This is a genomic window from Streptomyces sp. ISL-1 (genome assembly GCF_018614585.1).
GTDB classification, from domain to species: Bacteria; Actinomycetota; Actinomycetes; order Streptomycetales; family Streptomycetaceae; genus Streptomyces; species Streptomyces maoxianensis.
The window spans coordinates 115001-172671 of sequence record NZ_JAGGOI010000032.1; the positions used below are offsets into that span (position 1 = coordinate 115001).

Genomic DNA, 57671 nt, shown 5'->3' on the forward strand with positions numbered 1-57671 from the left:
GGTACGGAAGGACGATCCGGCCTCGGTCGGCGCGGCGGTCTCCTCGGACGCCTCGGACGCGGTGGGTGAGGGGGTGTCCGCGGCGGCGGTCCCGGGAAGTGCGAAGAGCGCGGCGGCGGCGAGCAGGGCGCCCGCGAAGGTGCGCACGGTACGCATCAGTTGGTCCTCCAGACGGCGATGCGCAAGCGCGTGATCCAGCCCCACAGCAGACCGGCCGCAAAGCCCGCGAGCGTCAGCAGGCCGAGCAGCCACCAGCCTCGGCCGAGGCCGAAGAAGGCGACGTCGGCGGCATTGTCGGGGCCGTCCACCACATCGAGGGTCAGCTCGACGGGCAGACCGGGAGAGGTCTTGACCGAGGCGGGGGCGGAGAAGGAGTTGCTCACCCGCAGACAGACCGTCTCGGCGGCGGGCTTGTCGGAGTCCGCGTCCTCGATCTCGGGTTTCGGATAGCGCAGCCCCGTCGAGATGACGTCGGTGCGTCCGTCCCCGGCGGCCTCGCCGCGTACCATCTCCCGGCCGTGGACGGTCGACGCGCGCAGCAGTACACCGTAGTCGCGGTTGACGGCGCGGTCGGCGGCGACGCTCACCGAGGCGCGCAGCTCCTGTCCGGGCAGCAGGTCCACCCGGTACCAGCGGTGCTGGCCGAAGGTCTCACGGTCGGTGTAGAGACCGGCCTTGAGCTGCGGGGCGTCGTCGCACCGGTCGGCGCCCTTCGTGGCGACCGGCGTGACGACCGGTTCGGCCGCGCGTTCGACCAATTGGCTGACGCGGTCGGACAGTTCCTCCTTGTGCTCGACGGAGGAGTACGTGCCGCCGGTGGCCTCGGCGATACACATCAGCTGCGCACGCATCTTGGCGTTAGGGACCAGGCCGAGCGTGTCGATGGTGATGTTGATGCCCTTGGCCGCGATCTCGCGCGCCACCTCGCACGGATCGAGCGGTGCGCAGGTGTCCTCGCCGTCCGTGATGAGCACGATCCGGCGAGTGGTGTTGCCGCCCTCCAGGTCGTCGGCCGCGCCCAGCAGCGCGGGCCCGATGGGCGTCCAGCCGGTGGGAGCGAGGGTCGCCACCGCCGTTTTCGCCTCGGCCCGGTCGAGTTCGCCGACGGGGTAGAGCTGGCGGGTGTCCTTGCAGCCCCTCTTCTGGTCCTTGCCGGGGTAGTCGGCGCCGAGCGTGCGTATGCCGAGCCGGACCTCTTCCGGCACCGCGTCCAGCACCTCGTTGAAGGCCTGCTTGGCCGCGGACATGCGGGACTGGCCGTCGATGTCGCGTGCGCGCATGGAACCGCTGACGTCGAGGACGAGTTCGACCTTGGGTGGTTCCTTGGCGGCGGGCTCGTCGCCCGAGTCTGCGAGGGCGGCGGCCGGGAGGAGGCCACCGGTCAACGTGACCAGCAGCGCGCCGCACACCGCGGCTGCCAGTCGCTTTCTTGTGATCATCGGCGGATCATAGTGAGCCTGGGTGAGCGCTGCCCAATTGGCCGCGGAGTTCCGGGGCTTCAGGAGACCGGCGAGAGTTGCTGGTTGGCACCGTCGGCGCGGCTTCGGGGCTGGGTCGGCGTGCCGTCGGCCGGGTCCTCGCCGCTGGGACGTAGCCACGCCCCGGTCGCCGCCGCGGCGACCGCCCCGCGCCGAACTCCCGCGAGCGGCCCCGTCAGCCGGCGGCAGCCGGATCGAAAAGCACACCCGGGTTGAGGATTCCGGCGGGGTCGAGCGCCTGTTTTACGGCCCGCAGGGCGTGGGCGAACGGTTCCGGGCGCTGGCGGTAGTACCCCGGCCGGTGGTCGCGGCCGACCGCGTGATGGTGCGTGACGGTCGCGCCGTGGTCGGTGAGGATCTGCATCGCCGCGGTCTTGATCTCGTCCCACATCGCGACTTCCTCGCCGTGCCGCCCCGGCGCGATGACGGTGAAGTACGGCGCGGGCCCGTCCGGATAGACGTGGGTGAAGCGGCAGTTGATGGTGCCCACGGTGCCCGTCACCTCCCGTACGACGTCCCCCAGGTCCCTGCGCACCGACTCGTACAGTCCCGGAGCACGGTCCCAGGTGCAGGCGGTCTCGAACGTCTCGGTGATCACGCTCATCCGGGCGAGCGCGTCACGAAGGTACGGCATCCGCAGGAATGCCGAGCGCCAGGTGCCGGCGGCGTCCTCGGCCGCGTCCTGCGCATCGGGGGCAGACGGAGCGGGTGAGCCGCCGTGGTCGCGGGCCAGGGTGACGAGTTGGGCGAGGCGCTCGCCGACGGGGGAGTGGGCCGACTCCACACCGAGGACGAGCACGCTCTCGCCGTCCCGCGCGACACCTGCCAGAGCGGCTTCCCCGGGGTCCAGCAGCCGGCAGTTGGCCGGGTGCAGGCCCGACTGCGCGATGGCGCGCAGGGCGTTCATCGCGGCGTGGACGTCGCTGAACAGCACCGTGGCCGACGCCTTGTGACGCGGGCGGTCCTGGAGTCGCATCCAAGCTTCGGTGATCACGCCGAGCGTGCCCTCGGATCCCAGGAACATCCGGTCGGGGGAGGGGCCCGCTCCCGAACCGGGAAGCCGCAGCGACTGGTTGACCCCGACGGGCGTCACCACGCGCAACGACTCCACCAGGTCGTCGATGTGGGTGTACAGCGTGGCGTAGTGCCCGCCGGCTCGGGTGGCCAGCCAGCCCCCCAGGGTGGAGAACTCGAAGCTCTGCGGGAAGTGGCGCAGGGTGAGTCCGTGCGGCCGCAGTTGCGCCTCGAGGTCGGGGCCCAGGGCGCCGGCCTGGATCCGGGCGGCCCGGCTGACAGGGTCGATCTCCAGTACGCGGTCCAGGGACGAGAGATCCAGCGACACCACACCGCGGTGCCGGTCCGCGCGGTACTCGACCCCGCCGACGACCGAACTGCCCGCTCCGTACGGCACGACGGCGACGTCCGCGTCCGCCGCCCAGTCGAGGACATCGATCACATCCTGCTCGGTGCGTGGGTGGGCGACCTGGTCGGGTGCCGCCGAGAGGTCTCCGTTCAGGGCCCGGACCACATCGCGGTACGCCTTGCCGTAGGTGTGCGATGCCCGGTCCCGTGGAGCGGCCGACATCAGGGGGGCGAGCGCGGAGGGCGGCTCGACGCGCACCTTGGGCAGTTCGAGGGCGGAGATGTCGGGCACCGGCAGCGGGGTGGCCGCCGAGCCCGGGACCAGCCCGCCGAGTGCGGTGCATTCGGCGTCGGGCAGTGCCTTGTCCGCGGTACCCCAGCCCCACCAGGAGCGGTTCCGGGAGGAGTTGGAGCGGGACACGGGCGGAGTCACGGGCGAAGTGCTGTCGGCCACGCGTTTGACCTCTCGGTAATTTACTACTTGGTAAGTTACCGCAACGTATAGTCTCCGCCATGACCACTGCAAGAGCCTCGGCCGCACCTGATCCGGCAGACCCCGCCGCGTCCGCCGGTGGCGGTGCGCAAGGAACCCAGGGCCGCAGCCGCGGCGCCGGGACCAAGGGCGTCCCGCGCGCCCGCCGCGAGGAACAGATCGTGGCCGCGGCCCTGGAGGAGTTCGGCAGGCACGGCCACGCCGCGGCGTCGATGGCCGCGATCGCCCGGCGCGTCGGCGTCACCAAGCCGATGCTGTACACGTACTTCGGCTCCAAGGACGGCCTCTACGCCGCCTGTCTCGAACACATCGGCCACCGCCTCCTCGCGGCGATCAACGCGGCCATGGCGTCGAGCCCGTCGGAGGACCGGCTGCCCCACGCTGTCCTCACCGCGGTCTTCGAAACGCTGGAGGAACAGCGGCACGCCTGGTTCGTGCTGTACGACCGGACCCTGCCACCCGGCTCCGAACCATGGCGCACCGCGCACCGCCACCGCGAGGCCATCGACGACCTGGCGGCCTCCGGCACCGCCGCGCTGCTGAGCGACCGGGGCAATGACGACGCCCTCGACGCGGACGCCCTCAAGCATGTGTGGACGGGCACGGTCAGCGCCCTCGTCGGCTGGTGGGTCTCCCACCCCGACCTGTCCGCGCACGACATGAGCGCACGGTGTGCCCGTCTGCTCTCCGCCGTCCGCGACGGAGCCTGAGACCGCAGGCAGGCGGTCGCCGCAAACGGGCCGACTGTTGACAAACTGATGGATCGTCAGGAATGTGGAGCGCATGCCGACGATGCGCAGGCGTCTCATGGGTGTCCTGTTCCTCATCACCGCGTCCCTGATCGGTTCGAGCATGCCGTCCGCCGCCGCTCCCATGCCCCTATCCCACTGGTTCGACGAGCAGGCCGCCGCCTCCTTCACGGTCGAGGACGGCCGCTTCGTCGACGGACTCGGCCGCGAAGTCGTCCTGCGCGGATACAACGTCTCCGGCGAGACCAAGCTGGAGGAGAACGGCGGACTCCCCTTCGCCTCCGTCGCCGACGCCGAGAAGTCCGCGGCAGCGCTGCGCGCGCTCGGCGGCGGCAACTCCGTGCGCTTCCTGCTGTCGTGGGCTCACGCCGAACCCGAACGCGGCCAGATCGACCACACCTATCTCGCCGCCGCCACCGCGCAGATGCGGGCCTTCCTCAGGGTCGGTATCCGCGTCTATCCGGACTTTCACCAGGACCTCTTCTCCCGGCATCTGTTCCACAAAGGCAGCTGGTACACCGGTGACGGAGCCCCCAAGTGGGTGGTCGACGCCGGTGGTTACCCACGTGAATCGTGCGGGATCTGCCTCTTCTGGGGACAGAACATCACCCAGAACCAGGCCGTGACGAAGGCGACGTACGACTTCTGGCACAACACGGGCGGCATCCAGGACGCATTCCTCGCGACGGCGCAGACCACCATGGCGTACGTCGCCGAGCACCTCACCGCCGCCGAGTTCGCGGGCGTCGTCGGCTTCGACCCGTACAACGAGCCGCACGCGGGCACATACGACTCCGGCCAGTCCAGCCGGGCCTGGGAGCGCGAGCTGCTCTGGCCCTTCTACGAGAAGTTCCGCGCCCGCATGGACGCGGCGGGGTGGCGTGACAAGCCCGCGTTCGTCGAGCCGAACCTTTTCTGGAACGCCAACCTGGACTTCCAGAAGCAGGAGGGCGGTCTCCTTGACGCCGGACGGCTCGGCCCGCGCTTCGTCTTCAACACCCACTTCTACGACCAGAAGGCAATCTCCGGCGTCTTCATGTGGGGCAAGGCGAAGGACGGCCAGTACGCAGGCAACTTCGGCGCCGTCCGCGATCGCGCCGCCGGCGCGGAAACGGCCGCCATCGTCAGCGAGTTCGGACACCCACTCAGCGGCACGGTCTCCGACAAGGCCCCGACCGTGGACAAGGCGATGTACCAGGCCCTCGACTCCCGGCTCCCCGGCTCCACTTGGTGGTCGCACCCCGAGGACTCAGGCCCTGCCCTGTCCGGCTCACAATGGCAGTGGGACATCTACAACGGCCGCCACCACGAGCTCATGAACGGCAACCCCGACAAAGTCCGCACGGAGGGCGACGCCTGGAACGACGAAGACCTGTCGGCGGTCCGCCTCGACGACTCGGGCACGGCGGTCCTGCGGCAGGACGCGAGGCTCCTCGACCGCCTCTACCCGAGCGCCACCGCGGGCCGCGTACTCGCCTTCACCTACGAGGACCGCTCCCGCGACGGCTCCACCACACTCACCTGGAACCCGGTCCCGGGGTCGCTGCCGCGGGTCCGCGAGTTGGTGGGAACGGGTCAGTACGGCGTCCTGCTGTGGCGCTCGGACGGCTCGGCGGCCCCGACGGAACTGCACCTGCCGGCCTCCTTCGAGACGTCGCGAACGACGGTCGTCTCCGACCTCGGCACGGTGCACGCACCTCCGCCGTACGACAGCACCACCCCCATCGCCGTGGCTCCAGAGCCGGGCGGAACGGGCAGCCGCCGCCTCCTGCTCACCGCGCAGAACGCGGGCGGCGTGCACTACGCACTGGTGACGAACGGCGCGACGGCGCCCTCGGCGGCCTTACTGAAGGGCGCGCAGAACGAACTGGCGGCGTGGGCGAAAGGTCGCGACTGAGGCCCCCCGCTTCGGATACCAGCCGCCCCGAAGCGGGCTCATTCGGCTCAGAACAAAGGCACTTCCAAGGCAGCGTCGTCATTCGTCAGATCGTCCTACGGTCCGGACACAGCGTTGAGCAGCTGCGCCAGGTCGGCGGCAAGGGTTGCGAGGCCATGACCCGCAGGGCCTCCCGGCTCCTCCATGTAGACGTCCCGCCGGATCTCGATCATCAGGGCGCTGACGCGCGGGTCCTTGGCGTAGTACTTCAGCGGCACATACGTCCCGGCGAAGGGGCTATCGACCCCCGTACCGCCGAAGTCGGCGAACGATTTCTCCGCGTGGGCGAGCAGCTCCGCGGGGGTGTGGAAGTCGTCCGTACCCAGGCAGATCGGCGGCCGCGGACCATCGCCGTGAAGCTCGTACGGCAGGCGCTCGGTCGGATACGAGTGGACGTCGATGATGACGGCACGGCCGACAGCCTCCAGCCGATCCGCCACGGCCGCTGTCATAGCCTCCGAGTACGGGTGGAAATAGCGGTCGATCAGCGGCTGCGGGTCGACATCCGTCGGGCGCAGAGGCTCGCGGTGCGTGGTCTGCGTGTAGACCGCGCCCATGCCGACGGCCAGCATCTCCTCGCGCTCGTCGGGAAACCGCTCAGGGTCGATCACCAGGCGCGAAAGCCCGTTGACGAACCGCCAGGGCGCGATCGGGGCGGCCTCCGCGGCGGCGGCGGCGATCTCCGCAGTGTGTGAGTCGGTGATGTGGTCGAGCTCCAACTCGAGCGCGCGGTCGTCCAGCTCGATGCCGTCGCGCACCCACTCGGGTATGACCCTCGAGCTGTGCGGGACATGAAGGATCACCGGCGAGTCGGCGGCGCCGGGAAGGAGCTGGAAGGACTGGGGTGCGTGGTTCATATCTCTCTGCCCTCGACGAATGAGTCCGATGTGTTCAGTGGTCGAATGCGACCAGTGACCGCGTGATCGGGGCACCGGTCTTGTGGTTGCGCCAGATCGCGGCGGCCAAGGCGAGGATGCGCTGGGCGACCCGGACAGCGACGCCCTCGAAGGTCCGCCCGCCGTGCTGTTCCAGGTCCAACTGGACCCTGAGTGTGTCGTTCACGGACTCGATCAGTTGCCGCAGCGACTTGAGGAGGGACTCTCCCTTGCGCTTCTTCTCCCGCTTGAAGGAAGGCCGCAGCAGGTCGATCCCTCGCATCGCGAGGTCCGCCTCGAACTCCTTGGATGCGAAGCCCTTGTCCGCGATGAGTAGCAGTCCGGGCCGGTCGGCCACCAGGTCTTCCTCGACGTCGAGCATGGCCTGGAGCACCTCGCGTTCATCGAGTTTCGGGTTCGCGAGCGCCCACAAGATCGGCATCCCGGTCGGGGTGCAGACCAGATACAGGCGCAGGCCCCAGAAGAACCTCGAATGGCTGGCGCAGTACCCGTATTCGGCCCAGCCGGCCATCCCCGACCGCTTCCCCGTCGGCCGCGAACGCCCGCACTCCACAGGTGTCGAGTCCGCGATCCAGTGGTTGTCGAACCAGAAGTCCGTGTCCACCGCGAGGGTCCGTATCGCCTTCTTGACCAGTGGCAGTGCGGCCTTGAGACGTTTGTTGTACCCGAACTGCTGCGGCAGGTACGGGAACATCGTGGCGAGGTTCTTGCGCGCGTACCGCAGCCACCTGGCTTCGGAGCGGAAGCCGAGCAGTGCCTGGGCCACGGCGAGCGTGACCAGCTCCGGATCGCTCAACTGCGGCGGGCAGCCCATCCATCGCTCCACCTCCAGCTCGTCATCGACCTTCACGTACAGTGCCGTCAGCAGGGTGTCCAGTTCATTCGTCACAGAACGATCTTGGGCACCCTCTTCTTCGCATTCCCCGACGCACTGTCAGGCGGCGCCGCTACTTGCGCCCTTCGCTCTTCCGGCCCCCCGTGCGGCCAAACCGAAGACGAGACCACCGACCAGGAACCAGGGATTCCACAGCAGCAGCGTCCACAGCCGCTGTTCCGGGCTTACGTCTATCTCCTGGCCCGCAGTGTCGGTCAGCAGCAGCACCTCGACGGCGATGCCGCGCACCAGCAGCACAGCGCAGGCCCCCCACCCCAGGGCCTTGACCACCCGTCCTGCCAGGCCACGAGGCTGCGGCCTGGCGAGAAGCCATCCCAGCACACCGCCGGCAAGGCATAGCAATCCCACGCCCCACAAGCCCACCGCCACGAACCACCCAGGGCGTTCCTCGGCCAGGGGCCCCGCCGAGACACTGAGGCCCCAGTCGCCGCCCAGCGCCCAGTAAAAATGAAGCACGGCGAAAGCAATCGCCCAGGCACACGCGATGCGCCCCCACAACCCCGGCGTTGTCTTGTCCTGCGGATCTTCATGCATGGCGAGGAGCATGCCACTGCCGTGGCACGCCGCCGCCAGCACCGCTGAGTAACCAGCACACCCACCATCCAGTTAGGTGGTGTCTCTCCGATCAGTGACTCGTTGTTCTGGTCTTGCTCAGCAGGGGGGATCTCACCGATGACGAGTGGGCGGCGCTGGAGCCGCTGTTGCCGACAAGCAACAACCGGTGTGGTCGGTGGCGTGATCACCGGCAGGTGATCAACGGGATCATTCACCGGCTCAGCACCGGGTGTCAGTGGCGCAAGCTGCCTGAACGCTTCGGCCCGTGGCAGACCGTCCACAATCGGCACATGCTGTGGTCGGCCGACGGCACCTGGGAGAGATTGCTGCAGCGTGTCCAGGCCATCGCCGACGCCGCGGGCGAAGTCGACTGGAACGTCAACATCGACTCCACCTCGATCCGCGCCCACCAGCATGCCGCAGGGGCTCCAAAGAACCCTCCGCCCCGACCGCCCAGTGCCTCAAAAGGGGCCACACAAAGATCACTTCACTTGCACGCGCATGTGCGCCTACTCCTGTTCCTGGTGGAGGCGGCGCGGCAGGCGAAGCCCTCGGCCGTTCCCGTGGCGGGCTGACCACCAAGGTCCACCTGAGTGCGGACGGCAGGTGCCGCCCACTCTCCCTGGTGGTCACCCCAGGGCAGCGGGCGGACTGCACCCAGTTCGAGTTGGTCATGGACAAGATTCGTGTCCCTCGGCTCGGTCCGGGCAGACCACGACCTCTGCCGGACAGTGTTGGAGCCGATAACGCGTAGAGCAACAGTGTGATCCGCGCCTATCTGCGCCGTCGCGGGATCCGGCACGTGATCCCGGAGAAGAGCGGACGCAAGGCCGCCCGCCAGCAGCGTGGTTCACGCGGCGGCCGGCCGGCGGGCTTCGACAAGGCCCGATACCGGGCCAGGAACTCGGTGGAACGAGCGATCAACAAGCTGAAGCAGTTCAGGGCTGTAGCCACCCGATATGACAAGCGCGGCTACGTTTACCTGGGCACTGTCACGGCCGCCGCACTTCTCATCTGGCTCCGGACGTGACCGACAGGCCACCCACGGCGGTGCAGGGCATGCGCTGAAACTCGCTGCCCGGCCGACACGGTGCCGTGCCAGAATCCAGCGCATGCCAGTTCGATACCCGCGCCCCTTGCGCCCCGGTGACCGCGTCGGAATCACCTCTCCATCCAGCGGAGTCAACGAGAAGCTCCGCGAGCGCCTCCACGTGGCCATCCGTGACGTGGAGGCACGCGGATTCGAGGTGGTCCTCGGAAAATGCATGGACGGCTCGGGACATGTCAGTGCTCCCGCCGCCGCGCGCGCAGACGAACTGACGTCGCTGCTGACCGATCCCGAAATCAGTGCTGTGGTGCCGCCCTGGGGCGGGGAGCTGGCGATTGACCTCTTGCCGCTGCTCGACTGGGACCAACTGCGCGTCGCTGAACCGACCTGGCTCGTGGGGTTCTCCGACCTGTCGACCATCATCACCCCGCTGACCCTCCTCACCGGGACCGCGACCATTCACGGCAACAACCTCATGGACACTCCTTACCGGACCCCTGACGGGCTGGTCTCCTGGCTCGACATCGTCAGCGCACCACGGGGACACCAGTTCACACAGATCCCGCCTGGCCACCACAGATCCACTGGCTGGGACGACTACGCCGCCCAGCCCGAGGTACGGGAGTACACGCTCGACGCCCCTGGCACATGGACGCGGCTGGACGGAAGCGGAGATCTTGAAGTCGAGGGCCGCCTGATCGGGGGCTGCATCGAGACACTGTGCAACCTCACCGGGACCGCCTTTCTCAACGTGTCCGACTTCGCACGGACTGAGGCTGCGGACGGGCTGCTGGTGTATGTGGAGGCCGCAGGCGACGATGCCTTCACCATCTGCCGGAACCTGCACGGTATGCGGCTGGCCGGCTTCTTCGACGCGGCGAACGCGGTGCTCGTCGGACGGACCTCGGCACCAGGCGCCCCTTCATTGTCCCAACACCAGGCCGTGCTGGACGCGCTTGGTCCATTGAATGTGCCGATCATTGCCGACGTGGAATGCGGCCACGTCCCGCCATACATGCCGATCGTCAATGGGGCGCACGGCCGCCTGGTCCACACATCAACACGGAGCGAACTCACCCAGACCTTGGTCTGACACGCCAATTTCCCCCTCCACTGCCCATGAAACGGCGGTAGAAGATGCACTTGGCACCTGCTACCGCCGTCCGCAACCGATTGCCCGACGACAGGGCTGAAGAGTCCAGGACGGGCAGTTAGCGTGATCGACGAGTCAGGCCCTAGCCACCACATGCGACCGAACACATCGGACTCCTTCGTGTAGTTGCGAAGACACCTGAGCGGCGCACAGTGCACCGTCCTGTTCATGCGCGTTGTTCATGAGCGTCGGCTACCCGCGCGCAGCAGCACTTGTCGGGAGACCTGAGCGATCGCCGGGGGCACGGTCTCTCCCTCGTATCCCAAGGGCACTTCACATCGGGCGCTTGCTCGGTTGACGATGACGATGCCGGGACGGTCGAGATCCAAGGTCCCTTTGTGAGCAGTCGAACTGATCTCGGGTGCAGGGCCGTCCACACGGATGAGTAGACCTCTCCGTTTGTGTGGTTTCTGTGCGTGGCCGTACAACCTTCTTCAGTTCTCGCGTGTCGGTAGTGGTTGAGAACTGAACAATTGGGCTCATCCGGCTCGAGGCTCGCCGTCTCCGCTTCCAAGGTTGGGGGTGGTGCGACACCGTGGTCGCCGCTCGCTGGAGGTTGCGACGCGGGCGGCGAGTGAGGCCTTGAGGTTCAATGCCACCCGACTTTCACGCGACGACCGTGTTCCGAATGTGAAGTGGGAGACCCCGCTCCGCAACGGTAGGTTACGCTTGGTCTGTTGACGATGTAAACGCTTAACTGTCCTAATTCTGGGGCCAGTTCTCGTGTACGCTCTGCGAGTCGGGTTGCCTCTGCTGTGATTACGGCAAAGGCGGCCGTCGAGGTGAGTCCTGATCAGGACCGTGCGGGGAGTGCGCAGGAGGGAATGCCAGTGGATCTCGAAACGGTCGCAGGGAGGTTCCGGCTTCGGGGGCCGATCGACTCCGGAAACATGGGGGAGATCCACCGGGCCGAGGATCTACAGGCGCCTGAGAGAACGGCCGACCGCCTGGTCGCCGTCAAGTTGATCCTGCGTCACCGGTCCGGCGCCATCGTGGACACCCGGGCCGATGCGAAGGCCGTGGAGCGGTTCGCCCGCGAGGTGCGGATCATGCGCCGCCTCCAGCACGCGAACCTCACCCGCATCGTCGACGGCGGCGTGGACACCGCCCAGAACGGCCTGCCCTACCTGGCCATGGAGCTCCTCGACGGTGACACCCTCGGCGAACTCGTCGACGAGGAGCGGCAGCTGCCCCTGTCCTGGGCCGCGGCTATCGGAGCCCAGATCGCAGACGGCCTCTCCCATGCCCACATCGCGGGCGTCATCCACCGCGACCTCAAGCCCCGCAACGTCATGCTCACCCGCGGTGGCGTCGTGAAGGTCCTCGACTTCGGTATGGGCCGGATAGCCGACGACCCGGACGAGGCCCGGCTGACCAGCACCGGCGTTGCTGTCGGCACAGCCCGCTATATGGCTCCCGAGCAGTTCAAGGCCGGGCTCGTCACGCAGGCCGCCGATCTCTACGCGCTCGGCTGCGTGCTGTACGAGATGCTGACCGGCGTGCCGCCCTTTGTCGGTGACGGAGCGTACGAACTCGGCGAAAAGCACGTCCACGACGCCCCTACCCCCGTCCGCCTGATCCGTCAGGAGATACCGCAGGAGCTTGCCCGGCTCGTCGACCGGCTGCTGGCCAAGGACCCCGCGGACCGCCCGGCCGACGCCGTAACCGTCCGCGACGCGCTGCTGCCGCTCGCCGAGCTCGACGGCGAGGCGTCGGAACTCCCAACGTGGGCCGCCCTCAATCCCGTACGGGGCCTCAGGAACCTCCGGGCAGAAGGGCCGATCGCCTCCGCGGTCGTCGAACCCGCACAGTCCGCCGAAACCTCCGGCTCGCGCCGCGCTGCCGTCCCCGGCATGGACGTCTTCAAGGTCCACCACACCCTTATCAAGGACTACCGCTCTTTCACCAAGGGCGGCACCGTCATCCGTGACGAGCTGATCAGGGCGTTCGTCGAGAAGGACCTGAACAACAAGTCCCAGTGGCCCGACCCCTGGTTGTCGCTCAACCCCTTCTTCGCGGGTGGCGGCACCGTCTTCGAACTGGCTGGCCAGAAGGTCCTGCACGACGAGTGCGCCAAGATCTTCCAGGCGAAGAAGACCGAAGGCGGCACCGTCTGCGACGGCCGCCCGCTCACCCTGCACCAGCATCAGCGCGAAGCCGTCGACGCTGCCAAGTCCGGAGCTTCGTACGTGCTGACGACCGGCACCGGATCCGGCAAGTCGCTCGCCTACATGGTCCCGATCGTCGACAAGGTGCTCAAAGAGCGCGACGAGGAGAGCCCGAAGGCCGAGAAGCGTGTGCGGGCGATCATCGTCTACCCGATGAACGCCCTGGCCAACAGCCAGCTCAAGGAGCTGGAGAAGTATCTGCGCGACGGATACGGCGAGGGCCGCGAGCCCGTCACCTTCGCCCGCTACACCGGCCAGGAGGACGACGCGCGCCGCAAGGAGATCCGCGACAACCCGCCGGACATCCTGCTCACCAACTACGTGATGCTCGAACTGATGCTGACGCGCCCCGCGGACCGCGCCAGCCTCATCAAGATGGCCCGGGGCCTCGAGTTCCTCGTCTTCGACGAGCTCCACACCTACCGCGGCCGCCAGGGCGCCGATGTCGCCCTGCTCATCCGCCGCGTCCGTGAAGCCTGCCAGGCACAGGATCTGCAGTGCATTGGCACTTCGGCGACCATGTCCACCGAAGGCACTCCGGACGACCAGAAGAAAGTCGTGGCGGAGGTCGCCACGACTCTCTTCGGTACACGGGTCCGTCCCGAACACGTCATAGGCGAGACCCTGGTCCGCGCCACCGACCCGGCGCCCGACACGGTCGCTGCCGAGCGCCTCACGGCCGCTGCCGCCCCGCGCGCGTACGCCGACCTTGTCCGCGACCCGCTGGCCCGCTGGATCGAGACCCGCTTCGGCCTCGCCACCGACGAGGCGACCGGCCGTCTGATCCGTCAACAGCCCGCGAAGATCGAGATCGCGGCGAAGGAGCTCGCCGACCAGTCCGGCGTCGACGAGGAAGGCTGCATCGCGGCGATCCGGGCCACCCTGGAGGCCGGCTCGCAGGCTCGCCACCCGGTCACCGAACGCCCCCTGTTCGCATTCCGCCTCCATCAGTTCCTCTCCAAGGGCGACACCGTCTACGTCACCCTCGAGGACAAGAGTTCCCGTCATCTCACCCGCGCCTACCAGCTGGAACAGCCCGGCAGCAGCGGCAAGTTGTTGATGCCGCTCGCCTTCTGCCGCGAGTGCGGGCAGGAGTACGTGACGGTCTGGCGTGACGAGAAGAACGGAGAGGTGCGGTACGAGGCGCGCCGCGACACCATCGCGACCGGTGGCCGCCAGGGCGACGGATACCTCTACATCGACCACGACCGCCCGTGGCCGCTCAATCCTCAGTACGCCGTCGACGACCGCCGGCTGCCCGAGTCGTGGCTGGAGCTGGACGACAAGGGCCAGGAAGTCGTCAAGAAGGCCTACCGCGACCGTGTGCCGCGAGCTGTCACCGTCGACCCGCTCGGTTACGAGGGGCGCGGCGAGCTGCAGGCGGCGTTCATCCCCTCGCCCTTCCTGTTCTGCCTGCACTGCGGCGTCGCCTACGAGCAGACCCGCGGCAAGGACTTCGCCAAGCTGGCCACGCTCGACCAGGAAGGCCGCTCCTCGGCGACCTCCCTGATCTCCGCCTCCGTCGTCCGCTCCCTGAAGTCCGTTCCCGAGGATGCCCTCGACAAGGAGGCACGCAAGCTCCTCACGTTCGTCGACAACCGCCAGGACGCCTCCCTCCAGGCAGGTCACTTCAACGACTTCGTCCAGATCACCCAGCTCCGCGGCGCCCTGTACCGGGCAGCCCTGGACGCCGGCGAGGACGGCCTGCACCACGAGGAGCTTGCCTCTTCCGTCGCGAACGCGATTGCACTCGACCCGGTCGACTACACGGGCGAGAGCGACCTGCCGCCCGCGCTCGCCCGCAACGCCGCACGGACCCTGCGCGACGTGATGGCCTTCCGGCTCTACCTGGACCTGGAGCGCGGCTGGCGCATCACCATGCCCAACCTGGAGCAGACCGGGCTCTTGGAGATCGACTACGAGGACCTGGCCTGGGTCGCCGACACGCAGGACCGCTGGGCTGGTACCCACCAGGCGCTGCGGGAGGCCGACCCCGCCCTGCGCGCCGAGGTGATGAAGGCGCTGCTCAACGAGATGCGACGCGGCCTCGCCATCGACGTCTCCTACTTCCGCGACGACTTCGACTCGCTCCAGCGGGCGAGCGAGGAGCGCCTCATCGACCCATGGGTTCTCTCCGCCTCGGACAAGCCCAAGGCCGGCACCGCCTACCCCCACCCGTCCCGACCCGGCATGGACCGGACGAGCCTGTTCCTCTCCGCCCGAGGCAAGTTCGGCAAGTACCTGAAGCGCACGGACAATGCGTTCAAGGATCTCGACAACGAAGACCTCCAGCTGGTCATCGAGGAACTGCTGAAGGTCTTGACCAAGGCCGGCCTGGTGAAGGAGGTCTCCGAGGCCCCACAGCGCGCCGGCCGCTTCCGCAGGCCGGCCGGCCCCCCCGCCATCGGGTACCGGGTTGCCGCCCAGTCCCTCATCTGGCGTGCGGGCAAGGGCGAGACGGGCGCGCACGACCCGCTGACCCGTACGTACCAGAGCGGCGACGGGCCACGCGTCAACAGCTTCTTCCGCGAGCTGTACAAGGACGCGGCGGGCGAGCTGGCCGGCCTGTTCGCCCGCGAACACACCGCTCAGGTGTCCCCGCAGGAGCGCGAGCAGCGTGAAGAGGCCTTCCGTAAGGCTGAGTTGAAGCTGCTGTACTGCTCCCCGACGATGGAGCTGGGCGTCGACATCTCCTCCCTCAACGCGGTGATGATGCGCAACGTCCCGCCCACGCCCGCCAACTACGCCCAGCGCAGCGGCCGGGCGGGCCGTAGCGGCCAGCCCGCTCTCGTCACCACGTACTGCGCGACGGGCAACAGCCACGACCAGTACTACTTCCGCCGCTCCGAGCGCATGGTCGCGGGCGCCGTCGCCCCGCCGCGCCTGGACCTCGCCAACGAGGACCTGGTCCTCTCCCACCTCCAGGGCATCTGGATCGCGGAGGCCGGACTCAAGCTGGGCCGCGCCGTCCCGGAGGTTCTCGATGTCTCGTACCCGGAGACCGGCGACCGGCCCAGGCCCGAGCTGAAGCTGCTGCCGGACATCCACGCCGCGTCGCTCGATTCCGACGCGCAGCGGCGCACCGTCGACGCCTCTCTGCGCGTGCTCGCGCCGCTGTTCCCGCTGTTCGCGGAGACCACCTGGTGGTACGACGACTGGATCCAGGACCGGGTCCGGACCGTGCCGACTCGGTTCGACGACGCCTTCGACCGCTGGCGCGACCTGTTCAAGGCCGCGCTCGACGACCAGTACATCCAGAACAAGCGCCGCCTCGACTACAGCCTGACCGAGGGCGACCGCATCCGCGCCAACGCGCGCCGCCGTGAGGCCGAGACCCAACTGAACCTGCTGATGAACGAGAGCGCCGACAGCAAGTCCGTGCTCTCCGACTTCAACCCCTACCGCTATCTCGCCTCCGAGGGCTTCCTGCCCGGGTACTCGTTCCCGCGCCTCCCCCTGGCCGCATACATTCCGACGGTCGGCCGGCGCCGCGGCGACGGCGACTACCTTCAGCGCCCCCGCTTCCTCGCCATCCGCGAGTTCGGTCCCGCCGCGCTGATCTACCACGAGGGCGCCCGCTACCAGGTGACCCGAATCCAGCTCCCGCCGGACGCCTCCGGCGACCTCGCCACGACGGAGTCCCGCCGCTGCTCCCACTGTGGGTACCACCACGACCCGAAGGAGCGCGCCGACCGCTGCGAGATGTGCTCCGAGCCGTTGGGTTCGGCGACGTACGGCCTCTTCCACCTGCACACCGTGTACACGACCCGCCGTGAGCGCATCTCCTCCGACGAGGAGGAGCGCCGCCGCGCCGGCTTCCGGCTGGAGACGTCGTACCGCTTCCAGGACCACGGTGCCCGCAAGGGCCGCCAGGACGCGAAGGTGTCCGACGCGTCCGGAGAGCAGATCGCGGAGGTGGCGTACGGCGACTCGGCGACCGTCCGTATCACCAACACCGGGCGTGTGCGGGCCAAGAAGGACGAACCGGCCGGCTACTGGCTCGACCTCGCCGACGGCCGCTGGATGAACGACCGCGACGCCGCCGAGGCGTCCGGCGACTCCAGCGAGATGCCGGTCATCGACGCCGACGGCAACGAGCGCCGCCGCAAGAAGCGCGTCATCCCGTTCGTCGAGGACCGCCGCAACATCCTCGTCGTCACGCTCGACGAGCCGTTGCCCGAGCCGATCGCGCTCTCGCTGATGTACGCAATGGAGCGGGGTATCGAGGCCGCCTTCGAGCTGGAGGACTCCGAGCTCAGCAGCGAACTCCTTCCGCCGGACGACGGCCCGCGCAACCGCATCCTGTTCACCGAGGCCGCGGAGGGTGGTGCGGGTGTGCTCCGCCGCCTGCAGTCGGAGAAGGACGCGCTCGCGAAGGCGGCAATCAAGGCGCTCGAGATCTGCCACTTCGACGCCGACGGCAACGATCTGGGCGGCCCGCACCCCGACCGGCCGTGCGCGCTGGGCTGCTACGAGTGCCTGCTGACGTACGGCAACCAGCTCAACCACGCCTCCATCAACCGCCACACCGTGCGCGCGCTACTGCTGCGCATCGCCTCGGCGACTGCGAAGCGGGACAAGCGTGGGGAGTCGCGGACGGAGCAGTTCAAGCGGCTGCTGAACCAGGCTCCCGACACACCGACCGCCGGCGAAACCGCAGTGGAGGCCGTGGTCGGGGAGGCGGTCGCCCAGGACAACCTCCTGAACTGGCTCAAGGTGAAGGGCCTGCGCCTGCCCGACGACGGCGAGACGCTGATCACCGAGGCGAACGCCCAGGCCGACTACGTCTACCGGCTGCCCAATGTCAACCTCGCCGTCTTCGTCGACCTTCCCGGCACCGAGACGACGGCCCTGCGCGACGAGGACGCCGAGGAGCGGCTGCTCGACGCCCGCTGGGACTTCATCCGATTCCCGCACGACGCCGACTGGGAAACCATCGCCGCCGAGCACCCCCGGTACTTCGGCTCCGTCGCCAACTGACGTCTGACCACGAGGACTTGACGACCAACATGGCACTCACATACTCCGCCGGTTCCCTGGTGACGGCCCGTGGCCGCGAATGGGTGGTGCTCCCGGAGAGCGCCTCCGACATGCTCGTCCTACGCCCCCTCGGCGGCTCCGACGACGACATCGCCGCCGTGTTCCCCGCCTTCGAGGACGTGAAGGGCGCCGAGTTCGCCCCACCGGAGCCCTCCGACCTTGGCGACCAGCGCGCCGCCGGCCTGCTGCGCACCGCCCTGCGCATCGGATTCCGCTCCGGCGCCGGCCCCTTCCGCTCCCTCGCAGGCATCGCGGTGGAGCCCCGCGCCTACCAGCTGGTGCCGCTGCTCATGGCACTGCGTCAGCAGACCGTACGCCTGCTCATCTCCGACGACGTCGGCATCGGAAAGACCATCGAGGCGGGCCTCATAGCAAGCGAGCTGCTGGCCCAGGGCGAGGCGACCGGCCTCGCCGTCCTGTGCTCGCCCGCGCTGGCCGAGCAGTGGCAGGCGGAGCTGCGCACCAAGTTCGGCATCGACGCCGAGCTTGTTCTCTCCTCCACGGTCTCCCGCCTGGAGCGGGGCCTGGACCTGGGCCAGTCCCTCTTCGACAAGTATCCGCACGTCATCGTCTCGACCGACTTCATCAAGTCCACCCGCCACCGCGACGACTTCGTGCGCCACTGCCCCGACCTCGTTATCGTCGACGAGGCGCACACCTGCGTCGCCGCCGACGACACCTCGACCGCCTCCCAGAACCAGCTCCGCTACGAGCTGCTGCGCCGCGTCGCAGAGGACACCAACCGGCACCTGCTCCTGGTGACGGCCACCCCGCACAGCGGCAAGGAGTCCGCGTTCCGCAACCTGCTCGGCCTGGTCAAGCCCGAACTGGCGCACGTGAATCTGGAGTCGGAGGCCGGCCGTAAGCTCCTCGCCCACCACTTCGTGGCGCGCAAGCGGGCAGACGTACGCCAGTACCTCACCAAGGAGGACGGGCTCGCCGACGACAGCCTCGCCGAGAAGACCGCGTTCCCCTCGGACCGCTACTTCAAGGACGAGACGTACAAGCTGTCCCCGGCCTACCGCGCCCTGCTCGACGACGCCATCGCGTACGCGAGCGACCACGTCGAGGCGGCCGGCTCCCAGGGCAAGCGCGAGGCCCGTATCGCCTGGTGGTCCGCGATCGCGCTGCTTCGCTCCCTCGTCTCCTCACCGCGCGCCGCCGCGCAGACCCTGCGTACGCGCTCCGCCGCCGCGGCCGCCGCCAGCGCCGAGGAGGCCGACAAACTCGGCGCGCCCCTCACCCGCGACTCCGCCGACAGTGACGCCCTCGAAGGCCTCGACGTGGCCCCCGGCGCCGAGACCGAGGGCGCGGGCGCGCGCCTGGCCGAACTGGCAGAGCGCGCGGCGACGTTGGAGGGTCCTGCGGAGGACCTCAAGCTGAAGGCCCTCGTCAAGCACCTCAAGGCTCTCCTCGCCGACGGCTACAACCCGATCGTCTTCTGCCGCTACATCCCGACGGCCGAGTACGTCGCCGAACATCTCGACAAGAAACTCGGTGCCAAGACCGTCGTACGCGCCGTCACCGGCACCCTCTCCCCGCAGCAGCGCATCGAACGCATCGAGAAACTGGCCGACGACGCCGGCGACGACCAGGCCGCCCGCCGCGTCCTCATCGCCACGGACTGTCTCTCCGAGGGCGTCAACCTCCAGCACCACTTCGACGCTGTCGTCCATTACGACCTAGCCTGGAACCCGACCCGCCATGACCAGCGCGAGGGTCGCGTCGACCGATACGGCCAGAAGCGCGACGAAGTCCGCGTCATTACCCTCTACGGCGCGGACAACGGCATCGACGGCAAGGTCCTCGAGGTCCTCATCAAGAAGTACCGCCAGATCCGCAAGGACCTCGGCATCGCCGTCTCCGTACCCGACGAGATGTCCTCGGGCGTGACGGACGCGATCGTTGAATGGCTGCTGATGCGCGGCCGCGAGAACGAGGACGCGCTCTTCAGCGCGGACGCGTTCAAGGTGAGCACTGCCCAGCTGGAGAGCGACTGGAACTCGGCGGCCGACCGCGAGAAGGCGTCCCGCTCACGGTTCGCCCAGCGGTCCATCCACCCGGAGGACGTCGCGCTCGAAGTCACGGCGGTCCGTGACGCACTCGGCAGTGCGGGCGAGATCGCCACCTTCGTACGCGAGTCGCTGACCGCGCTCGGAGGCGTCCTGCGCGACGCGGGTGAGGACTTCACGGCGCAGGTCCGCGGTACTCCCCTCGGTCTGCAGGACGCGCTCGCGCCGACGGTCGGCGCGGACGTGATCGAGGAGGACCGCCCGATCCCGTTCCGCGCTGATCCGGCGGTGGGGCGCGGCGAGGCTGCCCTCGTCCGGACGGACCCGGTGGTCGGCGCCCTGGCCGCGCACGTGCTGAACGCGGCCTTGGACAGGGAGGCTGACGGGGTGCGTCCCGCCCGGCGGTGCGGGGTGATCACTACGGACGCAGTCGCCACACGTACGACGCTGCTGCTTGTCCGCTACCGCTTCCACCTCACGCTGCCGTCGCGCAGCGGCGAAAAGCAACTGGTGGCGGAGGACGCCCGACTGCTCGCCTTCCGCGGTGCCCCGAAGAACGCGGAGTGGCTGACGCAGGAGGAGGCCTTGGCGCTGCTCGACGCCACCGCGTCCGAGAACACGGACTCGCACTTCGGCGAACGGACGATGGCTCGCATCCTCGGCCAACTTCCGGAGACATACGGCTATTTGGAGTCGTACGGTGACGAGCTGGCCGCCGAGCTCGATGCCTCGCACCGCCGGGTACGCGCCGCTTACGGCGAGATCGTCCGAGGGCTGAGCGTCATCGCCCAGAAGCCCGCAGACGTCCTCGGCGCCTATGTCTACATGCCCGCCACCCCGTCCGCTTCCGCCGGAGAGGCCACCGCCTGATGTCTGCCACCACTCGCAATCAGGTCTTCTCCGCCGTCCACACGGTGGGCGCGCTTCTGCCCGCCGACATGCTCGTCCGCATCAGCGAGGGCAAGGACGTTCCCGGCTCCAAGCCCGCCGACTACGGCCTGCCCACGTCCCGCTCGGTGCGCGACGAGGCCGAGCGCAGCTGGGAGTACCTCAAGCCGCTGTGGCGCGACCTGCGCACCCGCCTGCCCGAGGACCCGCAGACCGGAGCACCGGCCGGCGACCCGACCGGCCTGGCGACCCACGACTGGCTGGCGCCCCTCTGGCGCCAGCTGGGCTTCGGCCCGCTCACCCCGATGGGCCCGTCCGGCCTCTCGGCCGATTCCGACCCGGAGAAGACCTTCGCGGTCTCCCACCGCTGGCGGCATGCGCTCATTCACCAGACGGCCTGGAACGCGAACCTGGACAAGCGGCCGGGTGGGGCGGGTACGGTGCCGCCGCAGTCGATGCTCCAGGAGTGTCTGAACCGCACGGAAGCCCACCTGTGGGGCGTCCTGACGAACGGCCGCCAGGTGCGGCTGCTGCGGGACTCCAGCGCGCTGGCGACGGCCTCGTACGTCGAGTTCGATCTGGAGGCGATCTTCGACGGAGAGCTGTTCAGCGAGTTCGTGCTGCTCTACCGGCTGCTGCACGTCTCCCGCTTCGAGGTGGGAGAGGAGGCCGCGCCGTCCGCGTGCTGGCTGGAGAAGTGGCGCACGGAGGCCATCGCCTCGGGCACCCGCGCGTTGGACCAGCTCAGCAAGGGCGTACAGACGGCGATAACCACGCTCGGAACCGGCTTCCTCAAGCACCCCGACAACCGCGAGCTGCGCGAGACGCTGGACGTCCAGACCTTCCACTACGCCCTGCTGCGCATGGTCTACCGCATGCTCTTCCTCTTCGTTGCCGAGGACCGCGACGTGCTGCTGGCACCGTCGGCGGATGCCGGTGCCAAGGAGCGCTACGCCACCTACTTCTCCTCTGCCCGGCTGCGCCGTCACGCCCAGCGGCGCCGAGGCACTGCCCATGGCGACCTCTACCAGGCGCTGCGCTTCGTCCTGTCCGGTCTCGGAAACGACGACGGCCGCCCGGAGCTGGGCCTGCCCGCCCTCGGTGGCATCTTCGACGACAACGAGAGCGACAAGTTCCTGCACGGCCTCGCCCTGTCCAACGGGCCCTTGCTCGACGCCGTACGTGCCCTGTCGGTCGTCCGCGACACGAATTCCAGGCGAAACCGTGCCATCGACTACCGCCACCTGGATGCCGAGGAACTCGGCTCCATCTACGAGTCCCTCCTGGAGCTCGTTCCCAAGCACAACGCCACTGAACGCACCTTCGAACTTGTCGAGCTGGCCGGCAACGCGCGAAAGACGACGGGCTCGTACTACACGCCCTCCTCGCTGATCGACTGCCTGCTCGACTCCGCCCTCGACCCGGTCATCGACGACGCGGTCAAGCGCGGGGAGATCCGCGCCACCCGCGCCGGCCAGCCGGACGCCCGAGACGCCATCGTCGAGGAACTGCTCGGTCTGACGGTCTGCGATCCGGCTTGTGGCTCCGGCCACTTCCTTGTCGCCGCGGCACGTCGCATCGCCAAGCGGGTCGCGGCCGTTCGCGAGCAGAACCCCGAACCGACGCTGGATGCCGTGCGCCATGCCCTGCACGAGGTCGTCGCCCGCTGCATCTACGGTGTGGACCTCAACCCGATGGCTGTCGAACTCGCTAAGGTCTCCCTGTGGCTGGAGGCCCTTGAGCCCGGCAAGCCGCTCGGCTTCCTCGACGCCCACATCAAGCACGGCAACGCGCTCCTGGGGGCCACGCCGGCGCTGCTGGCAGGCGGCATACCTGATGACGCCTTCAAACCGATCGAGGGGGACGACAAGAAGATCGCTTCAGCGGTGAAGAAGCGGAACGCCGCAGAGCGCGGTGGCCAGCTCAGCTTCCACACCGAAGAGCGCATCTGGGTGTCCAACGCCTCCTTCGCGGCGAGCCTGCGCGGCATCACCGCCGCCCCGGCCGACACCCTGCGGGACGTCCGGCTGCAGTCCAGCCGTTTCCGCGACCTCGAGCAGTCCGCGGACTACCTTCGCGCCCTTCATATCTCCGACGCCTGGAGTGCAGCCTTCGTCTGGCCCAAGACCCAGGGCGCGCCTACCCCCGTAACCGAGGGCGTCTTCCGGGACCTCCAGAGCGCGGGTGGCGGAATCCCCGTCACCACCAACGAGGAGATCATCCGCCTCGCCCAGCAGTACAACTTCTTTCACTGGCACTTGGAGTTCCCCGAGGTTTTCCACGTTCCTGCGGCCGTGGATACCAACGTTGACACGTCTGTTGGATGGGCCGGCGGTTTCTCCTGCGTGTTGGGGAATCCGCCGTGGGAGCGTATCAAGCTCCAGGAGCAGGAGTTCTTCGCGCAGCGAGACATTGAGATCGCAGTGGCAAGGAATGCCGCTGAGCGCAAGAAGCGCATCACTGCACTGAAGGACGACCCAGACGGGCAGGGGCTCTTCAAGGAATTCGCACGTGCCAAGCGAAAGGCAGAGAGCGAGAGCCACTACCTGCGCAACAGCGGCCGGCATCCATTGACGGGTCGGGGCGACATCAACACGTATGCCGTTTTCGCAGAGACAGGCCGTATGCTCACGGGCCCGCACGGTCGAATGGGTGTGATTTTGCCAACAGGGATCGCGACTGACGCCACGACGCAGTTCTACTTCAAGGAATTGGTTGAGAATGGCGAACTGTCGGCCTTGTATGATTTCGAGAATGAGGAGAAAGTATTTCCCGGCATTCACAACCAGACCAGGTTTTGCCTGCTCAGCCTCAGGGGGTCCGGTGTTCCCGGGGCTGGTATCTCCCTAGTCTTTAAAGTTCGCCAAGTCGAGCAGATTGATGAACGGCGCTTCAGTCTCACTTCCGCCGATATTCGGCAGATGAACCCCAGTACTGGAACGTGCCCGATCTTCCGATCCCGCCGCGATGCTGAGATCACCCTTGGCATCTACCAGCGCCTCCCCATTCTTAGGAAGGAAAACACAGCGGACGGTAGGCCCTGGGGTGTTTCCTTCATGACCATGTTTCATATGTCCAACGATTCGCACCTATTCCACACGCAGGACGACCTGGAAGCTGATGGATGGCGGATCGATGGGAACATCTTCATCAAGAGTGGAAGGAGAAGGCTTCCGCTCTTTGAAGGTAAGATGCTTCATCACTACGACCATCGATTCGCTACATATGAGGGCGCTACTCAACAGCAGCTCAACAAGGGGACTCTTCCGCAATCAACGCCTGCTGTGCATGGTGATGCCAAGTACCGTAACCTCCCAAGATATTGGGTCGACGAGAAGGAGGTAACGCGTGTGATTTCGCGCAGGGATCACAATGTTCGATGGTTCCTCGGGTGGCGTGACGTCACCAACAACGTCAGTGAGCGGACGATGGTTTCATCGTTTGCTCCGCTTGCGGCGTACGGTCATAAATTCATGCTGACGGCAGGGGATGGGCGGGCTGTTCTGCTCGGTGCTGCGTGGTCCTCCATGGTGCTTGATTATGTAGCGCGGCAGAAGATCGGCGGATCTTCCATGAGTTACTTCATTGTGAACCAGCTTCCGATCCCTTACCCGGAAGCGCTTTCACGGCACCGCTCATTCATCAATCAGCGAGTGCTGGAACTCGTGTATACCGCCACCGATATGAAGCCTTTCGCTCAGGATCTCAACGACTCAGGCAACCCGTATCGCTGGGATGAGCTCCGCCGCCGAATCATCCGCGCCGAACTTGATGCCCTATTCTTCCGCCTCTACGGCATCGCCCGGGACGACGTGGACTACATCCTCGAGACTTTCCCCATCGTCAAGCGCAAGGACGAGGCCGAGTGTGGCACTTACCGCACCAAAGAGCTGATCCTCGCCGAGTACGACCGCATGGCCGCAGCCGGCCTGAGCCTGGAAAACCCCCTCGTAGAAGGCGAGAGCTACACCTCCACCCTCACCCCGCCCCCCGGCCAAGGCCCACGCCACCCAGCGCCCGTCACCGACGCGGCGTAATCGCCCCCAGTCCACTCTGTCCCCGCCCGCGACAACCGGGCGGGGACACCGCAAACCTGTGACCGGTCATGCACCAGAAGTCAGCGGCTCCGTCCGCCCCCACTCCACCTGATCGTGTGGCCCTTCGCGCCGAGCGACGGAGGCTGCGTGAGGGCATACGCGCCAAGCGCTCCCTCCTGAAGGGGCGCTCCGCCTTCGAGAAGGTTGACGCGCGCCGTAAGTTCAAGGACGCGGTGGCCCGCGATCGGGCCAACCGTGCGCACCAGGACGCCTTGGCGAGGGCAGACCGCGACAAGCAGCAGAAGCAGCAGTCCGTTGCCGCCCAGCTACGGGCATTCGACAGCGACCAACAGAACTCAGAAGCGCGGGAGCTCCAGCTTCTGCGTCGCCAGTTCGTTGACGCCGCCCTCCGCCGAGCCCACCTGTCAGTCAAGGACCTCAACGGCCTGGGCGCGGGCCTCATCAACGATCTCGCTGCTCGCGGCATCCGAACGGCTGCCGACTTCACCGGTATCAGCCGTGGCCCTGCCCCGAACGGCAAGGGCGGCGTCGTCATCTGGATCCACACCTCCGGTGGCCGCAAGGTACACGTCAACGGCATCGGTGAGCACCGTGCGAAGGCGCTCGTCGAGTGGCGCAAGTCCTACGTCGCCCGCGCCGAGGAACGCGGCCCGAAACGCATCGGGCTTGCCGATCGCAGACGGATCGAGGAACTGGCGAAGCAGAGGCGTGCGGAGTTGAAGGCCGAGGAGACCGCAGCGGAAGCCGCCGCCAACGAGACACGCAGCGAGGCCAGGGCCACCCTTGACGAGACCCTCGCCCGGCTGGCCAAAGCGGCGCGCGACGCCGATCGCGAGGCCGCCGCAAAACGCGCCCAGTACGACTTCCTGGCCAAAGAGCTTGCGCGCCTCGAAGCCGAACTCGAGCCGCTGGACGCCGCGTACGGCGGGTTCAGGTTCCGGAGAAGGACGCACAACCGGACCGCACGGACAGAGCCCTCGTCCGCGACAACCGTCCTGCGACAGCGCCCGAGCTTCACGCCGCCTGCGCCCGTGAGCCTGGAGAAGAAGTCGCCCGAGACCGGACCGCAGGCCACCGTCAAACGGCCCGGCCTACTGTGGCTCATCCCCATCGTGTTCTACTTCGGCTCCGCTCTGACCGGCACGCCCGTACTCGTCGAAGCGCCCATGTGGGCCGTGGCCTTCCTGCGGGTGGGCCATCTCGTGGCAGCCAGCTACCTGTTCGGTCACTGGATTCGACGGCGCCGACAGTGGAAGGAGCAGCGGGCGACGTCACTCATGCCTGCGATCTCGATCCACATCGTCTGGGTATGGCTGATCGTTGCCGTGGTTCTCGGTGCGCAGTACGACTGAGATGAACGGAAGGGGTGGTGCCGAATGTCCGGTGCCACCCCGGGTGAAGGCTGTGCGGCCTCAGCCGTCGGCAGCGAAGCGCACGAATCGAGTCCAGTGCGTCTGCCTGACGGTCAGCCGGGGCCCTTGAGCGTTCTTCGAGTCCCGGATCAACACGGCTTCGCCGTCGACAGCGACCTCTATGCACTCGCCGCCGTCGCCCGCGCTGTGTGTGCTCTTGTGCCAGTGGAGCTCAGGGGTGGCTTGCGAGCTGTGCTCGACAGTCATGACTCTCCCAGCATCTTCTCCATCAGGACCAGGGACTCGTAAGGACTGAGCGCCTGGCCGCGGATACTGCCGTACCGCGCTGCCAGGATACGTACCTCGTCCGGGACGCTGATGAGCTGATTGATGCTCTGGACTTCTACGTAGGCGACAGTCGGTCTGCCTTTGGGGGTGAGGAGAATGAACGGCCCCTCAAGGGCGGCATGGTCCTCGCAAGCCATAGGAAGCACCTGAATTGTCGTGCTGCGTAGCCGCCCCAATCGGAGCAGGTGCCGCAACTGGTCCCTGCGGACCTGCTCCCCGCCAACTGCCCTGCGCAGAGCGGACTCATCGACCACCGCGCTGACCATGGGTGCGGGCCATCGCGTAAGAATTTCCTGTCGCGTCAGCCGCGCAGCCACCCGCTGCTCGATCGTCGCTTCGTCGAGCAGTGGCTGACGCACCATGAACGTGGTGCGGGCATACGCCTCGGTCTGGAGGAGCCCCGGGACGGTCAGCGTGCTGAAGAAGCTGATCTCAACGGCCTCGCGCTCCAGACGCGCATAGTCCCTGAACCAAGCCGGATGCCTGACCCGCGCCCGGGCCTTCGCACGCGCCACATCCTCCGTAGCAGCCCGCAACAGCCCGCCCGCGTCCAGCAGTTCATCCGCCGCCGCCAAGAACTCCGGCTGTGGCGTCCGCCGACCCCGCTCCAGCGAGCGGATCAGGTCCTCGCTGTATCCGAGTCGTTCGCCGAGTTCCCGCTGCGTAAGCCCTACTCGTTCCCGCAGCAGCCGCACCTGACGGCCGATCGTGCGGAACAGGTCCGCCGAACCGTCCTCGTCCTCCGGCGGTTCGGGCCGCTTCTCTTCGCCCGCGTCCGACACCGACACTTGATCACCCCGCTCGCGCGACAACCGGTACGGCGCACCTTCCGTACCTGTACCGGTACTCTCCGTACCGGAAGATTCCCTGGTCAGGGTACGACGGCTCGGACACGCTGAGTGACGTGAACTCAGAAATCGCCCAACTCCCCACTCCGGTAACGGCCGCCCAAGCCGTCTCCAGCAACCGCCGCTTCACCGTGCTGCTCTCCGCTACCCGTCGCGGCGCCCGCCTCGCGCGGTGGTTGACGGTCCAGCAACTCGCCGACTGGGACAGGCCGTACGACACCGCCGAGCAGATCGTCGCCGAACTTGCCGCCAACGCGATCCAGCACGGACGCGTACCGGGACGCGACTTCCGGCTCACCGTGGTGCTCGACGCCGACGGCATGCTACGTATCGAGGTGACGGATGCGCGCGCCGACCGGATGCCCACGCGGCCTTCGACGGCAGAGCCGGATGCTCAGCAGGAGAGCGGACGCGGACTGCTCATCGTGGACACACTCGCGGACCTCTGGGGCGTCGACCTCAGCCCGGGCACCCCGACCCGCAAGACCGTGTGGGCGACACTTGCACCGGCTACACCACCGAGCCCGCCCATGGCCGGTCCGCTGACCACCTGACCTCACACGAGCCTTGCCGGCGCCTGCACTCTCGCGGCGAGCGGACCTTCACGGAAGGCTGCGGGCTGAGCATTCACGGTCTCCCGCCCTTCCGCGAGAGTGTCCCGCTGCGGGCCCCTGGACGGCTGTCCGTGTTCCCGGCCCGCGACCTGGATCGTCCGGGTGCGACGCGCCTCCCTCCCGCTTCCGCCCGCCGACGTCGACCTCCTGCGCGACGAACTCCGGGCACTGCTCGAGCCGTACGAGGAGACGGTGAACGGCTACCGGTGGCCTCGCTGTCCGCTCACCAGGAGCACTGCGGCAAGTAGAGCCGGTGGGGGCTCACAGCGGGGCAAGAGCCAGGTCTATGCTCCGGACCATGGGATTGGGCATCACCGTTCTGGGTCGACTGGGCGCACCTCACCGCCATCCCGGCCAGCGACCGCGTCGCCCGACTGGAAGACGCCGCGTATGACCTCGACGAGATCGAGTACGGCTGGACGTGGCCCTCGATTGACGGCAACCCCTGGTGCGGCGGGTACGAGTTCCGAGACACGCTCGGCTCCTACAAGCCCCACTTCTGGGCCGGTGAGGCGTGGGACGTCGTACGCGTGTTCGCAGATCCCGCGCTGAAGGCTGCCCTGGACCGGTTTCTCACACCACTGTTGTGGGACGACGCCACAAGCGACGACGATGACGCCGAGGCCCAGGACGAAGGCCGAGGCGGGATGGATCTGCTACGCCGGAGTCTGTTGGTCAGCTGCACGCCCGAGGCCGTCGAGGACCTGGTCGACGCCTGGAACGAGGCGGCACCTCTCCTCGCACAACTCCGGGAGCCGTACGCAGTACACGCCGCGCGCCCGGGGCGATGGATCGCGAACTTCGAGGAGTTCAGCGACCTGCTCCAGGGCTGGGCCGAGGTGGCGACGGAAGCCGAGCGGCGCGGATGGGGGCTGGTGGGACTCCGGGTCTGAGCTGCGCCCCGGAGAGATACCGGAACGTCAGACCTACGCCCAGCCCACGACCGCAGAATTCACCTGCACCGGCCGCACCTTTTCTTCTGCGACGCCTTGGGGACCGCCCGCGCTCAACCGTCGCGAACTTCTGTCCCGCCTACCCGGCGATACGTGCCCGCACCATCAGCGTTCCGAGCTTGCCGGCCTCCGGCGGTCCGAGCACCCGCGCATCGATGTCCGTGAACCCGTGGCGCTTGAGCAGGTCGGACCAGACCTCAGGCTTGTACTGCCAGCGCAGCACGGTCAGTTCACGCTCACGGCCTTCCAGCCATTTGCCGCGCATAGGCTGCGGCCCGTACGAGCCGACGACCGGCTCGGCCTGGCTGAACGCGAAGATGCCACCGGGCGCCAGCCGCTTGGCCACCAGAGGGAACATCTGCTCCGGGTCGGTGAACCACACCGCTCCCCATACCGAGTAGACGGCGTCGAACGGCTCGCTGTCGGAGGCGAGGTAGTCGCACACGTCCCCGCACACGAAGGAGACGCGCGGGTCCTCCCGCCACCACCCACGGGCACGGGCCACCTGGACGGGGGAGAGATCGACCCCGATCACCTCAACCCCCTGCCGGGCCAGGAACACCGCCTCCTTGCCCTCCGCCGGCCCCAGTTCCAGGGCCCGGCACGGATGTCCGAGCACTTCCGCCCCCGGCCCATGGCCCGGGTACTGGGTCCACTCGAACCGGTCGACTACAGGCGCGGGCTGGTCGCCCTCACCGCGGTGCGGCATGTACGTGTCCCAGTACGCGGCCGGCGTGGGGGGTGGATGCGGCATGGCGTTCCTCGGGGGACGGCGGTGACCGGTGGAGCTGATCACCGTACCGGTGCCACCAAGAGCCCGTTGGGGAATGACACAGCGCTGCCGCGCCCTGCGCGAACGCAGGCCCAGGGATGCTCACGGCGTCCCCGGGCCTGATCGTTCGCGAAAGATTCAGTGGCAGTTCTCGCCCGGTCGGCACGGTCCGCACTTGGCGTAGTCGGCCTCCCACAGCTTCCAGTCGACGTCGAAGCCGTTGTCCGCGATGACCTGCGCTGTTCGCTCTACAGATCCGTCGTACTTGAACTCGATCTCAGGGATGTGCTCCAGGAACCGGCCGTCGAAGTGCCGGTGGCAGAACTCGCGGTAGTTGCGGGTGTCCAGGATGAAGACGTGCACCGCGATGTCGACGGTCCGGCCGCAGCACAACTCGAGGGCCTGGCCCCACTTCTCGATGGCGGTGATCAGGTACGAGACGGCCGCGCCGAACAGGCGGGTTGCCATCACCTCGTCGAACGGGTAGTCGCGCATGAGGAGCTGGATCTCGCGGTCCCACACCTCGGGGTCCACGAAGTCCCGCGGGTCACGGAGCTTGGTCTCGACTGCCGTTGCCATGCTGTCCTCCGGATCTCTCATGGCACCCGCCACTCACAGCGGGGCGTGCTCCCAGGCAACCGCTCCCCGACGTTCTGCGGTGATTCCCTGTCATCGTGTGCAAGCCGTTTGCACATCCTGCACGCGCCGTATACGAGCTGCTGATCACCACTTACGGTGGGTAGGCGGCCCGCCCTGCCGGGCGCTGGCGAGTAGGAGGCCAGATGAGCGCCCATCAGCTGTGGACTTCCGGGACGGTCCGTGCCCTCGTCGCGAATCTCGATCCGGGAGGCCTTGTCCGGGTCGGGCGGCAGCGGCGTGGCTGGCGGCAGGGGGATCTCGGCGCGCGGATCGGGTGCTCGGCCTCCACCGTCTCCCGTCTGGAGCAGCGGGGCAGGCGTGCTGATCTGGAGCTGATCAGGCGTGCTGCCCGGGAGGTGGGCGTACCGACACATGTGCTGGCTGCGTCCCTCGGGTTAACCGGTGCCCAAGCCACTATTGTTGCGCCGGAACGGCCACGCTGTGCCGAGGAGGATCCGATGCGCCGCCGCACGCTGCTCGCCGCCGCTGGCCTAGCGGCCCCATTCTCGCTCCTGGCGAGCCTGGACGAGGCGCTCGCGATCACGCCCGACCCCACCGGGTCTCCGGTTCCCTTCGACTCCCGGCTCGCAGCGGCTCGCAGCCACTACGACGCAGGTCAGAACAGCATGCTGCTCAAGGTGCTTCCCGGCCTGCTGGCAGACGCCCACGCTGCAGTCATTGACCGGACGGAGATGTCGTTCGCCCGCCTGTCGGCCACCTACAGCCTTGCGGCGCAAGGGCTGATCAAGATCGGACGGTACGGTCAGGCCAGGCTCACAGCAGACCGAGCAACGGTCTATGCGGAACTCTCCGGCTCCCCGCTCGTGTCGGCAGCGGCTGCCCGCGAGCTGAGCATCGTCCTTCGCCATCAGGATCAGCCTGCGGCGGCCCAGCGCCATATCCTGGCCGCGGTCGCCCGGGTCGAGGCCACCGGCCTGAGGAACGACGCGCAGGCTTCCGCTTATGCGCAGATGCTCTGCACCACCGCCTACACGGAAGCGCGTGCTGGTGATCGGGATCAGGCACTCGCCATGATCCGTGAAGCCACCCAGGCTGCTCGCGACCTTCCCCACGAAGCGCCTGAGGGCCGTCTCTTCCCGGTCACACCGGCGGCCGTCGACCTGTACGCCGTCAGCGTCAACTGGGCACTGGGCGATGCAGGCGCGGCCCTGGAAGCCGGCCGTCGGCTCCATGCGAGCCAGTTCAAGACTGCTGAGAGGAAGGGGCGGATGCACACCGACCTCGGCCGGGCCTGGTGGCAGTGGGGCAAGCCGGAGCAGACGGCGGCGGAACTACTCGCCGCCGCACGAGTGTCACCCAGTGAGGTGCGTGACCGCCCGGCGATCCGAAGCATCGTCAGTGAGCTGCGTTCTGGTCACGGCAACGTCGTCGGTGTACGGCAGTTGGTAGCCGCAGCCGGCATGACTGCCTGAACTGGTTGCCACCTTTCCTCGGAAGCGCGATCCGTCCGACGAGGTCTCACTTCAGTGGGGCTCCCGCGTCTCCATGAGTCAATCCACTTGCTTTGTCCAAGGCTTGCAGCCGGAGGTCTTGAAGAACTCGCCCTCGTTCAGGGTCACGATGGCCCGGCCTTCGGTCATGTCGTTGGCGAGGATGGAACTGCTGTCTCCGGAGGCGTCGCTCATTCGGGCCCAGTAGCAGCCGCTGGATCCGTCGGCCGGTCCCATGCTGGTGTAGGTACCCGGGTCGAGGTATTCGTCGTCGAGCGCGTCGAGGGGATCCTCGTAGTCCGGGGTATTGGCGGTGGCTTCGTAGGTGCCGGGTTGGATGCCGAGGGTTTCGCCCATGGCACCGTCGATCTCCTCGAGGAATTCTTCGAATTCGCGCTGGGCGTCTTCGTACGTCTGCTCCGCTGCTGCCCGGTCGTCCTTGGACGGCTTCGGGGCCGGGGTGGTGGCGGTTGTGGTGTTCGGCGTTGCCTTGGCGTCGGTGTTGGTGCTTCCGCATCCGGTGAGCACCAGGGTGGCCAGCAGTGCGGCGGCCAGGACGAGGCTTCCGTTCTTCATCAGGGATCTTCCTGGACCATTGGAAACAGTGTTTGAGGACGCCTCGGTGAGGCTGGTGACTGTTCCGTCGTGCTGGTCCTCAGCCGGGGCCCACGGAGCATGCTGTCGATACTTCTCGACCTCTCGTGTCTGGTTACGAGCCTGTTTCCACGGGCTCGGCGCGGTACAAGACAGGCCGGTCCTGCACCTTGACCAGCAGGCCGGCGCTCGCGAGATCGCGGAGGATCTGCCGCGTGTGCTTTGGCTCGGGCTCGTGCCCCGCATCGCGAAGGGCGGTGAGGGCGCGCTGGGTGCCCCAGAGTCCGCGGTACGTGCGGACTGCCGTCTCCAAGCTGACGCGTTGGTTCGGTCGGTGCTGGCTCACGGGGATGCCCTCACTGCTCGGTGCGGTGCGCCTTCTTATCGTGGTTGCGGATGCTGACAGGGGCCCCGACGTAGTCACACGACGGGCACTGCTGCCAAGCGCCGGAGTCGACAGCCCTCGTGGTGACGGAGTGGCCGGGGCCGTAGCCGTGCTTGTGCAGCAACTGCGGTACGGACGACCCGTACTCGGTCGCGAGCAGAGCTGCTTCGGCCACCTTGTCGTGTCCCGGCGCGAAGAAGGATCCGGCACCGATGGTCGTGCCACAGCCGTACCAGCACGTACCGGTCGCCGTCAGACGGGGAAGGTTGGTCATGCTCATCCGTTCAGTCCAGGGCGCCGCGACGGCGCTCGTAGTGTCGACTGTTTCTCTGTCGCCCGAGAGATCGATCACCTGGGGTGATCTGTGTACGGACCCGTACGTCAGGCGGTCTGCCGGGGCATCCAGCCGACGTGACGCAGGACCGGAAGTACCTTGAGGTGGATGAACGCGACGACGGGCGTCTCGTCGTCGTCGGCCCGGAAGAACAGAGCGTGCTCGAAGGACACTGCATCCTGCGGGTGGTTCAGGTCCACCACCGGCAGATCGGGACGGTCTTCCCGGGGCTCCAATGTCACACCCGCACAGGCGGTGTGCTCCCGTAGCCGCTCGAGGCCGTATTCGGCTGTGAGACCCAAGGTGGTGAACGTCTTCTTGACCCTGGGGCGCCCAAGAGGATCGACCCGCGCCACCCAGGCCATGATGCGCAGCCTCCCCGCTCCGCGAACGGGCGCTATTCCGCTACGGAGCCGGTTGTGCAGGTTGGACAGCGGGGCAGGGATCTCAGGAACCACCACAGGTTTGTAGAGGACGAGGTCCCTCTCTCCGTTGTCCCATCGGGTGTCGTGGACCGTGAGCAATGGGCGCCCCGGCACGTGCAGTTCCCACTCCACCGCGGTCCCGTCCGCGGATATTCCTTCGCAGGTAGTACCCGACTTCGCGTGACGGGTGGCCCCGCGATCGAGTGTGAGATCGTCCAGAAGTTGCATGATCTGTACTCCACCTCCGGATGTGGCGAGGTATGCCCGCTGATGTGCGTTGGACGCACAGAACGTACCGCTTGCGGTGTTCGCGTGGCAGGGAAACGTTCAAAGAGTGACGGGCAGTGCATCACGCGTTGTTGTCGGTACGGGACCCGCGATCGAGGATGAATTCCGGGAGGACGGCACCCAGACGCTGGGGCCCGACGTGGTGACTCACATGAGGTGTACTTCGACGGTGAAGCCCTGAGCGAGCACACCGTTCAGGCATTCCGCGTGGGCGCCGAGGAACTGTCGTGTGTCGACGTGCTGCGCCGTCAGTTCCAGGTGCACGTAGTCGGTGGCATCGAATGTGTCGCGGCCGCAGACGCAGCAGCGAAGACGCTGTTCGGTCATTGCCACCTCGGTCGAGATCGCGGAGGATTTGAGCATGCCGCCTGTGGCTCGTGACCCGCATCGCGAAGTGCAGTCAGGCGCGCTGGGTGTCCCAGAAGAATGGGATCCAACCACTCGTCGCTCCAGCGTTGTAGCAGATCCCGGCACGGATTGGTGGGTTGGGCCCCTCGGTTCTCCGCAATCGACACGGCGGGAGACTACGGGCTCGCGCTGACAGTCCCTGCAGTGGCTCGCCGGTCGACGGGACAACTACAAGATCAGAGCGTGTTACCGCTCGACGCCATCGCGACTCCTGCTCTCACTGGAGTCGTGCGAAGGGGTGGTGTGGTGGTCACGGCCGATGACCGGTACAAGCGCGGTCGCATGGCAGTACGGGGAGCCTCGTACCGCCCGACCTGCTGGCATTCGTGATCCTCGCCCGGCCACGCTGAGTGACATGCAAACCGACACCGGTGCCACGGCGAATGTGCCTCAACCTGCCTCTCCTGCAGGCTGGTTCACGCAACTCCTCAGCACGACGCGGCGCGGGGCCCGCAGGGCGCGGCTGCTCGCGGAGCAGCAGCTTGCGGATTGGGGCTTGACGCTGGAAGACGAAACGGCCCAGAACGCCGTACTGATCGTCGCCGAGTTGGCCGCCAACGCGGTCCGGCACGGACGCGTCCCTGGCCGTGACTTCCGTTTGACCCTCAGTCTCGGCCCGGACGACGTACTGCGTATCGAGGTGACCGACGCCCGTGCCGAGCGTCTGCCCGAGCCGGCCTCCCCGGAAGCCTCGCGCGACCCTTCGGCGGAGAACGGCCGTGGGCTGCTGATCGTCGCCGCACTCGCGGACAGCTGGGGTGTGGACCCCTGCCCGGAACCTCCTGCACACAAGACGATTTGGGCGGAGCTCGCACCAACGCGCAGAGCCCTGTCGCACCCCGGGGGCCACACGACCTCGTGGGCCGGCGGTTGAGGCCAGGGCTGGCTCAGGCGGCATTGGCCCTCAGGTACAGGGCGGCCAGACGCGGCAACCGGCGATGCATTTCCTTCGGATCGTCGAAGTCGAAGTCCTCGCCCATGTCGCCGTCGCTCTCCTCGCTCGGGAGACGCTCCAATCGGAAGCGGTCCCAGGCTTGGTAGAAGTCCTCTCCGCCGGCTGTGATCCGCTCGAAGGCTTCGCCGGCCGCGTAGTTGACCTCCTCGTAGAACAGCGCCTCGTCGCGGTACGCCGATGAGGCGTCGACGACCGCCCGATGGTCGGCGAGGCTGTCCGGGCAGGCCGCTGCCCGCTCGTACCACTCCCGCCCCAGCGAGATCAGCCCGGCGCGGAAGTCCATGAAGCTGTCGTCCGAACAGCCGCCGCCGATGACATAGGCCGCTGCCCATACGTCCCAGCGGTACAACGCGTCGTGCACCTCGTCGAACCGCTCCTGGTACTCGAGGATGTCCCGCTTCGGGCAGGTGGCGAGCCGGTCCACAAGGGCCTCGTCGAAAGGCTTGCCCGCGCCGACGGCGGCCGCCCTCGCGGATTCGATGACGTTCCAGAACTGGTCGATGTGCATGCCGGGCACTGTGCCATGGGGGTACGACACTGCCCGCCTCACCCGTGGGGAGCCCGTCCGCACTCAGCGTGGATACAGGGTAGTGCTGTTCCCCCAACCCTTGCCGCTGCTTGGTGACATGCCACAACTGATCTCGATGTACGTGTGCGCGGTCGCTCAAAGGCTCAGCCGCCTGCAAACCCAAAGCCGACCCGAGCAGCAGGCCACGCGCACGGGATTCCGCAGGTCGGCCAAGGCGGCTCGCTGTACCTGAGCTGTAGTCCTGGGCGTCGCTGCCTCACGGCCAGGGGTCAACTCGTGTGACCCAGCGGGACCCGGACACGTTGGCGAGCAGTGTACACAAATTCGAATCTCGGATTATCAGAAGTGCGTTGACGACGCTAACAGGTGTGCGTCATGCTCGGTCGGGCAACGGTGTGCCGTGACTGGTAGGCCGTTCTCAACTGCCGCACCCAGTACAGGAGTCCGAACCATGACCGACGATGCCCAGCCCGCCCCCGCGTCCCTGCGCGACCTGCTGCTCGGCCGGCTGCCGCAGTCCGGGCTGGCAGCAGATGCGCAGGAATTACTCCGCGACCTGTTGCCCGACGCCCAGGCCAGGAGCGATGGCCGGGGCCACCCCCTGTTTCTGCGATCCATCTCGGCTGCTGGCTGGCGTGGCATCGGGCCCGCCACCACGCTCGAACTCCGTCCCGAACCCGGCCTGACGGTGATTGCCGGCCGTAACGGCTCCGGAAAGTCGAGCTTCGCCGAAGCCGCAGAGATGGCGCTGACAGGAGACAACTTCCGGTGGCAGGGGCGCACTCAGATCTGGAAGCAGGGCTGGCGCAATCTGCACGACCGCACGGACCCGCAGGTTGCCGTCGAGTTGTCCTACGGCGACGGGAGCCAGCCGGTCAGCGTGCGGCGCAGCTGGACCGGCACCGGTGTGGACGACTCCCGCACGGTGGTCGAAGGAGTTGCGGCGGAGCTGCACGAGATCGTCGGCTCGGAGGAACTGTCGCTCTACCGGCCGTTTCTCCCCTACAGCGAACTCGGCGCGATGATCAACGGGCCGCTGACCGCTCTGCATGACGCCCTCTCCCAGATCCTCGGCCTGGAACTGCTCGGTGATATCGACAAGCAGGCACGCGCCCTTGCCAAGACCCTCACCGACACCGTCGGGGCCGCCACCGAACTCACCGGCTATGTCGCCCGGGAGCTGTCCGAACTCGATGACCCCCGGGCCGCGGAGGCGGTCGCGCTACTCGGCGGACGCCGACCCGACCTTGACCGGGTGCGCGCGCTTCTCAAGGACCACACCGTTGCCGACGACAGCGCGCTCGCCCGCCTGCGACGGCTTGCCGGTCTGGAGGCCCCCGCCCGGCAGACCGTCAGCGCTGCCGTGACGCGGCTCCGTACGGCGGCCGCCGAGGCCGAGGATGCGCGGTACAGCTCGGCCGAGGACGCGAGGCGGCTGATCGGGCTGCTGGAGAACGCTCTTGACCATCGCCGCCGCCACCCCGACTCTGCCGACTGCCCCGTTTGCGGTGGAGCGAACCGTCTCGACCGGGCCTGGGCGCAGGGAGCCCGGGAGCAGGTCGAACGACTCCAGGCGGAGGCCGCCGCGGCGCAGGCCGCGCGCCGGGAGCTGGACGCGGCCGTCCGGGACGTCCACGACCTGGTGCAGCCTGTTCCACCCTGGCTCCAGGCCGACGAGACGTCGCTTGCCGCGCTCTGGCGTGACTGGGCGGCGTGCCGGGCGGTCGGCGAACCGCGGGAGCTGGCGGACCGCGCCGAGCGGGCCGAGGCAGTCCTTGGTGATGCCTGCCTCCAACTGCGCGAGGACTCCGCGCAGCGGCTCTCCGAGCAGGACGGGCGCTGGCAGACCGCTGCCGGACGCCTCAACGAGTGGTTGCGGCGCGCAGAGGCCGCGGAGCAGGCACAGCCCCGCATCAGGCAGATCAAAGCCCTCCGCGCCTGGCTCAGGAAGACCACCGACGAACTGCGCGACGAGCGGCTGAAGCCCATCGCCGACCAGTCCCAGATGGTGTGGAAGCTGCTGTGCGAGCGCAGCAGCGTCGCGCTCGGATCGATCAGCCTCGCGGGCGCCGCGAACCAGCGCAAGGTTGTGCTCGACGTCTCCGTGGACGCGATGGAAGCGCCCGCGTTCGGTGTCATGAGCCAGGGCGAACTGCACTCGCTGGCGCTGTCCCTGTTCATCCCGCGCGCCACGCACCAGGGCAGCCCGTTCAAGTTCCTGGTGATCGACGACCCGGTCCAGTCCATGGACCCCGAGAAGGTCGACGGCCTGGCCAGGGTTCTCGACATCTACGCACAGCACCGGCAGGTCGTCGTCTTCACCCACGACACCCGGCTTGAGGAGGCCATCCGTCGTCTCGGCATCAAGGCAACGGTCAAGCGGGTGTCCCGGCAGACCGACTCGGTCGTCGAAGTCGTCCCGGTCAGTGACCCGGTAAGCCAGGCGCTGGACGAGGCGCGGGCGATCGCCCTGGACGAGAACCTGCCGCAGAAGGTTGCCGACAGGGTGCTGCCCGCGATGTGCCGCGTGGCATTGGAGGCGGCCTATCTGGATGCGGCCCGGAGCACCCTGCGCAAGGCCGGGCACGGTCAGCGTGCCATTGCGGAGATGATCGCGAAAGCGGGGCCCCTCACCGGACTTGCGGCGCTTGCCCTTTCGGTGGAGCCCGCCACGGTCCTCGACGCCGTGGCCGGCGACCATGGCCCATGGGCCAAGGACCTGATCAGGCAGTGCAACGCAGCTTCCCATCAGGCCGGCACGCCCGTCGGCGATCGCAAGGAACTGGTACGGCGCACCGAGCGCCTCGCGAAGGCGGTGCAAGCACGGTGACTCTTCCCACCAGCGGCCTCCTCGCCGCCGCCGACCAGCTGCTCTGCCCTCCGCCGGATATCGTCCACACCCTCACCCCCGGCCTGCGGGCCCGCGCTGCCGCAGTCCTGCTCCGGCTGGCGCTGGACGAGACCCTCGACGACTTCTGGCGCAGCGTCAGCCCGCGCATGACCCGCAACGGACGGAGCAGGATGCTCAGCCTGCAGTGGTACGTCAGGCCGTCCGTCGCCCGGCAGTGGTTCGCCGTCTGGTCCGCTCTCAGCGCCGCCTGTCACCACCATTCGTACGAGCTTCCGCCTACCCCCGCCGAGGTACGGGCCTGGCACAAGGACGTCAGCGAGCTGCTGAGCGTATTGCCCTCCGCCAGGCTCTGACCCCAGGCCAGGCTGCCGCCGACAATGCGAGGAACCACACCATGGACGCCCGCCGCTACCGAATGGTGGTCACCAGCGGACTCGACTGTGTCAAGACAGGCGCGCACGTCGATGATCAGCAGCGCCGCTGCGCCGACCGCGGGATAGCTGTCCGGTGCATTGTTCGGCACTTGACCAATACCCTCACGTGAGGGGTCGGTCTCCGTGGCCAGTGTCGGCTGTAGGGCCCCGCGGATAGGGTCGCAGAGTGTAGTCATCGGAGGGGTGGGGCATCGCACGATGCCCGGCCGAGGAGTGAGTGTGAGCGACGAGCACGGGGGCCACCCAGAGCCAGCGGAGTACCCGGAGTTCCTCCTGCGTCTGCCGGGGGGCGGGCCACTGGCCAGGGGACGGCTGCTGGCCGAGAAAGGGACGAACGGGAGCCAGAAGTTCGTCGTTCTGGCGGCGTCTCCGGTCCGGTCCGAGGTGGTGCCCTCGTTCCCGCTCCGTATGCCGTCGTCCCACCGCCTCAGGCAGCAGCTGATCGAAGAAGGCGCGATCCGCGAGTCGACGACCTGGCAGGGTCGGCTGGAGACGGTCCGGGACATCGAATGCAATTCGCCGTCGGCCGCGGCCGAGATTCTGGTGGGGCGCAGTGCCAACGGCTGGGTGGAGTGGAAGACCGCCGACGGGCACCCGCTGGCCGACTTCCTCAACAACGTGGGGTGGGGGCCCAACCGGGCCTGGCTGGTGCGCGGCTCCAACGTCTCCGGCCTCGACCTCGTACAGCGGATGTGGCTTCCCGAGCAACGGGTCTCTCTCGACGCCTCAAGACTGCGGCAAGGTGTCGAGCAGGGGGTGACCAAGGATCAGTTGCGGTCCTCGGTCGAGGAGGACTACGAGTCGGCGGCCACGTACAACCAGAAACTGGAGTTGGTCGAAGAACTGCATGCCTTCCTGTCTCGGATGAAGCCCGGCGACACGGTGTGCACCATATCGGGCGGACGGCTCTACGTCGGTGAGGTCACCGGTTCCGCCGAGCAGACCGTCTCGGACGGAGGTCGGTCCAATCTGCGGCGGCCCGTCGAGTGGCAGGCAGGCGGATATCCGTACGACGAGCTCCCCGAGGAGCTTCAACAGAAGCTGTCCGTACAGCATGACGTGGTGGACCTGAGCGTGGTCAAGCCCCTTCTCGACGGCCTTGGCCTGTCCGATGCGGAACTCGCCGCGGAGGCCGAGGCGGCCGCCGAAGGCGACGTGAGCGCCGAGATCGCCGCGATCACCGAGCGCCGCCGCGAGCTCGAACTGCCTGAGCCCGGACCGGAACTCGCCGCCGAACTCCTTGTCCACGACGTTGCGTGGCTGCGTGAGCTGCGCGACCTGCTGTGGGACGAGCGGCAGCTCGTCCTGTACGGGCCGCCCGGCACCGGCAAGACCTTCCTGGCGCTCGAACTCGCCACGTTCCTCGGTGGCGGACCCGAGCAGGTCAAACTCGTGCAGTTCCACCCCTCCTACTCCTACGAGGACTTCTTTGAGGGCTTCCGGCCCCGAGAGGACCCCGAGACCCGAGAGGTCGCCTTCCGCCTCACGGCAGGGCCGCTGCGTGAACTCGCCGATCTCGCCTCCCGCGAGGGCAACCGGCACATCCCGCACTTCCTGATCATCGACGAGATAAACCGGGCCAACCTGGCGAAGGTCTTCGGCGAGCTGTACTTCCTCCTCGAATACCGCAACAAGTCCGTACGGCTCACCTACTCCGGCGACGACTTCGCGCTCCCGCCCAACGTCTTCGTCATCGGCACCATGAACACCGCCGACCGCTCCATCGCCCTCGTCGACGCGGCGATGCGCCGGCGCTTCGCGTTCGTCGAGCTCTCGCCACGCATCGAGCCGACGAGCGGGCTGCTGCACCGCTGGCTCGCGGACAGGGCGCTGGACTCCGAGCCCGCCGAGCTGCTCGACGCGCTCAACTCCCGTATTGAGGAGCCCGACTTCCGTATAGGCCCCTCGTATCTCATGAAGAAGGGCGCCTACAGGGAGGGTGGGCTGGAACGCACCTGGCGCACCAAGATCCTTCCGCTGCTGGAGGAACACCACTACGGCGACAGCCTCGACGTCCAGGCCCGCTACGGGCTCGAAAACCTCCGCAAAGTCGTGGCCGTCCGTAAGCAACGCTTCGCCGCTCAGCCCGGCGACCTCGTGTGGGGCGAACCATCTGCCGCCGACACTGACGCCGACGACGCGTCGTGACGACCATCCACCTCGTCGAGCACGCCCCGCCGGTCCCGCGTCCTCTCTCGGACGTGGTCGGGCGGGCCCTCGCCGCCTCCCGCATCGTTGACGCCGCGCCCGACCCGTACCTGCCGGGCCACTGGCGGCTCCGCGCGGGCAGCAAGGTCGGTGCCGTCGCCCTCACCGTCCCCGGCGCCGGGACCGTCACGCTGCGCATCACCCCGAAGGTTCCGATCGCCCGGCTGTTCTTCCTCCTCGGCTACGCGCTCTCCCCGCACACCATCCCGGACGATGGCGCGGTCGATGTTGCGGAACACACCGAAGTGCTGCCCGCCTTCGCCCACGCCTTCGAGCGTCAGCTGGCCCGCGCGCTCACGCAAGGGCTGGTCCAGGGCTACCGGACGACCGAGGAGAGCGCCTTCGTCGTACGCGGCCGCATCCGCGAGGCGGACCAGATACGGCGTCACTTCGGCGCCGCTGTGCCCGTCGAGATCGTGTACGACGAGTACTCCACCGACATCGCGGAGAACCGCATCCTGAGTGCCGCGACCGAGCGCCTCCTGCGCCTGCCGGGCGTTCCCGGAAACGTACGCCGCCGTCTCGCGCATCACAGGTCGCGCTTGGCGGACGTGACCCCACTCGTACGCGGGCACGCCCTGCCGGTGTGGCGGCCCACCCGCCTCAACGCCCGCTACCACGGCGCGCTCCGGCTCGCCGAGACCGTACTGCGCGGGGCTTCGGCCGAGCACGACGAGGGACAGCTGCGCATCGACGGCTTTCTCTTCGACATGAACAAGCTCTTCGAGGACTTCGTCTGCACCGCGCTGCGCGAGGCGCTCGCCCAACACGGCGGCCGCGCCGAACTCCAGGCCCGCGGAATCCATCTGGACCGCGACGACGCCGTCCGGATACGCCCCGACTTCGTCTGGTACGCCGACGACGGCCGACCGCGCGCCGTCGTCGACGCCAAGTACAAGGCGGAGAAACAGGAAGGCTTCCCCGACGCCGACCTCTACCAGATGCTCGCCTACTGCACGGCGCTCGGACTGCCGGACGGCCATCTTGTCTACGCCAAGGGCAACGCCTCCTACGCGGCTCACCGGATCCGCAACGCGGGCATCACCATCCAGCAGCACGCACTGGACCTCGACCAGCCGCCAGGCTCACTCCTGGACGAGATCCGGGACCTCGCCGAGAGGCTCGCCGCCACTACGCTCGTATGATCAACACGCTTGCCTGATCGGTGTAAAGGAGCCCACCTCGTGCCTCAGCTCGCCTTCGCGAACACCTTCTGGGAGAGCTTCGATGCCCTGGAGAAGCCGGTCAAGGCAGGCGTACGCAAGGCCATGGCCAAGTTCCACCAGCTCACCATCGCCGAGATGCATGCGGACAAAGGCCTGCACCTGGAGTCGGTCGACAAAGCACGCGACCCGCGGATGCGCACCATCCGCATCAACGACTTCTGGCGGGGGGTCGTACTCGCTCCCGACGACGGCAGCGACACCTTCCTGCTCCTGAAAGTCGTGCCCCACGACGACGCCTACACGTGGGCCGCCAGGCGGCTCTACACCGTCAATACGGCGACCCGCGGTCTCGAGGTACGCAATGTCGTGGCGCTCGAGCAGCTCACGCCCACGCTGGAGAAGGCCGCAAACGCGGCGCCCGCTCTGCTGTTCGCCTCGTACTCGGACACGGTATTGCGGGAACTCGGCATCGATGACCAGGTGTTGAAGGCTGTCCGCACAATTGTCGACCGTCCCCAGCTGGACGCGTTCGGGACCCTGTTGCCAGAGGACCAGTTCGAGGTGCTGACCTTCCTTGCCGAGGGGTTCAAGCCCGACGAGGTCTACCGGGATGTCGTTGCGGTTCGCCGCCCCGTCCACGCGACCCCCGAACCGACCGAGGACCTGGCGGCCGCCATTGCCAACACGAGCAGCCGCATCACCCTGATCACCGAGCCCGATGAACTCGCCGAGATCTTGGAGAAGCCCTTTGCGGCATGGCGGGTATTCCTGCACCCGTCGCAGCGACGCCTTGCATACAGGGTCTCGTACAAGGGTCCCGCGCAGGTCTCCGGCGGGCCGGGTACTGGCAAGACGGTCGTGGCCCTCCACCGGGTCAAGCACCTGCTGTCCCGCTCGCCCGGCACTCGTGTACTGCTCACCACCTACACCAACGCGCTCGCGGCTGCTCTGCTGGAGAACCTCGCACTGCTCCTCGACGACGAAGCTCAGCTGGCCCGGGTGGATGTGACCACCGTCAATGCCTACGCCCACCGCATCATGCGCGAGCTGGGCGGGCGGAGGCCTTCGCCCATAGGGGACCAGGAGGAACGCCACATCTGGCAGAAGGTGGGCAAGCAGCTCGGCCTGCCGTGGACCGAGCGGTTCCTCTCGCAGGAGTACCGGCATGTGATCCTCGCCCAGGACCTCCGGTCCGGCGAGGACTATCTGGCCGCCACACGAAGGGGTCGAGGCACCGCACTCGGGCCGTTAAAGCGGGCTCAGCTCTGGCGGGCCGTCGAATCGTTCAAAGCCGAGCTGGTTGCCAAGAGGGCCAGCACACACCTCCAAGTGTGCGACGAAGCGGCCCGATTGCTGGACGGAGCGGACCGTGCCACACACGGATATGCCCACGTCGTCGTGGACGAGGCGCAGGATCTTCACCCAGCTCAGTGGCGCGTGCTGAGAGCAGCCGTCGAGTCAGGACCGGACGACCTGTTCATCACTGGAGATCCGCACCAGCGGATCTACGACTCCTATGTGTCCCTGGGGTCACTGGGCATCTCGGTGACCGGCCGTTCGAGTCGGCTGCGGATCAACTACCGCAGTACAGAAGAGATCCTCGTGTGGGCCACCGGCATCCTCGACGATGCGCCGGTCGAGGACCTGAGCGGTGACGGCGGCGACAGCCTGAGAGGCTACCGCTCGTTGCTGCATGGCAGAAGGCCGCATGTAAGCGGTCACGCTGCCGAACAGGCCGAAATTACCGTGCTGGTGGAGCGGATCGAGGGGTGGATCGCGCAGGGGATCCGGCCTGCTGAGATCGCCGTGTGCACCAGGTTCAATGTGCTGTTGGACAAGGTGCGCGACCGGCTGGAGGCGGCGGGTGTTCTCGCGGTGAAAGTGAAGGACAATCCGGGAGCGGGCGTCGACGGAGTACGGCTGGCGACGATGCACGCCATGAAAGGGCTCGAATTCCGCTGCGTCGCAGTAATCGGTGTCACAGCCGGTGCGGTCCCGTTCGCCCGGGAGATCACGCCGGCTGAAGTCGACCGGATCCAGCACGAGTCGGACCTGCTGAGGGAACGTTGCGTACTGTTCGTGGCCTGCACCAGAGCCCGGGAGGCGCTCCATGTGTCGTGGAGCGGCGCGGCGAGCCCCTTCCTGCCCGTCCGGGAGTAGCGGGCGGGACGTCAGCCGTCGGACGGCGGTGGGACGAGCGCTCCGCTGGTGAGACCGTCACGCGCCAGGGACGCCGCTCGCTCGGTCAGCTCTCTGAGCCTGCACACGTGCTGCTCGAACTCCGCGAGCGCACGGAAGGCGGCTCCATAGCGGCGCTGCTCATCGACGGCCATCTGGGGGATGCGAGCGCCCCGGGTGTCCGTGCGAAAGGTTCCGCTGGTGCTGGTTGAGCGGCGATTGTTGAAAACGCTGCGCAGGAAGCCGTTCAAGTAGTCCGTGTCGAGCTGCTCGCTGGTCGACACGGCCGCGTCTGCCGACGTCTCCACCAGCCCGGCTCGGGCAAGATCCGCGAGGCTGACCGTGGCCCCGTCCTGGATGGCGCCGACGGAGCCCTCTGCGAGTGCGGGCAGCAGGTTCAGCAGGGTCGCCACTTGTTGGTCGATCTCGGCACGTGTGGCTTCGTACTCCGCCGTGAAGTCGGTGCGCGTGGCCGTGATGTGCGTCGCAGGGGTCAGATCGACAGTGTCATCGAGCAGATCGATGCGTGGAACTTCAGCGGTCTGCTCGGCCGCGGGCTCGAAGCTGTCCGCCGGATCGTTGCCGGTGAGGTCCGTCATGCGTACGAACTCGACGGTGTCGTCAGGTCCCGTAGGCCGTCTGAGCAGCCACAGATGGACTGAAAGGGCATGCGAAGCGGCCATCCCCGGGGGAAGCGCGACGACATGAGTGAGCAGCCCGCGGCGTACGACCTCGGCGCGGATCCTGCGCCCGGCCTTGCGGTAGGCGACGGACGCGGGCATCACCAGGACGACGCGCCCCGCCGGGGCTGTGTGGAAGTAGCAGTGCTGGAGCCACGCCAGTTCGCTCTCGGCGCGGGAGGGAACGCCGAATTCCCAGCGTGGGTCCAGAAGCAGGTCCTCGCGCCCCCAGTCGGGAACTCCCACGGGCGGCTCGCATACGACGAGTTCCGCCTTGAGTTCGCGGTGCTGGTCCGCGCGAAGGGAGTCCCCGGTGGCAATGGTGACTTCGGCGAGTCCTGTCAGATTCGCTCGCAGCTGCGCGTAGCGTGCCCTGACCGGGTCGATGTCCTGGCCGGCGAGGGCACGTGCCTGGGTGCTGAAGGCCAACAGCAACGAGCCGATACCGCATGCGGGATCCAGGACTGTGCCGCTCTGTACGTCCGCGAAGTGCTGGATGGCCCGGATGAGCTGGGGCGATGTGATTCCGTCCGATCCGGCGCGACCGGAGGATTCGACATAGCGGACGGTCAGGTTGGTGAGCAACTCAGCGGGAGAGATCTCGGCGGTGAGCTCGTTCACCAGGGCCATGAGAGCCGAGTCCCCGTCGACTCCTTTGCCGACGCCAGACCCTGTGAGGAGCTCCGCGACGGTCGCCAGGCCACGAATCATGTCCTCACCGTGGGTGCTGCGCAGTTGCTCCCACAGCCTCACCTCGTCCGACATCTCCCGGCCCTTGCGCTGTTTGTCGAGCCAGGACCGGACCTCGGGGAGGTGGAACAGCGGGCTGCTGGTGCTCCCGGTCGCGGGGGCGGGAAAGTCGTCGTGGCGCCTGCGCCAATTGGAGACGGCGGCGCGGGTGACCCCTGCGAGCCGAGCGATCTCAGCAGCGGTGACGAGGGGCTCTGCGGTGGGGCGCATGGCGTCCTTCATAACGTTCCACAGTACACGGCACACTCGAGCAATCCTCAAAGAGGTCCGTTGGCGATGTAAACGAACGCAGAGTCACCATGTACGTACGCGGCGAATGGTGTCGCGGCGCTCCCGGAAGGCCTGCCGAGCCGTTTCTTGGGCCCAGCAAGGACCAAGTGCTTGGCCCGGGCCACTCGCTGAGGTGGAGGGGCTCTCTCCACGTCCCTGCGGAATCGGCACTGCGTGGGGGTGGCGCGCAGCGGGGGCACCGCCGGTTCTGTCCGGCGGGCTGCCAGGCGGCCGAGGATCAGCGCGGCTGCCCCGGCTTGCGCCGAACTCCCCCTCGCGTACCTGGAGTTACTTGCCCGAGGTCTGTCCGCCTGCGAGGATCGCATGATCGTTGACGCTGGGAGTTCCTCAGCATCTTGAGCATTCAGGGAGCTGCGTATGACCGGGAGCGAGCCCGCCGTCCCCAGGATCGACACCAGTAAGCCGCATCCGGCCCGGGTGTACGACTGGTTCCTGGGCGGCAAGGACAACTACCCGGTCGACGAGGCGCTGGGCCGGCACATCATGACCATTGACAACCGCGCCAAGCATGTCGCCCAGACCAACCGGTGGTACATGCAGCGAGTGACCCGGTGGATGGCCGGGCAGGCGGGTGTGCGTCAGTACCTCGACATCGGCACCGGCATCCCGACCGAGCCCAATCTGCACCAGGTGGCCCAGGGCATCGCCCCCGAGTCCCGGGTCGTCTACACCGACAACGACCCGATCGTGCTGACGCACGCGGAGGCGCTGCTGCGCAGCACCCCGGAAGGCGTCACCGACTACATCCAGGCCGATGTGCGCGAGCCCGACCGGATCCTCGAACAGGCCCGGAAGGTCCTCGACTTCAAGCAGCCGATCGCCCTCTCGCTGGTCGCGTTGATGCACTTCGTGAGTGACGAGCACCAGCCGTACGACCTGGTGCGCCGGCTCGTGGACGCGTTGCCGTCGGGGAGTTATCTCGTACTGTCGCAGCTCACCGCCGACTTCGACCCGCTGGCCGTGCAGCGCGGCGTCGAGATGTACGCGGCCGGGGGAGTCTCGCTGGTGCCGCGTTCGCACGCGGAGGTCGCCCGCTTCTTCGAGGGGCTCGAGGTGGAAGAGCCCGGGATTGTGCGGCTCACTCAGTGGCACCCGGAGCTCGGCGTCGACGAGGTCGTGGAAGGGGGCGAGGCGGCGTCGCTGTACGCGGGCGTGGCGCACAAGGCGTAGCCGTCGCACCGGCCATCCGTCGCAACGAGGTCCGACCGCACCGGCCGCACCGGCCCGCCGCTCCTGCCGATGTCCGGACGGCGCCAGGTGGGCGTTAGGCGCGCGTCCGGTGAGCGGCGGCGACCCGTGGGTCTCGGGCGGAGCCCCGCGATACCCAAATTCTGCTTATGATGCACGGGTGTTCGACTCCCGGCACATCAAGACGTTCCACGAAGTGGTCAGGGCCGGTTCGTACTCCGCGGCCGCTCGTGCGCTCGGCTATACCCAGCCTGCGATCACCCAGCAGATGAAGGCCCTCGAACGAGACGTCGGCACACCGCTGTTCATCCGCGTCGGCCGCGGCATGCGACTCACCGAGGCGGGGGAGGCGCTGTCCCGGCACGCCACGGTCATCCTCGACAGCATGTCCGCCGCCCAGCAGCAGATGAGCGCCCTCACCCGGCTGCGCGCGGGACGGGTCCGCGTCTGCGCGTTCCCCAGTGCCAATGCCACGCTCATCCCCGAGGCGATGGCCCGGCTGGCCGCGGCCCACCCCGGCGTCCGGGTCGACCTGCTGGAGAGCGAGCCGCCCGCCTCGCTCCAGCGGTTGGTGCGCGGGGAGTGCGACATCACGCTGGCCTTCACCTACCCCGGCCTGCACGAGGAGGTCCCCGACGAGCTGGTGGAAATCCCGCTGCTGGAGGACCAGTTGACGGTTCTGCTGCCGACCGGGCACCCTCTCGCGCGGCGGCGGGCTGTCCAGTTGGCGGATCTCGCGGATGAGCGCTGGATAGCGGGGTGCCTGCGCTGTCGCGCCAATCTGCTGCACGAATGCGCGGAGCAGGGCTTCGCGCCCGACATCGCCTTCACGACGGACGACAATCTCGTGGTGCAGAGCCTGGTCGCGGAGGGTCTTGGGGTCGCGATGATCCCCGCGCTCGTACTGAACTTCCTCTGCCACCGGAAGGTGACGGGGCGGCCGCTTCAGCCCGCCTCGCGGCGGCAGATCTCGGCGTATGTGCTGCGGGAGCATCTGCGGATCCCGGCCACGGCGCGGGTGCTCGATGAGCTGAAGACGGTCGCGGCGAACAAGGTCGGCTGCTGAGGTACGAGCTCTCAAGCTCTCAACCCATAAGCGGAGCTGGGGAAGTTGCGAAGAATCCGTCGTTGGACGTGATGGGCCGGACGGCTCGACGCTGCCCGTATGACCATATCCAACGGATCCAACGGATCCAACGGATCCAACGGATCCACCGGATCGACCGCCTTCAGGGCCGCGCGTACGACCGACCGCCTCGACGGGCTGGTCGCCGAGGTGCGCGACGCCGTCGGGCGTGGACTGCCGCCGGATCTGACGGCGTATCTCGTCGGCGAGCGCCTCGCGCCGCACCTCGGCGCGGCCGACCTCCTCACCGATGAGCAGTGCGATAGCGACCCCGCCCGCTATCGCCAGCATCTGCTGCACGCCGAACACGACGGGAGCTTCTCGGTCGTCGCACTGGTCTGGCTGCCCGGCCAGGGGACCACCGTGCACGACCATGTGTCGTGGTGCACGACGGGTGTGCACGAGGGCGAGGAGTACGAGCGGCGCTACCGCCTCCTCCCGTCCCCGGGGACGTGCACGGCCGCCCGCCTCGTCGCCACCGGCGATGTCGTGAACGCCCAGGGAGCGGTGTGCGGTTTCGCGCCGCCCGGCGATATCCACCGGGTCTGGAACGCGGGCGCCGGCCGGGCGATCTCCCTCCATGTCTACGGAGCGAACATCTCCCGTCTCGGCACGAGTGTCCGCCGCGTCTACGAACTGCCGGCCGACTGCTGATGGCGCTGCTACGGGAACGGTCGGCGTCCGCTTCCCCGTCCTCCGGCCCGTCCGCGCCGGGCGTTCGGCCCGGTCTCGCGCTGGCTGTCGTCGGCGTTGCCGTCGCCTGGTCGGCGCATCAACTCTTCCCGGGCATACCGATGTTGACCGCGTCCGTGGTCCTTGGCATCGTCGCGGCTCATCTGTCCGGGGTGCGCTCGCTCGTACGGGGAGCGGCCCGCCCCGGGCTCTCGTACGCCGGGAAACGGCTGATGCGCATCGGCATCGTCCTGCTCGGTCTGAAACTGAGCCTGGACGATGTGCTCGGCCTCGGCTGGGCGACGGTCACCATGGTTCTCGGCGTGGTCGCCGCGACCTTCCTCGGCACCTGGTGGCTCGGCCGCCGGATGGGGCTGCCCGGCGACCAGCCGCTGCTCATCGCCGCCGGGTACGCCATCTGCGGGGCGTCCGCGATCGGCGCGGTGAGCGAGGCGACGGACAGCGACGAGCGGGACGCGGCGACGTCAGTGGCGCTGGTGACCCTGTGCGGGACGCTGGCCATCGCCGTACTGCCGCTGCTGCAGCAGCCGTTGGGGCTCAGCGACGCGGAGTTCGGCCGCTGGGTCGGCGCGAGCGTCCACGACGTGGGCCAGGTGGTAGCCACCGCGCAGACCGCCGGATCCGGCGCGCTGGGGGAAGCGGTCCTGGTCAAACTGATGCGGGTGGCGCTGCTCGCCCCGCTCGTCGCGGCCGTGGCCCTGTCGGTCCGCCGCCGTCGGCGGGCCGGGGGGACGGTCCGCAAGAGGCTGCCGGTCGTCCCGCTCTTCGTGGTCGGCTTCCTGGCCATGGTGCTTCTCCGCAGCACCGGCCAGTTGCCGCCCGCCGCGATCGACGTGGCACAAGACGCCCAGGAACTCCTGCTCGCGGCCGCGCTGTTCGGCCTCGGCAGCGCGGTGGACCTGCCGTCCCTGACCCGCACGGGCGGCCGGGTCGCGGCGCTCGGGCTGTGCGCGTGGGCGGTGGTGGCCGGGGTGGCGTACGCGGGGGTGCTGCTGGTGACGGGCCCCGTCAGCTGAGCAGCGTGGGCGCCGCCCGCTCAAGCACCCCCGAGACCCGCTCCCATGTCTCCAAGTCCCGCTGCACAGGCGGCAGTTCCAGAGCCTCGCCGCCCTGCCAGACGGCCGACAGTGCCACCGGGTCCTCGCCCGTCGCAGCGCTCGCCGCGAGGGCCGCCGCGCCCACGGCGACCAGTTCGGTGCTGTCGGGGATCAGCAGCGGGCGGCCGGAGAGGCGGCGTACGGTCTCCACCCAGTGGCGGCCCCTGGCCCCGCCGCCCACCAGGCGCAGCGGCCGGGTGGCCACCGCCTCGTCGGCCGGGTCGAGGCCGCAGGCGCGCAGGACCTCGTCGAGGGCGCGCAGGACGGTGACGACCGCGCCTTCGTAGGCGGCACCGAGGAGTTGCTGCCGGGTGGTGGTGTGTCTCAGGCCGGTGAGCAGGCCCGAGGCGGCGGGCAGATCGGGGGTGCGCTCGCCGTCGAGGTACGGCAGGAGTACCACTTCTCCGCCCGCCTCCGCGGCGTCACGGCCCAGGCCCAGCAGCGCGGCGATCTTGTCGACGGCGAGTGTGCAGTTCAGGGTGCAGGCCAGTGGGAGGTACGTACCGTCCGCGGCGGCGAATCCGGCGAGGGCCGGGGATGCGGGCCGGGTGCGGCTGGCCGCGAAGACCGTGCCCGAGGTGCCGAGGCTGAGGGCGGGGTGGTCCAGCAGGCCCGCGCCGCCGAGGCCGAGGCCGACCGCGGCGGCCATGTTGTCGCCGGTGCCCGCGGCGACCGCGATGCCGGCGGGCAGGCCCAGCTCGTCCGCGGCCGTGGCGGTCAGCGATCCGATGCGGGCAGCGCCGGTGGCGGCCACCGGGGGCAGCAAGTCCGCGTCCAGGCCGATGAGTTGGAGGAGCTCGGGGTCGTACGCGCCGGTGGCGGTGGAGTACCAGCAGGTGCCCGACGCGTCGCCCGGATCGGTGGCCGCGGTGCCCGCAAGGCGTTCGGTGAGGAAGTCGTGGGGGAGGCGTACGGCGGCCGCGGCCGAGGCCGCCCGGGGCTCGTTCTCGCGCAGCCACTGCCACTTCGCGGCCGTCATCGACGCGACCGGCACCGATCCCGTACGGGCCGTCCACGCGTCCGGACCGCCGAGCGCCTCGGTGAGGGCGGCGGCCTGCGGTGCCGAGCGGGTGTCGTTCCACAGCAGCGCGGGCCGCACCGCAAGCCCCGCCCGGTCCAGTACGACGAGGCCGTGCTGTTGTCCGGCGACCGCGATACCGATGACGGCGGACGGGTCCAGACCCGATTCCTTCAGCCCGGCGGCGACGGCTTCGCGCAGCGCGTGCCACCACACCTCGGGGTCGCTCTCGCGTGCCCCGCCCTCGCCGCCGACGTGGTGCGAGGCCCGGCCGACCGCGAGCGTACGGCCGGTGGCCGCGTCGATGAACGCCGCCTTCGCCGACTGGGTCGAGCTGTCCACGCCGATCACGACCGGCTGCACGGGCATTGCCCCCACCTCTCCCTCCCGGCCCATTTGGCCGTCCGCGAAACAAATTACGTCAAGCGGCCCGGCGCGAACAGGTGTTGGTGGGGTCTTCTGCGATCGCGCGGGCGTGTGCATTATTAGTAAGGTCAGCAAACAAACTGTCGTTGGAAGGCGGTCATGGCGATGACGGAACGCTTCACCCCCACCCCCGAGGACAAGTTCAGCTTCGGTCTCTGGACGGTCGGCTGGCAGGGCAGGGACCCGTTCGGTGACGCGACCCGATTGCCCCTGGACCCTGTCGAGTCAGTGCAGCGGCTCGCCATGCTCGGTGCGTACGGGGTCACCTTCCACGACGACGACCTGATCCCCTTCGGCACCTCCGAGTCCGAGCGCGAATCGCACATCAAGCGTTTCCGGCAGGTACTGGACGCGACCGGCCTCGTCGTGCCGATGGCCACCACCAATCTCTTCACCCACCCCGTGTTCAAGGACGGCGGCTTCACCGCCAACGATCGGGACGTACGCCGGTACGCGCTGCGCAAGACGATCCGCAACATCGACCTGGCCGCGGAGCTCGGGGCCCGTACGTATGTCGCCTGGGGCGGGCGCGAGGGCGCGGAATCGGGCGCGGCCAAGGACGTGCGCGTCGCTCTCGACCGGATGAAGGAGGCCTTCGACCTGCTGGGGGAGTACGTCACCGAGCAGGAGTACGACCTGCGGTTCGCCATCGAGCCCAAGCCCAACGAGCCGCGCGGCGACATCCTGCTGCCCACCGTCGGCCATGCGCTCGCCTTCATCGAGCGACTTGAGCGGCCCGAGCTGTACGGCGTCAACCCCGAGGTCGGCCATGAGCAGATGGCTGGACTGAACGTCACCCACTCCGTCGCCCAGGCGCTGTGGGCGGACAAGCTCTTCCACATCGACCTCAATGGGCAGAGCGGCATCAAGTACGACCAGGATCTGCGCTTCGGCGCGGGCGATCTGCGGTCCGCCTTCTGGCTGGTCGACCTGCTGGAGACCGCGGGCTACGAAGGCCCGCGGCACTTCGACTTCAAGCCCCCGCGGACCGAGGACTTCGACGGGGTGTGGGCGTCCGCCGCGGGATGCATGCGCAACTATCTGATCCTCAAGGAGCGGGCAGCGGCCTTCCGCGCGAATCCGCGGGTCCGGGAGGCGCTGCGGGCGGCCCGTCTCGACCGGCTCATGCTGCCCACCGCGGCGGACGGGCTGTCCGGGCTGCTCGCGGACCGCGGCGCGTTCGAGGAGTTCGACGTGGAGGAGGCGGCGGAGCGGGGGATGGCGTTCGAAGCGCTCGACCAGCTGGCGATGGATCACCTGCTCGGGGTGCGCTGAAGCAGCGCGGGCCCCGTCGACTGGGGGCGCTGCCCCCAGACCCCCGGGTCCTCAAACGCCGGACGGGCTGAAAGGGCGGTCCTCGTGTGGCGGCGGACGGGCCGGGAAGTGTTCGCGGGCGCCGGGCGGGCTGAAAGATGGACCTCAAACGCCGGACGGGCTGGAAAGGCGTTCCTCAGGCAGCGAAAGGGCTGGGAAGCGCCGTCGGCCCGGCGGGCGGGTTGGGAAGTGTTCTCGGCGGCGGACTTGCTGGGGGGTATCCTCGCGGGCCGGGCGGGTTGGGAAGCGTCCGCGCGTCGGAGGAGGCTGGGAAGTGTTCACGCGCGGCGGGCCGGCTGGGAAGCGTCCGCCCGCGCCGGACGGGCTGAGCAACGTCCCCGCCCGCCGGGCCAGTTGGGAAGCGTCCCCCAAGTGGCAGGCGGCCCCGAGAATCAGCCCGCCGCGCGGTCCGCGAACGCCACCGGGTCCGCCAGTACGTCCCGCACCACCAGCGCCGCCGCGCCGCGTACCGCGTCCGCCGCCGGGGACGAGGCGCGCAGCCGGGTGCCGTACTTCGGCCACAGGCCCGACACCACCCGGCCGGACAGCTCGTCGCCGGCCGGTGGCGAGAGCCAGGGCAGCAGCGGCCGGTAGATCCCGCCGAGCACCACCGCGTCCGGGTCGAAGAGGTTCACCGCCCCGGACAGCACCCGGCCCAGCATCAGCCCGGCCTGCCCGAGCGCCGCCACCGCGCGGGTCTCGCCCGCACGGGCGCGCCGCTCCAGCTCGGCGACGCCCGCCGCGCCGGTCCGCTCGTCGATGCCCGCTGTTCGCAGCAGCGCCGACTGGCCCGCGTACTGCTCCAGGCAGCCGCGCGAGCCGCAGCGGCACTCGGGGCCGTCCGGGTCCACCAGCACATGACCGATCTCCCCGGCGAATCCGTGCGCGCCGCGCAGCAGTTCACCGTCCAGGACCAGCGCGCCGCCCACCCCGATCTCGCCGGTCAGATACAGAAAGCTGCGTACGTCGCCGAGGCCGCCGAACCACAACTCGGCCAGGGCCGCCACATTCGCCTCGTTCTCCGAACGCACCGGCAGCTGCGGCAGGCCGGGCCGCAGCGCCGCGAGCGCCTCGGCGAACGGGCCCTCGGCCGCGACCTGCGTCCAGCCGAGGTTGGGCGCGTGCCGGACCGTGCCCGCCGAGATCAGCCCGGGCAGCGCCAACTCCGCGCCGACCGGCCACAGTTCCTGCTCGGCAGCCGACGCCAGCGCCCCGGCGGCGATCCGCGCCGCGCGGCCGAGCACCCGGTCGGGCGGCGCACCGCGATTGTCCAGGTGCTCGACGAGCCGTACCCGGTCGGTGCCCGCGAGATCCACGACGCACACCGACACATAGTCGACGTTGATCTCGACCCCGATGCCGGCGACGCCCGTACGGGCCACCTTGAGCACCGTGCCGGGCCGGCCCGCCTGTCCGCTGAACGTCTTGCCCGACTCCGAGAGGAACCCGCTCTCCAGCAACTGCTCCACCAGTGAGGAGACGGCCGCCCGGGTCAGCCCCACCCGCGCCGAGACTCCGGCGCGGGTCACCTCACCCTCGTCGCGGACCGCCCGCAGCACCAGGCTGAGGTTGTGCCGGCGCACCGTCTCCCGGTCGGCCTTGGGTTCCAGCGGGATCTGGCCGCCCGCGCCGGTCAGCCTCACGCGTCCGCCGGATCGGTCTCGAGTGTGCTTCGCGGCTCCTTCGCGACCCGTAGCTCCTCGTTGGTGAGCGGCGGACCCGGCAGCTGCGGCAGCTTGGGTCCGCGCAGCACGGCCAGTACGATCTCGGGCTTGAGCAGCGACGTGATCGGCGCGGAGAGGGTCATCACGTCGAACAGCGCACGGGTGACCAGGGGGCGGCCGGTGGCGGTCAGCATCAGCCGGTCCACATAGCGGCGCAGCACAGTGGTGGACGCGCCCGGCTCCTTGCCGACGGCCCCGGGGTAGAGGATGTCCTGCCCGGTGGCCAGGTCCCAGGCCGTGCCGACCGGTCCGGCCACCGCACGCTGCACCCGGCGGGCGAGGCCCGGGGCGGTGAGGCTGTGTGCCTGGAGCTCCTTGCGCAGCGTGAGGACGCCCTGGGCCGCGACCGACATACCGTGCCCGTAGACCGGGTTGTACGTGGCCACCGCGTCGCCGATGGCCACGAAGCCCTCCGGCCAGTCGGCGATCTTCTCGTAGAACCGCCGCCGGTTGACGGTGCTGCGGGAGACGACGACATCGGTGAGCGGCTCGGCGTTGCTGATCAGTTCGGCCACGACGGGATGCCGGACGCCGCGGGCGAAGTTCTCGAACTCGGCGGCGGAGTTGGTGGGCTGGCCGCCACGGGTGCCCGACAGCGTCACCAGCCAGCGGCGTCCCTCGATGGGCACGATGGTCGCCGTCTGGCCGGGCCGCTGCTCGCGCGCGTCGGCCTGCACATTGACGACGGGATACTCCTCGGTGCCCTCCGGCGCCCGGAAAATCCGGCTGGCGTAGGCGAGACCCGAGTCGACCTTCTCCTCGTGCACGGAGGCGACGCCCAGTGAACGCAGCCAGTCGGGCGCCCGCGAACCGCGGCCACTGGCGTCGACCACCAGATCGGCGTCCAGGACGAGTTCGCTCCCGTCCTGGCGGCGCACCCGCACACCCGTCACCCGGCCGGCGTCGCCTTCGAGGCCGAGTAGTTCGGTGCCCGCCAGGACCGTGACCCCGGGGCGGGCGACGACCTCGTCCCGTACCACCCAGTCGAGCAGATCGCGGCTGCAGGCGATCAGGAACTGCATTTGAGGCCAGCGGCGGAACCAGCCCTGCGCGGACATGGAGACCAGGCCCGTGGGCAGCGGGATCCGGCGCGCGCCCGCCGCCAGCCAGCGCTCGGTGACACCGGGCAGCAGGGCCTCCATCGCCCGCGCCCCGCCCGACCACAGCAGATGCGCGTGGTGCGCCTGCGGGAGGCTCTTGCGCGCTTGAGGTCCGGACGGCAGGGCGTCGCGGTCGACGAGGGTGACCTCGTCGGCGTACTCGGCGAGGACGGCGGCCGCCAGCATGCCGGCCAGCCCCCCGCCGATCACGACGGCCCGGCGCACAGCCGTGCTACGGCGGGTTCTCACAGGATCGCTCATAGGGAGCCGCTCTCTGACCTGGCCGCACGCCGGCGGGCTGCTTCAACGACGGGTGAATGGCGCAGCGCGAGGGACATGCGCACCAGATCGCGCGGTCCTTCGACTGCTTTGGGGGTGTAAGCCTGGGCCGAGCTTATGATCTTGCCGTCCGGATCGGCCGTCCGGGCCCGCAGTGCCGCCGCGACCATCGCCGCGTCGGCGATGGCCTGGGCCTGTCGCGGATCGGAGCCGGCCTCGATCGCCGCGTCATGGGCGTCGGCGCGCAGCGCGGGGTCGAAGTAGGGATCCAGATGGAGCATCCCGTCGTGGATGTCGGACTCGCGCTGGGTTACCCGCAGATCCGCGGAGGACCACCAGGAGATACGTACGGAAGGGGTGCCGTCGGGCACCACCGTGCGCAGTTCGCGCCAGAGCGTGCCCAGCTGCCGGTACGTGGTCCAGGTGTGCCAGTTGTCCGACAGACGCTGGGCGATCAGCGGCAGGATGAAGCCGACGGCGCTCAGCAGTGCGCCCAGCGACGCCAGGGGCGGCGCGGCGGATGTGCTCAGACCGTCCCAGTCGAGGCCGGCCCAGCGGGCGAACACGGCGGCGAACTTGCTGACGCCGTAGCCCAGATTGAACAGCGAGCCGGCCACGATGGTCACCAGGCCGGTCCGCAGCCAGCCGTGCACCTGCAGCGACCAGCGCCAGCACAGAGCGGTCATCCCGATGGCGGCGACGCTGTGCGCGACCAGGTACAGCACGATCATCTCGCGGATGTACGGCGTCGTGGCGTAGTACGTGTCGAGATCGCGCAGCCGCTCCACCGGGGCGTCGCCGAGTACGAACAGCACCACCAGCGCCACGACCACCAGGCCGTAGCCGATCACCCAGCCGCGCGAGATCTGCCGGGTCTCCTGCGGTGGTCCGCCGCGCCAGTTGACGAGCAGCACCAGACAGGACGCGCTGAAGGCGGTCAGAATGCAGTAGACGAGCGGCGCGGAGAAGTTGGCGACGCCGGTGAGGCGGTTGACCTCGGCGATCGTCGGCGGCGCGGCGAAGAAGAAGGTGCACGCCGCCAGCACGAGCAGGGCACACACGGAACGCAGCAGCGGATCACGCCAGTCGCGCAGCATCCCGGGGAGCTTGAACACGAGTGCGAAACCCAGCGCGGCAGCTGGGATGTAATAGTCCTGACCGTCCACGCATCAGCCCTGTGGCCCGCGGTATCCCAAGGACGCCTCGATCCGGCCCGCGAGTCCGTCCCGCCGCGTGTGCCCGCGGCCCGTCGAACCGGCGAGCCAGGTACGGCACTTGCTGCCGAGCAGCAGTCCGAAGCTCTCGGCCTCGTTCTCCTCGGCCTGGTCGAAACGGGTCCTGGCCGCCACCTTCAGCACGGTCGCCTGCAGGTCCGCCTCGTCCGAGAGCAGCCGGGCGGCGACGGCCGCGCCGTCGACATGGTGAGTGCAGTGCCCGGCCTTCATATGCCACAACTCATGTCCGAGGATGACCAGTTGATGATCGGGTGCGGTGCGCTCCTCGATGACGATCAGATCCTGGT

43 protein-coding genes and 1 pseudogene (2 of these 44 running past the window's edge) are annotated in these 57671 nt (G+C 68.5%); 22 read left to right on the forward strand and 22 right to left on the reverse strand.

The window, feature by feature from the left end:
• The 3 genes from J7E87_RS23475 to J7E87_RS23485 all read right to left on the reverse strand — a co-directional run.
• A protein-coding gene (locus J7E87_RS23475) for a hypothetical protein (protein ID WP_215096469.1) crosses the window boundary here: on the reverse strand, positions 1–156 show its 5' end (the start). The gene continues 624 nt to the left of window position 1, outside the view; 156 of the gene's 780 nt are visible here — the first part of the coding sequence; it begins with the start codon at positions 154–156; its stop codon lies beyond the left edge, outside the window.
• A complete protein-coding gene (locus J7E87_RS23480) occupies positions 156–1439 on the reverse strand; it encodes a VWA domain-containing protein (RefSeq protein ID WP_215096470.1) in 1284 nt (427 codons plus the stop codon). The genes J7E87_RS23475 and J7E87_RS23480 overlap by 1 nt, the downstream gene beginning before the upstream one ends.
• A 214-nt stretch (positions 1440–1653) precedes the next feature.
• Positions 1654–3294: an FAD-binding oxidoreductase gene (locus J7E87_RS23485; protein WP_215096471.1), complete on the reverse strand. Its 1641-nt coding sequence runs from the start codon at positions 3292–3294 to the stop codon at positions 1654–1656.
• Between the two features lie 59 nt (positions 3295–3353).
• Here J7E87_RS23485 and J7E87_RS23490 point away from each other — a divergent pair, with 59 nt between their 5' ends.
• Together J7E87_RS23490 and J7E87_RS23495 are read left to right on the forward strand one after the other, a co-directional pair.
• Positions 3354–4043 carry a TetR/AcrR family transcriptional regulator gene (locus J7E87_RS23490; RefSeq protein ID WP_215096472.1) on the forward strand — a complete coding sequence of 230 codons (690 nt, stop codon included), beginning with the start codon at positions 3354–3356 and terminating at the stop codon, positions 4041–4043.
• A gap of 73 nt (positions 4044–4116) precedes the next feature.
• Entirely contained in the window at positions 4117–5979 is a 1863-nt protein-coding gene (locus J7E87_RS23495) for a cellulase family glycosylhydrolase (RefSeq protein ID WP_215096473.1), read from the forward strand.
• Positions 5980–6074: 95 nt separating this feature from the next.
• Here J7E87_RS23495 and J7E87_RS23500 read toward each other — a convergent pair whose 3' ends face one another.
• The 3 genes from J7E87_RS23500 to J7E87_RS23510 are packed head-to-tail and all read right to left on the reverse strand — an operon-like array spanning position 6075 to position 8355.
• Positions 6075–6875 carry an N-formylglutamate amidohydrolase gene (locus J7E87_RS23500; RefSeq protein ID WP_215096474.1) on the reverse strand — a complete coding sequence of 267 codons (801 nt, stop codon included), beginning with the start codon at positions 6873–6875 and terminating at the stop codon, positions 6075–6077.
• Positions 6876–6909: 34 nt separating this feature from the next.
• Positions 6910–7803, reverse strand: a complete 894-nt coding sequence (locus J7E87_RS23505) for an IS982 family transposase (protein ID WP_215096475.1) — start codon at positions 7801–7803, stop codon at positions 6910–6912.
• A 45-nt stretch (positions 7804–7848) separates the two neighbouring features.
• Positions 7849–8355, reverse strand: a complete 507-nt coding sequence (locus tag J7E87_RS23510; RefSeq protein WP_215096476.1) for a DUF3995 domain-containing protein — start codon at positions 8353–8355, stop codon at positions 7849–7851.
• Between the two features lie 101 nt (positions 8356–8456).
• Between J7E87_RS23510 and J7E87_RS23515 the strand changes: the two are divergent.
• From J7E87_RS23515 to J7E87_RS23540, 6 genes and pseudogenes are all read left to right on the forward strand, one after another.
• A pseudogene (locus tag J7E87_RS23515) lies at positions 8457–9394 on the forward strand (IS5 family transposase).
• A gap of 82 nt (positions 9395–9476) precedes the next feature.
• Complete coding sequence (locus J7E87_RS23520) at positions 9477–10505, forward strand: S66 peptidase family protein (protein WP_215096616.1); 1029 nt, start codon at positions 9477–9479, stop codon at positions 10503–10505.
• Between the two features lie 950 nt (positions 10506–11455).
• Positions 11456–17713 carry a protein kinase gene (locus tag J7E87_RS23525; protein ID WP_374195220.1) on the forward strand — a complete coding sequence of 2086 codons (6258 nt, stop codon included), beginning with the start codon at positions 11456–11458 and terminating at the stop codon, positions 17711–17713.
• 29 nt (positions 17714–17742) lie between these two features.
• A complete protein-coding gene (locus J7E87_RS23530; RefSeq protein WP_215096478.1) occupies positions 17743–20655 on the forward strand; it encodes a DEAD/DEAH box helicase in 2913 nt (970 codons plus the stop codon).
• Positions 20655–24710 (forward strand): Eco57I restriction-modification methylase domain-containing protein, encoded by a 4056-nt coding sequence (locus J7E87_RS23535; RefSeq protein ID WP_215096479.1) that lies wholly within the window; start codon positions 20655–20657, stop codon positions 24708–24710. The genes J7E87_RS23530 and J7E87_RS23535 overlap by 1 nt, the downstream gene beginning before the upstream one ends.
• 116 nt (positions 24711–24826) lie before the next feature.
• Entirely contained in the window at positions 24827–26083 is a 1257-nt protein-coding gene (locus J7E87_RS23540) for a hypothetical protein (RefSeq protein ID WP_215096480.1), read from the forward strand.
• 60 nt (positions 26084–26143) lie between these two features.
• Here the strand turns inward: J7E87_RS23540 and J7E87_RS23545 are convergent, their stop codons facing one another.
• Both J7E87_RS23545 and J7E87_RS23550 read right to left on the reverse strand, forming a co-directional pair.
• Positions 26144–26350 (reverse strand): DUF397 domain-containing protein, encoded by a 207-nt coding sequence (locus J7E87_RS23545; RefSeq protein WP_215096481.1) that lies wholly within the window; start codon positions 26348–26350, stop codon positions 26144–26146.
• Positions 26347–27213 carry a helix-turn-helix transcriptional regulator gene (locus J7E87_RS23550; RefSeq protein WP_215096617.1) on the reverse strand — a complete coding sequence of 289 codons (867 nt, stop codon included), beginning with the start codon at positions 27211–27213 and terminating at the stop codon, positions 26347–26349. Before J7E87_RS23550 ends, J7E87_RS23545 begins: the two co-directional genes overlap by 4 nt.
• A 122-nt stretch (positions 27214–27335) precedes the next feature.
• On the opposite strand from J7E87_RS23550, the gene J7E87_RS23555 reads away from it, so the two are divergent.
• Both J7E87_RS23555 and J7E87_RS35365 read left to right on the forward strand, forming a co-directional pair.
• Positions 27336–27833 carry an ATP-binding protein gene (locus J7E87_RS23555; RefSeq protein ID WP_374195218.1) on the forward strand — a complete coding sequence of 166 codons (498 nt, stop codon included), beginning with the start codon at positions 27336–27338 and terminating at the stop codon, positions 27831–27833.
• Positions 27834–28423: 590 nt separating this feature from the next.
• Positions 28424–28786: a hypothetical protein gene (locus J7E87_RS35365; protein ID WP_251017885.1), complete on the forward strand. Its 363-nt coding sequence runs from the start codon at positions 28424–28426 to the stop codon at positions 28784–28786.
• A gap of 139 nt (positions 28787–28925) precedes the next feature.
• Here the strand turns inward: J7E87_RS35365 and J7E87_RS23565 are convergent, their stop codons facing one another.
• Both J7E87_RS23565 and J7E87_RS23570 read right to left on the reverse strand, forming a co-directional pair.
• Positions 28926–29600: a bifunctional 2-polyprenyl-6-hydroxyphenol methylase/3-demethylubiquinol 3-O-methyltransferase UbiG gene (locus tag J7E87_RS23565; protein WP_215096482.1), complete on the reverse strand. Its 675-nt coding sequence runs from the start codon at positions 29598–29600 to the stop codon at positions 28926–28928.
• A gap of 156 nt (positions 29601–29756) precedes the next feature.
• Positions 29757–30197, reverse strand: coding sequence for a hypothetical protein (locus tag J7E87_RS23570; protein WP_175264220.1), 441 nt, complete (start codon positions 30195–30197; stop codon positions 29757–29759).
• A gap of 203 nt (positions 30198–30400) precedes the next feature.
• On the opposite strand from J7E87_RS23570, the gene J7E87_RS23575 reads away from it, so the two are divergent.
• Positions 30401–31690: a helix-turn-helix transcriptional regulator gene (locus J7E87_RS23575; RefSeq protein ID WP_215096483.1), complete on the forward strand. Its 1290-nt coding sequence runs from the start codon at positions 30401–30403 to the stop codon at positions 31688–31690.
• 78 nt (positions 31691–31768) lie between these two features.
• On the opposite strand, the gene J7E87_RS23580 is transcribed toward J7E87_RS23575, so the two are convergent.
• The 5 genes from J7E87_RS23580 to J7E87_RS23600 all read right to left on the reverse strand — a co-directional run bounded on the left by J7E87_RS23580 (position 31769) and on the right by J7E87_RS23600 (position 34061).
• The gene (locus tag J7E87_RS23580; protein WP_215096484.1) at positions 31769–32284 is read right to left on the reverse strand and encodes a hypothetical protein; all 516 of its coding nucleotides are present in this window, start codon (positions 32282–32284) and stop codon (positions 31769–31771) included.
• Positions 32285–32417: 133 nt separating this feature from the next.
• Positions 32418–32648 (reverse strand): hypothetical protein, encoded by a 231-nt coding sequence (locus J7E87_RS23585; protein WP_308313045.1) that lies wholly within the window; start codon positions 32646–32648, stop codon positions 32418–32420.
• A 10-nt stretch (positions 32649–32658) separates the two neighbouring features.
• The gene (locus J7E87_RS23590; RefSeq protein WP_251017886.1) at positions 32659–32967 is read right to left on the reverse strand and encodes a hypothetical protein; all 309 of its coding nucleotides are present in this window, start codon (positions 32965–32967) and stop codon (positions 32659–32661) included.
• 101 nt (positions 32968–33068) lie between these two features.
• Positions 33069–33674: a hypothetical protein gene (locus J7E87_RS23595; RefSeq protein WP_215096485.1), complete on the reverse strand. Its 606-nt coding sequence runs from the start codon at positions 33672–33674 to the stop codon at positions 33069–33071.
• 207 nt (positions 33675–33881) lie between these two features.
• Complete coding sequence (locus tag J7E87_RS23600) at positions 33882–34061, reverse strand: hypothetical protein (RefSeq protein WP_215096486.1); 180 nt, start codon at positions 34059–34061, stop codon at positions 33882–33884.
• A gap of 436 nt (positions 34062–34497) precedes the next feature.
• On the opposite strand from J7E87_RS23600, the gene J7E87_RS23605 reads away from it, so the two are divergent.
• Positions 34498–35016 carry an ATP-binding protein gene (locus J7E87_RS23605; protein WP_215096487.1) on the forward strand — a complete coding sequence of 173 codons (519 nt, stop codon included), beginning with the start codon at positions 34498–34500 and terminating at the stop codon, positions 35014–35016.
• Between the two features lie 13 nt (positions 35017–35029).
• Here the strand turns inward: J7E87_RS23605 and J7E87_RS23610 are convergent, their stop codons facing one another.
• Complete coding sequence (locus tag J7E87_RS23610; RefSeq protein ID WP_215096488.1) at positions 35030–35605, reverse strand: DUF4240 domain-containing protein; 576 nt, start codon at positions 35603–35605, stop codon at positions 35030–35032.
• Between the two features lie 472 nt (positions 35606–36077).
• Between J7E87_RS23610 and J7E87_RS23615 the strand changes: the two genes are divergently transcribed.
• The 5 genes from J7E87_RS23615 to J7E87_RS23635 all read left to right on the forward strand — a co-directional run bounded on the left by J7E87_RS23615 (position 36078) and on the right by J7E87_RS23635 (position 44445).
• The gene (locus J7E87_RS23615; protein WP_215096489.1) at positions 36078–38456 is read left to right on the forward strand and encodes an AAA family ATPase; all 2379 of its coding nucleotides are present in this window, start codon (positions 36078–36080) and stop codon (positions 38454–38456) included.
• Positions 38453–38830: a hypothetical protein gene (locus tag J7E87_RS23620; protein WP_215096490.1), complete on the forward strand. Its 378-nt coding sequence runs from the start codon at positions 38453–38455 to the stop codon at positions 38828–38830. Before J7E87_RS23615 ends, J7E87_RS23620 begins: the two co-directional genes overlap by 4 nt.
• A gap of 300 nt (positions 38831–39130) precedes the next feature.
• Entirely contained in the window at positions 39131–41059 is a 1929-nt protein-coding gene (locus tag J7E87_RS23625) for a DUF4357 domain-containing protein (RefSeq protein ID WP_308313046.1), read from the forward strand.
• Entirely contained in the window at positions 41056–42264 is a 1209-nt protein-coding gene (locus J7E87_RS23630; RefSeq protein WP_215096492.1) for an McrC family protein, read from the forward strand. Before J7E87_RS23625 ends, J7E87_RS23630 begins: the two co-directional genes overlap by 4 nt.
• Before the next feature lie 39 nt (positions 42265–42303).
• Positions 42304–44445 carry a UvrD-helicase domain-containing protein gene (locus tag J7E87_RS23635; RefSeq protein WP_215096493.1) on the forward strand — a complete coding sequence of 714 codons (2142 nt, stop codon included), beginning with the start codon at positions 42304–42306 and terminating at the stop codon, positions 44443–44445.
• A gap of 11 nt (positions 44446–44456) precedes the next feature.
• Here J7E87_RS23635 and J7E87_RS23640 read toward each other — a convergent pair whose 3' ends face one another.
• Positions 44457–46103, reverse strand: a complete 1647-nt coding sequence (locus J7E87_RS23640; RefSeq protein WP_251017888.1) for an N-6 DNA methylase — start codon at positions 46101–46103, stop codon at positions 44457–44459.
• A gap of 438 nt (positions 46104–46541) precedes the next feature.
• Between J7E87_RS23640 and J7E87_RS23645 the strand changes: the two genes are divergently transcribed.
• The 4 genes from J7E87_RS23645 to J7E87_RS23660 all read left to right on the forward strand — a co-directional run bounded on the left by J7E87_RS23645 (position 46542) and on the right by J7E87_RS23660 (position 50207).
• Positions 46542–47354 (forward strand): SAM-dependent methyltransferase, encoded by an 813-nt coding sequence (locus J7E87_RS23645; RefSeq protein WP_215096495.1) that lies wholly within the window; start codon positions 46542–46544, stop codon positions 47352–47354.
• Between the two features lie 178 nt (positions 47355–47532).
• Entirely contained in the window at positions 47533–48438 is a 906-nt protein-coding gene (locus tag J7E87_RS23650; RefSeq protein WP_215096496.1) for a LysR family transcriptional regulator, read from the forward strand.
• A gap of 99 nt (positions 48439–48537) precedes the next feature.
• On the forward strand, positions 48538–49152 hold the full coding sequence (locus J7E87_RS23655; protein ID WP_215096497.1) for a cysteine dioxygenase family protein: 615 nt from the start codon (positions 48538–48540) through the stop codon (positions 49150–49152).
• Positions 49152–50207 carry a YeiH family protein gene (locus J7E87_RS23660; RefSeq protein WP_215096498.1) on the forward strand — a complete coding sequence of 352 codons (1056 nt, stop codon included), beginning with the start codon at positions 49152–49154 and terminating at the stop codon, positions 50205–50207. The genes J7E87_RS23655 and J7E87_RS23660 overlap by 1 nt, the downstream gene beginning before the upstream one ends.
• Here J7E87_RS23660 and xylB read toward each other — a convergent pair.
• Positions 50200–51675 carry a xylulokinase gene (xylB, locus tag J7E87_RS23665; RefSeq protein ID WP_215096499.1) on the reverse strand — a complete coding sequence of 492 codons (1476 nt, stop codon included), beginning with the start codon at positions 51673–51675 and terminating at the stop codon, positions 50200–50202. The genes J7E87_RS23660 and xylB overlap by 8 nt on opposite strands.
• A gap of 162 nt (positions 51676–51837) precedes the next feature.
• On the opposite strand from xylB, the gene xylA reads away from it, so the two are divergent.
• Entirely contained in the window at positions 51838–53007 is a 1170-nt protein-coding gene (gene xylA / locus J7E87_RS23670; protein WP_215096620.1) for a xylose isomerase, read from the forward strand.
• Positions 53008–53438: 431 nt separating this feature from the next.
• Here the strand turns inward: xylA and J7E87_RS23675 are convergent, their stop codons facing one another.
• The 4 genes in view from J7E87_RS23675 to J7E87_RS23690 are tightly spaced (at most 3 nt apart) and all read right to left on the reverse strand, a layout consistent with a single transcriptional unit that may run on beyond the window.
• Positions 53439–54689 carry an ROK family protein gene (locus J7E87_RS23675; RefSeq protein ID WP_308313047.1) on the reverse strand — a complete coding sequence of 417 codons (1251 nt, stop codon included), beginning with the start codon at positions 54687–54689 and terminating at the stop codon, positions 53439–53441.
• Complete coding sequence (locus J7E87_RS23680; RefSeq protein ID WP_215096500.1) at positions 54686–56131, reverse strand: NAD(P)/FAD-dependent oxidoreductase; 1446 nt, start codon at positions 56129–56131, stop codon at positions 54686–54688. The genes J7E87_RS23675 and J7E87_RS23680 overlap by 4 nt, the downstream gene beginning before the upstream one ends.
• Positions 56128–57315: an MAB_1171c family putative transporter gene (locus tag J7E87_RS23685; RefSeq protein WP_215096501.1), complete on the reverse strand. Its 1188-nt coding sequence runs from the start codon at positions 57313–57315 to the stop codon at positions 56128–56130. Before J7E87_RS23685 ends, J7E87_RS23680 begins: the two co-directional genes overlap by 4 nt.
• Positions 57316–57318: 3 nt before the next feature.
• Positions 57319–57671 carry the 3' portion of a toxin-antitoxin system, toxin component gene (locus J7E87_RS23690; protein WP_215096622.1) on the reverse strand. It continues 178 nt past the right edge of the window, so 353 of the gene's 531 nt are visible here — the last part of the coding sequence; its start codon lies off the right edge, out of view — the gene reads right to left on this strand; it ends in the stop codon at positions 57319–57321.

Coding starts and splice junctions, on each gene's coding strand:
- J7E87_RS23680 (WP_215096500.1), bottom strand. CDS start 56,131: ATGAGCGATCCTGTGAGAACCCGCCGTAGCACGGCTGTGCGCCGGGCC.
- J7E87_RS23545 (WP_215096481.1), bottom strand. CDS start 26,350: ATGACTGTCGAGCACAGCTCGCAAGCCACCCCTGAGCTCCACTGGCAC.
- J7E87_RS23655 (WP_215096497.1), top strand. CDS start 48,538: ATGACCATATCCAACGGATCCAACGGATCCAACGGATCCAACGGATCC.
- J7E87_RS23605 (WP_215096487.1), top strand. CDS start 34,498: ATGCAAACCGACACCGGTGCCACGGCGAATGTGCCTCAACCTGCCTCT.
- J7E87_RS23510 (WP_215096476.1), bottom strand. CDS start 8,355: ATGCTCCTCGCCATGCATGAAGATCCGCAGGACAAGACAACGCCGGGG.
- J7E87_RS23580 (WP_215096484.1), bottom strand. CDS start 32,284: ATGAAGAACGGAAGCCTCGTCCTGGCCGCCGCACTGCTGGCCACCCTG.
- J7E87_RS23495 (WP_215096473.1), top strand. CDS start 4,117: ATGCCGACGATGCGCAGGCGTCTCATGGGTGTCCTGTTCCTCATCACC.
- J7E87_RS23600 (WP_215096486.1), bottom strand. CDS start 34,061: ATGACCGAACAGCGTCTTCGCTGCTGCGTCTGCGGCCGCGACACATTC.
- xylB (WP_215096499.1), bottom strand. CDS start 51,675: ATGCCCGTGCAGCCGGTCGTGATCGGCGTGGACAGCTCGACCCAGTCG.
- J7E87_RS23590 (WP_251017886.1), bottom strand. CDS start 32,967: ATGAGCATGACCAACCTTCCCCGTCTGACGGCGACCGGTACGTGCTGG.
- J7E87_RS23520 (WP_215096616.1), top strand. CDS start 9,477: ATGCCAGTTCGATACCCGCGCCCCTTGCGCCCCGGTGACCGCGTCGGA.
- J7E87_RS23595 (WP_215096485.1), bottom strand. CDS start 33,674: ATGCAACTTCTGGACGATCTCACACTCGATCGCGGGGCCACCCGTCAC.
- J7E87_RS23610 (WP_215096488.1), bottom strand. CDS start 35,605: ATGCACATCGACCAGTTCTGGAACGTCATCGAATCCGCGAGGGCGGCC.
- J7E87_RS23525 (WP_374195220.1), top strand. CDS start 11,456: ATGGGGGAGATCCACCGGGCCGAGGATCTACAGGCGCCTGAGAGAACG.
- J7E87_RS23565 (WP_215096482.1), bottom strand. CDS start 29,600: ATGCCGCATCCACCCCCCACGCCGGCCGCGTACTGGGACACGTACATG.
- J7E87_RS23535 (WP_215096479.1), top strand. CDS start 20,655: ATGTCTGCCACCACTCGCAATCAGGTCTTCTCCGCCGTCCACACGGTG.
- J7E87_RS23480 (WP_215096470.1), bottom strand. CDS start 1,439: ATGATCACAAGAAAGCGACTGGCAGCCGCGGTGTGCGGCGCGCTGCTG.
- J7E87_RS23645 (WP_215096495.1), top strand. CDS start 46,542: ATGACCGGGAGCGAGCCCGCCGTCCCCAGGATCGACACCAGTAAGCCG.
- J7E87_RS23615 (WP_215096489.1), top strand. CDS start 36,078: ATGACCGACGATGCCCAGCCCGCCCCCGCGTCCCTGCGCGACCTGCTG.
- J7E87_RS23640 (WP_251017888.1), bottom strand. CDS start 46,103: ATGCGCCCCACCGCAGAGCCCCTCGTCACCGCTGCTGAGATCGCTCGG.
- J7E87_RS23490 (WP_215096472.1), top strand. CDS start 3,354: ATGACCACTGCAAGAGCCTCGGCCGCACCTGATCCGGCAGACCCCGCC.
- J7E87_RS23660 (WP_215096498.1), top strand. CDS start 49,152: ATGGCGCTGCTACGGGAACGGTCGGCGTCCGCTTCCCCGTCCTCCGGC.
- J7E87_RS23500 (WP_215096474.1), bottom strand. CDS start 6,875: ATGAACCACGCACCCCAGTCCTTCCAGCTCCTTCCCGGCGCCGCCGAC.
- J7E87_RS23575 (WP_215096483.1), top strand. CDS start 30,401: ATGAGCGCCCATCAGCTGTGGACTTCCGGGACGGTCCGTGCCCTCGTC.
- J7E87_RS23570 (WP_175264220.1), bottom strand. CDS start 30,197: ATGGCAACGGCAGTCGAGACCAAGCTCCGTGACCCGCGGGACTTCGTG.
- xylA (WP_215096620.1), top strand. CDS start 51,838: ATGACGGAACGCTTCACCCCCACCCCCGAGGACAAGTTCAGCTTCGGT.
- J7E87_RS23530 (WP_215096478.1), top strand. CDS start 17,743: ATGGCACTCACATACTCCGCCGGTTCCCTGGTGACGGCCCGTGGCCGC.